The sequence below is a fragment of the Cupriavidus sp. 05L411 genome, from assembly GCF_056398045.1.
This window is the reverse complement of sequence record NZ_JBFTOQ010000005.1, coordinates 113,541-171,211: the sequence shown is the minus strand read 5'-3', so window position 1 is coordinate 171,211 and position 57,671 is coordinate 113,541. Positions and strand designations below refer to the sequence as shown.

Below are 57,671 nucleotides of genomic sequence, written 5' to 3'. Positions count from 1 at the left end.
GGACTGATCCGTATACAAGCATGTCGCACCTGGGCTTCCGGCTGGCGATGGATCAAGACGCCTGGCAGGCTAGGCAGCAACAGCAAAAGACCGTAGCCGCCGCGTCCGGCGGTGGCTGAAAGAGAAAGGAGCGAGAAGATGGAGAATACTACTGCTATTGCCACGCTGGACCGAGCATGGCCGACATGGGCCCGGCGCAGGACCGGCGCACGCGCGGGAAACGCCCCGTGCCTTCGTGCGCTTCGTACCCTGGGCGCCTTGGTGCTCGCCGCGCCGCTCTCCCTGGTACAGGCCGCCACCGATACCCGCCCCAACGTTGTCCTTCTGATTGCGGATGACTTGGGCTGGGGGGATCTCAGCAGCTACGGTCATCCCGTATTTCGTACGCCAAACCTGGACCGTATGGCGGCGGAGGGCCAACGATGGACTAATTTCTATGTCAGCTCGCCGGTCTGCTCGCCCAGCCGGGGAGCCATGCTGACTGGGCGCGTCGAAACCCGCTCGGGCTTGTACGGGGCCATCAACAGTGTCCAGATCGACGGAGATCCCTTCGGCTTCCCCGATCGGGAAGTGAGCGTTGCCAGTCTGCTCCGTGACGCCGGCTATTCCACCGCCCTGTTCGGGAAATGGCATCTGGGCGATGCCCCGCGCGCATACCCTACGCGGCACGGCTTCGATACCTGGTGGGGGATGCCGATGTCGAATGATGCGTATTTCGTCGGCGCGCCCGGCAGTGTGAGCGTCAAGGAATTGCGCCAGCGCTATGCAAGAGGAGAGTCGCCCAAGGAATTGCTTGCGCTCTACTACCGGCAGTCCGTCGCAGCCTTCAAGAATCCGAAAAACGAATACTGGAATTCGCCCCTGATCTCGAGCGAGCGGGTTGTGGCCAATGGGACAATTGGCTATCGCGACAAGGTCATCGAACGGCCCGTTGATCAACCTCAGTACAACGGGCGGCTGACTGACCAGGTTGTCAACTTTATCAGCCAGAAGCACGACAAGCCGTTTCTGGCATGGGTCGGGTACGAGAAGCCCCACCTCCCGCATATGCCGGCCCCGGAGTTCGTTGGCAGCAGCAAAGGTGGCCCAGTGGGCGATGCCATAGCGGAACTCGATCACAGCGTGGGCCGGGTGTTGGAGGCCGTGCGGCGAAGTGGTAGCGCCAAGAACACCCTCGTCGTGTTCGTCAGCGACAACGGTCCCTGGATTCTGTATGAAGAACTCGTTGGCTCGGCTGGCATCCTGCGCGATGGCAAGGCGTCGACATATGAAGGGGGCTCACGCGTACCGGCGCTATTTTGGTGGCCCGGAACCATCCGGCCCGCGGTGGTGGATGGCATTGGCGCGACCTACGATTTCCTGCCGACCGTCGTTGCGCTGGCAAAGGCCAAGCTGCCCGACTCGGTCATCGACGGCGTCGACCTTGGAAAGACGCTGCGTGGCCAGGCGCCGAGTTCGCGCCAAGTACTCCCCTACTACTACAAAGGCAGATTGCAGGCATGGCGCGAAGGCGACTGGAAGATCAATCTCTACGACGTCAGCGGCCGCAACCCCCAGGTTGGGAAGCCAAGCAAGCTAGACAAGCCAACGCTTTACAACCTCGGCCAGGATCCTGGCGAAAAGTACGACAGAGCGGCGAGCGAGCCGGCGACTATGCAGCGCCTGCTGCGTAACGCCGAAGCGTTCGAGCAATCGTTCGCGCAAGCGGCTCCGGAGTTCGATCGCGTGACCATCGAGCGCGGCATCTCGAGACCTGGCGGGAAATGACACTACACACTACAGCAACGGCAATCGGGCCGACCCAGTGCCCTCGCTCTGAACTTGTGGAGACTTGTGGGCTGGCATGGCGCTTCAGTGCCGCCTACCCTCCCGAGAACAATGTCACATGCGATGTGGCGCGGCAGCCGGAGACGATGTTCGTGTCGAAAGGGGGCTGCGGATTCAACCGGTCAACGCTAACAGCCTTCCTGCACGAAGCAAACCATGTGGGCCAAATAGTTCATCGAATATCTCAGCGAACGCCATGCCGCTCTCCCATTCTCGCCGTTTTTTCCTGTCGCTTGCGCTCGTTTTCGCTTTGACCGTCACGTCCGGCTGTGGGACAGCCCCAGAAGGCGGACCGCTCGCACCGCCAAGCACGCTTTCGGGCGAATTAAGCTGTGTGGGGAGCGGGGCAGCACCTCCAACCGTGCCGGGCGCGATCAGCCGCGTTTACAAATCGGCGTCCGGTCGGGAGTTGCGCGCTCACGTGCTGGAGCCCGCCAGTCAATCCGCGAACCGGCCTGCCATTCTGTTCTTTTTCGGCGGAGGATGGCGGCGAGGGACGGTGACACAGTTCCTCGCCCAGGCGAAGGCGGCGGCGGAGCGTGGCTATGTCGCAGTGCTCGCTGACTACCGCGTAAGTTGCAGAGATAACACGACCGCAGTCGCCGCAGTCGAGGATGCGCGGGATGCCTATGCGTGGCTACGACGCGAGGCTGCCGGATTGGGCGTCGATCCCGGACAGATCGTGTTGGCGGGGGGCTCGGCCGGCGGGCAACTGGCCTTGGTCGCCTCGTTGTCCGCCGACTCCGCGGCGCGGCCGGTAGCACTGGTGCTCTATAACCCGGCGGTTGACTTAGTCCCGCTCGCATCATGGATCGGACTGCAGCGGGAAGAGGCGGCAGAGATTTCGCCCAGCGCAATGAACCTAGCCGCGTCACCGCCAATGCTGATACTACATGGTGATGCAGACCGAATCGTACCTATTGATACGGCTCGGGAATTTTGCAGCAAAGTTAGGGCCGCGGGCGGGAGCTGCGAGTTGCATGAATACGCCGGGCAGGGGCATGGTTTTTTCAACAGCCACGCCAAGGGCGCGCAGGGCCTCACACCCTATGACGACACGCTCGCCAGAACATTCGCTTTTCTCAATGCGCTCGGCCTGCAGCCGCCAATTTCGGTATCTGAACGGGTGGAATGAAGCAGAGGGTGGTGGATCGACACACATGTCCCACACCAGCAACTCCGAATCGGGGGCGTCATGAGGACTGGCGTGTGGCCAGGCATGTTGTACAAAGATCGGCGCGGCGCGTGCGACAACCCGGCGCGCGTGGCCAGCAAACGTCGCACGCTCACCTTAGGTGAAAGGAGAAGGACTGAAGGACTCGCGGCATAGGTGAAACCGTCGGTCCGGCCCCAATCCGATAGTGCGGAAAAGTGAGTAAGGAGATCGGCGCTCAGGACGGATCATCGAAAATGTCCACGACGATGAGCAGGCCTCGGGGTTCTGCCCGCCGAAGGACCGGTGAAGGGCGACAAGCGGCCATCCAGATTGCCGTTGGCGATCGTCCCCTCCATCGGCCAGTCCGGCCATCGAGAATCTGAAGCCCAATGTCTCATACTGGCCGAGGTTGTGTGAAAACGCCAGTACATCGCCTAGACTGAAGCAACTTGTCAGCGTGAGGCGGCCCATGAAGCGATTCATCGAAGGCGAAGACCGGCACCAGGTTACTCTGTTACCAGAGTGTCTTGATGACTATATCGGTGAAGACAATCCCGTGCGCGTTATCGATGCCTTTGTTGATGAGCTTGATCTGCATAGGCTTGGCTTTAAGGGCGCCGCTCCTGCGGCCACCGGTCGGCCGGCATATCACCCGTCGGTCTTGCTGAAGATTTATATCTATGGCTACCTCAACCGCATCCAGTCGAGCCGCCGCCTGGAGCGCGAGTCACAGCGCAACGTCGAATTGATGTGGCTGACCGGACGGCTTGCCCCGGATTCAAAACCATTGCGGACTTCCGTCATGACAACGGAGTGGGGATCCGCAACGTCTGCCGGCGCTTCATCGCACTGTGCCGGGACTTGAAACTGTTCTCACAGGCAGTCGCGGCCATCGATAGCAGCAAGTTCAAGGCAGTCAACAGTCGGGACCGCAACTTCACGCCAGGTAAGATCGACAAGCGCCAGCAGCAGATTGAGCAGAGCATCCAGCGCTATCTCGACGCACTGGAGACCGCCGACCGAACCCAGCCCGCTGAAATCGAGGCAAAGACAGTGAGGCTGCAGGAAAAGACCAAGAAGCTGCGTCAGCAAATGCGGGAGTTGGATCGCACGAGGGAGAAGTTGAAGAGCGAGCCCGATGAACAGCTATCACTCACGGATCCCGATGCGCGCTCAATGATTTCGCAAGCCAAAGGAACGGAAATTGTGGGGTACAACGTGCAGACAGCCGTTGATGCCAAGCACCACCTGATCGTCACGCACGAGGTCACAAACATAGGCAGCGACCGTGCACAACTGAGCAAGATGGCGAAGGCTGCGCGTGAAGCGATGGGCCGGACCAAATTGCAGGCCTTTGCCGATCGTGGGTACTTCAATGGACCGGAGATTAGCGCGTGCGAAGACGCCGGCGTCACGCCCTTCGTACCGAAGCCGATGACGTCGAGCGCCAAGGCCGATGGACGGTTTAGCAAGGCAGACTTCATCTACGTGGCGAAGGACGATCAATACCAATGCCCGGCGGGTGCGAGGGCGATCCATAGGTTCACGACATTCGAGCATAGCCTGAAGCTACATGTGTACTGGAGCAGCGCCTGTCCCAGGTGCCGAATGCGCGAGCAATGCACGATCTCGGACTACCGGCGCATTCGCCAATGGGAACATGAGGCGGTGCTGGAACGGATGCAGCAGCGGCTCGACCGCAGGCCCGATGCCATGACACTGCGAAGACGCACCATTGAGCACGTTTTTGGTACGCTTAAACCCTGGATGGGCTCGACGCACTTCCTCACGAAGACATTGGAGCATGTGAGCACTAAATGAGCCTGCACGTGCTCGCATACAATCTCAAGCGGGTAATTGGGGTGCTTGGGATCGCCAGAATGATGAAGGCGGTAAAGCTCGCGGGGGCGTAAGCCCTTTGTCGATCCTTCTAGGCTCGTGCGGCGGCTTCAAAGCCAATTTAAATTCCAATTAGTACCCAAACAGCTACTAGAAGGGGTCAATGGCGCAAGAGAAGGCCTGGGCTTACTCCGGCACGGAGCGTTTCTACACAGCCTTGGCCCGGGCTGGACAGCCGGCAAGACCAAGGCATTTGCGTCGGCCATTGGCTTGAAGCCGCTGACTACACTGGTCCGCAGCCCGCAGCGCAAACGGGATGGCCGAGAGCTTCGTGAAGACCAGGAAGCGCGACTACGTTGCCTTCATGCCCAACCCGGATACCGAGACGGCGGTTCGCAATCTGGCCATCGTCTTTGAGCATTACAGCGAGCAGCACCCCCATAGCGCCCTGAATTGCCGTTCCCCCGTGGGAGTTCAGGCGTGCGATGGCAGGCCTTATCAACCGGAGGGTGTAGTCGTGACCGGGGACACGGGGGGCAAAATCCACCGTTGCCTTCGGCGGTGTGTAGAGGACTTACACCCCCAAGTTGCCTGGCTACCACAGCCAAACCAGTTGCGCCTGCGCGCAACGCACCAGGCCTGGTGCACCAAAAAGAAGGCCGGTCCGCAGCACCGGCCTCTCGCCGAGAATGAAGCCTTACTGGGTCACCAACTCAAGCCCCGCTTGCGATTCGTCATCGCCTCGGGCGACCAGCACCTTTATCTTGTTCGGTACTGTTGCACCGATGCCGTCGACCGGGATTGTGGTGATCAGCCAGTCTGCGTTGTCGGCCAGCGTCAGCGCGCCCGAGTCAAAGATCACGGTCTTGGTGCCGGCCGTGGTGATGCGTAGGCGATAGGTGCCGCCAGCCACGTCGATCGAATCGCTGCCCGATGCAGGTACCGCCGACTTGTAAGCGACTGCAGCAAACGTAGGCGTTGCCGCTGCCAGGTCAGCCGCCGGGACGGTCAGGTAAATATCGACATTCTGTGCATTGAACGATGCGTTCAGGCTGCGAACGCGAGCCTTGTCGGAGAACAGGCCCTTCTCAAAGGGGTCGTCGATCTGCAGTACATCCGCTGCGGTAGCACCGGGCAGGGCCACCACTGTGTATTTGTGGCCGGTGTGCGTGTTCACCGTGGTCCGCCCGAGTTCAGTAGCCGTGTTCGCAACATTGAACGAGAACGTCTGGTTGCCCTCGTCCACGTTGAAGTACTTCGAAACAAACTTGTAGGGCTCGTTCAGCAGGTTGGTCTTGGTGCCGTTCTGCAGCACATCCACGTTAGGGCCACCGGTAATAGCATGGATCACGCGCACAGTTGGCTCACTGACGCCGATGCGGGCACCGATGCTATCATCCCCGCCGCCGCACGCCGAGAGGACTGCCGTTGCGGCCAGTGCTAGGCCAAGGATAAGACTGGTCTTGGATCGGAACATGTGTCACCTCTATTCGTTGGAGCTTGGGCGCGCTGCCGCGCACGGCGCGGCATGCTGCGGAGCCAGGGTGAAAATGTGGCGGCGCATGCTTGCAAGTGCTGTCATTGCGTATCGCCCTGAACCAACGATAGATAGTAACCACGGGCGCAAGCAGATGCCCGGCTCCGAATTCAATGTCGGACGATTCCGACAGAACTCATGAGTGAGAAGCTAGTGGGGAGCCTTCTGGCGCGCAGGTCCACGCGTCGCCCAGCGACTGTCAAGCAGAGGCAGTGCTGTACAAATGCATTTGCGTATCTACCCATGCTGTCCGCATACCAGAAGCTCCAGCTTCGCCCGCTGCGCGATCATCGATGGCAGCATCGACGGCACGTCTTGGGAGATGCGCTTTCCGACCGCGTCCAGCTTTCGAGGAACTCGAGAGCTGGCTGAATGGTCGGGAAATAGCCAGGGCGGGTAGGCGTAGCCGGTCATCAGGATGGTGCGCTGCTTGAGGCTGGCAACCGACGAGAAGAAGACCGTAATCTCGTCCTGGCTCCGGGTGACCGGCAGCCTCATCGGCTTCTTCGGGAGCGGGAAGTCCTCATCGCTCCAGTCGCGTTTGATCTGCCAGGAGGCGAAATGCGCATCGCCCCCGCTTTTCTTATACCTTCCGATTTACCATCGTATGTCGCTCTCCCACGCCTTCAATTCCTCTTCCGCGCGCTCCTTGGTATATCCGTAGCGCATCCTGGATGCGGCCGGCAAGCTGATCGCGCTTGCCCCGGATCTCGGTGAGGTCGTCGTCGGTGAGCTGGCCCCACTTTTCCTTGACCTTGCCTTTGGCCTGATCCCATTTTCCTTCGATCTGATCCCAATTCATGTCGACTCCTTGATTGTGTTTGCCGTCAGCCCACCTGGAGCGGGGCTGCTCACGTGTCGCAAAAGGGGTGACTTACTTGGCGTACTTGGCCTTGACGTTGGCCACGCGCTTGTCCTTGGCCACGCCATGGTCGGCATCGACCTTGACCTTGTCCGCCTTGGCGCGTGACTTGGCGGTGCCGTCGAGCGTGGCTTCGGCGTTGGCCTTGGCCACTTCCTCATCACGCTTGGCTTCCTTCACGCAGACGTCTTTCGCATTGCCCTTGAGGCTGTCGCACTGGGCGCGCGCAGCCTTATAGTTGGCGATGGCGGCTTTCACGGCAGAGTCGTAGTCCGCTTTGGATCCTGCCGGCGCGGCATGCGCCAGCGTGAAGGCGGCAGGGCCGGCAAACATCATCGAGCAGCAGTAAATGCCGCAACGGACGCATCGGCCGCGAAGTCTATGCACGGTCCCACGCGAAAAGGGTGTTGTTGCCAGGAAGTGGCAAGAAGCGTGCCGTAGCGTCAATTGCGCGTCAGGCGTGCAGCGGCGCGCGTGATGACCTGCCGCGTGCCAGCATAGCCGTCCCAGGCATCGTGTGACTCCAGTTCCTCGAGCCGCGGGCCGACATTGGCGACGGTCCACTGGGCGGCGCTGCGCAGCCCGTCCAGTTCATCCCATGCGATCGGGATCGACACGCCGAGGCCGGGGCGCGCACGCGCCGAGAACGCGGCTACCGTGGTGGCCGCGACGCCGTTGCGCAGGTAATCGATGAAAATCTTGCCAACGCGATTGCGCGCGCCGCTCTTTGCAACAAAGCGCTGTGGGATCGTTGCGACGATATGCAGCACCACCTTGTGCGAAAAATCCTTCGCTTCGTCCCAGCCGGCACGTGGCGTGACTGGCACGACCACATGCAGGCCCTTGCCGCCGCTGGTCTTCACAAAGCTGGCCAGACCCAGCTCGAGAAGCAGTGTCCTGACCAGCGCGGCCGCCTCGCGCATGTGCGGCCAGGGCACGCCTTCTCCGGGGTCGAGATCGAAGATGATGCGGTTCGGCTTATCGATGCTGCGCTTGTTCGCATTCCACGTGTGGAATTCCACGACATTGAGCTGCGCCGCCGCAATCAGCCCCGGTGCAGACACGATCTCCAGTAGCGCTGGATGCCCAGGCCACAAGCTTGTGTTCAGCATGTTGATTCCTTCGACATGCAGCGTGTCGCCGTGCCTCTGGAAGAACTGTTGCCCGTGTACGCCGGCCGGTGCGCGCACCATGGCGATTGGGCGTCCGCGCAGGTGCGGCAGCATCAGCGATGCGACGCGCTCGTAGTAGCGAACCAACTCGCCTTTGGTGATGCCGGTTGAGTCGTCGATCACGCGATCGGCGTGGCTGATCGCCACCTTGCCGGTCGCGGCGGCGAGCTTGCCCTTACCGCGCTTTACACCGGCAGGCTCCCTGGCCCGTTCGACCGCTATACCGCCCGCGGGCTTGTCGGTGCGCAGCCCGTGGAACACGGAATGCCGCACGCGCCCTTCGCGCGTCCAGGAGCCGAACGATACTTCGGCTACCAGTTTTGGTCGCACCCAATGTCCTTTCACCGACGCGGGCAGCGCATGGAACGGCGGCTCGTCCGTCCGTAGCCCATTCAGTTGCGTGTGCAGGTTGTCGAGCGTACGGGTGTCGAAGCCGGTGCCGACATTGCCCGCGTAGCGCAGCTGGCCGCTGGCATCGTGAACGCCAAGCAGCAACGCACCGATGCCCCGGCGGCTGCCCTTTGGGTCGGTAAAGCCGCCCACCACGAACTCTTGGCGCAGCGTGCATTTGAGCTTGATCCAGGTATTGGTGCGCACGCTGACATAGGGTGCGTCGGCACGTTTTCCGATCACGCCCTCTAGCTTCATGCGGCAGGCCGCATCCAGCACGTCGGCGGCGCTAGCTTCGAATTCCTCGCTGAAGCGCAGCTGTGGCGGCGTATTGCTTTCGAACAGACGGCGCAGCAGCGCGCGCCGCTCCGCCAGCGGAACCTTGCGCAGGTCATGGCCGGCGTAGAACGGGAGGTCGAACACGAAGAACTGGATGGTGTCGGCATGCGCTGTCTCAAAAGCGTTCTGCAACGCCTGGAAGTCCGTCTCGCCGTGTTGGCCCATCACCACGATTTCGCCATCCAGCCAGCCGTCCGGCAGCCCAAGCGAGCCGACTTCCTTCGCGATCGCCTTTAGCTTCGAGGTCCAGTCGTGGCCCTGCCTCGTGAAGAGCCGCACGTCGCGGCCGTCGATGCGTGCCAGCAGGCGGTAGCCGTCGACCTTGATCTCGTAGCGCCACGCCTCGCTGTCTGCTGGGAGGGTATCGACCAGCGTTGCGAGTTGCGGCGCCAGCGCGAGCGGCAGCGTTGCCTTTTTGGCGCCTCGCGGAAGCACAAGCGCGGCCGCGGATTTCTTGTGGCCACTGGCGGCCGTCTTGCCTGCGGCTTTCAATGTCTTGCGTGTGGTGCCGCGTGTCGTCCCGGCGAGCACGCTGTCTGGCAACGCGTCCACCACGTCAAACTTCGATGCCGGCTGCGCGTCTTCGTCGCGCTCCTTGATCAGCAGCCAGGCGTTCTGCTCCTTCTGCCGGCTGCCGTGCATGCGTACCAGAGCCCAGTGTCCGTGCAGCTTTTCTCCGCGCAGCTCGAACTTCAGCTTGCCGGTGCGGTAGGCGGCGTGCGGATCGGCTTCAGGCACCCACACGCCGCGGTCCCAGACGATGACCGTGCCGGCGCCATAGTGGCCCGGCGGAATGACGCCTTCGAAGTTGGCGTAGTCCAGCGGGTGGTCTTCCACATGGACGGCCATGCGTTTGTCAGCGGGGTCCAGGCTCGGACCCTTGGGTACGGCCCAGCTCTTGAGCACGCCGTCCAATTCGAGGCGAAAGTCATAGTGCAGCCGCCGCGCGGCGTGTTTCTGGATCACGAAGGAGAGGGCGTGTTCGCGCTTGTGCGTGCCGCTGGTGCTTTTTTTTGCGGCCGGTGTGCCGCTCGGCTCTGGGGTCGCACCGAAATCGCGCTTGCGCTGGTACTTGCCTAGCGTGCCAGCGGATCGGGTGCCTGTGGGCTTCTTAGCCGGCGGGCGTTTCCGGGCCGTGGCAGAGCGGCCGTTGTCCGGCCGACGGGTGGTCCTGGCCATGGCGGTGCTTGTCGATTGGACATGGATGGGATTCAGCTTATGCAGTACTTGCCGCGACGGAAATCGGCGCTCGTCCTACAGGCACGGTCATGCAGTTCGCATGTGGCTATTACCGGCCATTGTAAATCCTGGTGCTGCAGGGCTGCGCTGATGAGGCTCGGCAACGAGGCTTCGAACGGACCACTGCCACTGCAAAGCACCCATACCGCTTCGCAGCATGCGCTTGAGGTCTTCACAGATTTCCTGCGCCGGAGCAAAGGCGCCGGTATTTTTTTGATCGCCCTGGTCAAGCCGGCCGGGCCGCGCACGCCGGCGGTCACGCACGCCAAGTTCTTTGTTGATGTGGACCTGCGGCTTCCGCCGCCGGCGTACGATTCGGTACTTGCCACGCTGCGGAGTACTCGCGCCGCGACCTGTTCGTCGTGGTTGTCGGGGCGCAGCAAAGCCGCCACCCTGCGCTCCGGCGACGCATGCCTGAGCGCGGCCGGGATCCGCCTTTCGGATCAATGGCGACATGCTGCGCCTGGTCCCCCTGCTGCGCCATCTCCTCGTGCACTGCATCTGGCGTGCGCAGTCCGGCGGCTGGATTTGCTGATTTGCTGCCGGGCGCAGAGATGCTGCCACTTAGGTGTCTGGACTGCCGGCTGCGGTGGAATATCCGATCGTGACTAGCCAACGGGAACTCGCTGGCCGCCTGGTCGTCCCAATACGGGAAGATAAGCGTCGGATAAAGTGCCGTGCTGAGGTCAGGGTCGCTCGTTGCCTGAACGTTGACTTACCGCCGGATTTGCCAGTCGCGCAGTCGGGGACCCTCTCGTCGGAGCGCCACTAAATTTGCTCGGAACGGACGTCGACGTCATCTGGTTCGACAGTACGCGTGCCTGATGTGCTGATGAACATGCCCCATCGCCTGATGACGGCCAGCGCGGAATAAGCCAGGGCCGAACTCGACCTGAGCGAGCGGCGCCGAGCTTATTCCGCTGGCACGTCAGCCTGCTGGCCCAACTGCCGCAGCAGGGCACTCACATAAACTGCGGACGCGGCCGCATTTCGCCGCGTGCATAGCTTCAGTGGCCGTACCGCCCATTTCTCGCGCAGCGTCAACACCCGCACGCCGTCACAGTTGATCGACTGCAGCACCGAGCGTGGCACCATCCCGACCCCCGCGCCCGAGCGCACCATCGCCACCACCGCCGCGAACCCGGACACCTGGATGCGTACGTCCATGTGATGTCCCAGGGCTGCGGCCTTGCCCACCATGAAGGTATGAATGGCAGCCCCGCTCTGCAGGCTGACGAAGGGGCGGCTCAAGCAGTCCAGAAACGCTACCGATTGGCGCGCGGCCAGCAGGTCACCCTTGGGCACCACCATGACGACTTCATCCTGACGGTAGGGCAGGAACACAAGTTCCGGATGCTCGTCATCCCATGTGACCACGCCGACGTCGGCTCGCCCTTCGGCCACGGCGGCCACGATGTTGTGGCTGAGACGCTCGTCCAGGGAGATGCGTACTTCCGGGTAGTCGCGCAGGAACATCTGCAGATCCCCCGGCAAGAACGAAGCGATCGCACTGCTGTTAGCAAAGATCGTGACCTGCGCCCGGACACCTTCGGCATAGGGTGCCAGGTTGGCGTGCATCTGCTCCAGCTCGGCAAGGCAGCGGCGGCAGTGCTCCAGCATGACCTGGCCAGCGCGTGTCAGTGAAACGCCGCGTGCCTCCCGCACGAACAGCCGGGTGCCCAGCGCTTGCTCCAACTGCTTAATGCGCAGGCTGGCCGACGAGGGCGCCAGGAAGCATGTGGCGCCGCCTCGCGACACGTTGCCTGCGTCGGCCACTGCCACGAACAGTTTCAGGTCTATCAGGCTGTAGTGCATAAGGTTTTGTATTTTACAAAGACTGTTTTCCAAACATCTCGTTTGTTCTGCATTTCACCTAATGAAAGACTAAGCGCCTGCAATGCCTTGTGTCATCGATTTTGTGAAAAACGAACTGTTACTGGGAAAAACCCCTATGTGCTTGACTCTGGAAACCGACAATTTGACCGCGTTGACCCGCGGGATCGACGCCGCAATGGCATTGCCACCTGACCGTTTGCCCGGCGTGGTGCAACACGCCTTGCAGGCATCTTTCGCCGACGGTAACTGGCTAACGCCGGCACAGTGCCAGCCGGACCCGCAGCGCTATGCGCGCCACGTGCTGCAGGCCGACCCACAGGGACGCTATACGGTCATGGCGCTGGTGTGGCTGGCCGGGCAGTTCAGCCCGGTGCACGCGCACCACACCTGGTGTGCGCTAACGGTGGTTCAGGGAGAACTGCAAGAGCACTACTACACCTGCGACCGCCAGAGCCTGCGCGCCACGCCGCTTCACTGGCAGCCGCGCGCCGTGGGCGCGGGCAGCAGCGGGACGGACGGCCTGGACCAGGTCCATCGGCTGGGTAACGCGGGCGCTGGTGTGGCGATCTCCATCCACGTGTACGGCGTGGAGGCCGCGCGCGTAGCCACCGGCGTAAACCGAGTCCTCGCGCTGGCCCCCTGAATTCGCAGGATTGCGCAAACATCGAAGCGAGCAAACACATGCAGACCATGAATCATTGGCAGCGCATTGAAGCTGCCCTGCTGGGCGAAGCCACCGACCGCACTCCCGTCGCGTTGTGGCGCCATTTTCCGGAAGACGACCTGGACGTGGACAAACTTGTGCGGCACACACTGGAGTGGCAGCGGAAATGGGATTTTGACCTGGTCAAATTCATGCCACCGGGCACATACGGCGTCGAAGACTGGGGCGCTGTCACGGCATACCAGGGCAGTGCCAACGGCGCGCGCGCGGTGGTAGCGCCATCGGTGCGAACCACGGAGGACTGGCTTCGGATCCGGCCGCTGGATGTGAGACAGGGCTCCTATGGCCGCCAGAACGAGGCGCTACGCGCGGCGGCACGGTCCTTGCGCGGCGCGGTACCTATTCTGCAAACCGTGTTCAGCCCACTAACCACGGCGCGCAAGTTGAGTACGGACAAGCTATTTGCTGACCTGCGCTGCGAGCCGGATGCGCTCGAGGCGGCGCTGCGGGTAATCACGGACACCACGATCCAGTTCGCGTTGGACTCGCTGAAGGCCGGCGCGCACGGCGTGTTCTTCGCAACGCAACTGGCGTCGAGCCGCATGCTGACGACCCAGGAGTATGAGCGTTTCGGGCGACGCTACGATCTGGAGGTGCTCGCTGCGCTGCGTGGCCACGCACAACTCAACATGTTGCACGCGCACGGCGATGACATCATGTTCGATCTCCTTGCGACGTATCCAGTCGACATGTTCAATTGGCACGACCGCCTGACCCAGCCAGGGCTGGAGGCGGCGGCGGCGCGCTTCACGCGCCTGCTGGTGGGTGGGTTGAACGAGCACGACACCTTGCTTCATGGAAGCGAGCAGGATATTGCGGATGAGGTGCACAACGCCATGTCGCAGACGGACGGCCGCCGCCTGATGGTGGGCCCGGGCTGCGTGCTTCCCGTTGCGACGTCGGACACGGCGATACGCGCCGTGGTCCGGGCCGCGCGCGCACCGCAGGAGCAAGCCCTGTATGCTTGACGCCGCCGCGAGCCGGCACCAACCAAGAATAGGGCGGCGCCGAATTGCCGCTTACAAAGATCAAGGAGACAACATGCGTCACATCCTGGCCTGCCTGGCCGCTGCGGCGGCCCTGGTTCCATGCCTGCAGTCGTCCGCCGTGGCGGCGGACTGGCCCGACCCGTCCAAGCCCGTGCAGATCATCGTGCCCGCGCCGGGCGGTGGCGGAACGGCTGACACCCTGGCACGTGTGCTAGCCGAGCAATTGCACAAGCAACTCCATGCCACAGTCATCATCGAGAGCCGGGGCGGTGCCAATGGCAATATCGGGGTGGGGATGGCCGCCGCGGCCGTACCGGATGGGTACAAGTTCCTGTTTTCGTGGGCAGGCACACTGGCGGTAAATCCCAGCTTGTATGCCAAGTTGCCGTTCGATTCGCAAAAGAGCTTCACGCCGGTGGCGTTGGTGGCTGATGTGCCCAACATCCTGGTGATCAACAAGAGCCTGCCGGTCAAGAACCTGACCGAGTTCATTGCGTATGCCAAGGCCAACCCCGACAAGCTGAACTACGGCTCCACGGGTAATGGCAGCTCCATGCATGTGGCCGGCGAACTCTTTATGCGCGAGACCGGCACCCGCCTGATCCACGTGCCATATAGTTCCCCCGGCCAGGCCACCACGAACCTCCTCGCTGACGATATCCAGGCCATGTTCCAACTGGTGCCTGGCATCCTCGGGCAGGTCAAGAGCGGTAAGGTGCGCGCGCTTGCCGTCATGTCGAGCGAACGTTCGCTCGCCTTGCCTGACGTGCCGACCGCCGCCGAGCTGGGCCACTCCAATCTGATGTCCTCGACCTGGTTCGCGATGCTCGCGCCCCGCAACACGCCAGAACCCATCGTGATGCGCATGAATGCGGCACTGAACGAAGTGCTTCGCGACCCGGAGGTGATCCGCAAGTTCACTGAGATGGGGGCAACGCCGTTGGGTGGCACGCCGCAGCAACTGACAGCGCACTTAGCGGCTGAACTCGTGAAGTGGCGAGCGGTGGTGAGCCAGGCGAGTATCAAGATTCAGTAGGAGCGCGCTCAGGCATTAACCAGCATCCTGGGCCCTACCTTCTCGTACCGGGCTGGCTAACCTAAGCCAACAAACTCCCAAGGGCAGGGTGCACGGATCTCAAGGAGGCTGCGCACATGCGTTCTGGCGAGCAATGACGTCTAGGAAGATCTATCGATTGCCTGCTTCAGGGGAGGGAATAACAGTCTTTTTTAGTGAGCATATTGTAGTGGTCAAGTTTTTTCAGACAGGTGTTTAGATTGTCTGGTGCTTTAGCTTGTCCTCGTATTTCTGCGGCGGCTCATAACCCAGCGTCGAGTGCAATCGCACCGGGTTGTAGAAGCCAACGATGTACTGTGATGTCGCGCCGGGCCTCGGCCCGGTCGACGTAGCGCCTCTGCCATGCGCGCTCCATCTTCAATGCCGAGCGGCGGTAGCCTTTGCGCCCCTCATGCTTGACTAAGCACATAGCGCGCACCCCCCCCACTTAAGTGGGGAGTCGATAAACGTATTCGTCCTTGCCCCCGCTCCAATTTGGGATAACGTTGTAGAGACAGGTAAAAGAACGCTGCGCGAGTCCGCGCGCCCCGTTGGCGCCGGCCCGGCAGTAGCCGGCTGACACCATCGCCGCTTGATCGCTTAGGTCTGCAGTCCACAGGTCACGTTCCTGGGGGATATCGTGTGCGCAAGCTACTGACGCAATTGCTGCGTCCGATCGGACGCGTCAGTACGACCGCCATCACACTCGGCGCGCTGCTGCTCGGCCTGCTTAGCACGATCGTCGTGCATTCGCTCTACACAGAGCTGCTGGAGAGGGATGCGCGCCTGCGATTCAAGAGCGATACCGACGATATCGCCCAGCAGATCGATACGCGTATCCGGCTCTACACCGACGTCCTGGTAACCATGCAGGCGCTCTTCGGCGCTAGTGATGATGTTTCGCGCGAGGAATTCCGCGACTTCGTCAATGGCCTCAACCTGGAACAACGCTACCCCGGGTTCCAGACGCTGAACTACGCGCCCTATGTGCCGGCCTCCGAGCTGGCCAGCTTTGTCGCCAGCCAGCGCAAGGACCCAGTCCTGCGCGAGGCCGGAGTGGCGTTCTCCGTCCACCCTGCAGGGAAGCGGCCAGCCTATTTTGTGTTGACTTATGTCGAGCCGTTCCACAGCAACCTGCCGTCGATCGGCATCGACATGGGGGCTGAGCTGGGGCGCCTTGCCGCACTCGAAAGAGCCCGTGACAGCGGGCAGGCAGTGAGCAGCGGGCGCCTGATCTTCAGCGAAGCCAACGGTCCCCACGTCGGCATTGCCTTGCGCCTTCCGGTCTACAGAAAAGGCCAGCCGCTCGATTCAGTGGAGCAGCGCCGCCGTGCCTATATCGGCTCCGTTGGTGCTGGCATACGTATCAGCGGGCTGCTTGGGGAGATCGCCGGCAGCGAGCGCGTGTATGGGACTCGTTTCGAACTGTACGACGCCGGGAAGCTCGATGGCGAGCCGGTGCCGCCGTCCCCGGCGACTCTGCTGTACAACAGCGCTGGTGGCATGGCGGCCACCGCCCCCGCCAGTGCCAAGGCGGCTAGCGGGGCCAGCGCCGCACGGCTCGCCGGCAGCGACGAGCCCCGCGCGCGCCAGCGTGCAAGCATATCGGACGATCGTTCCTTCCAGCGCAAGGAGATGACACAGCCGTTTGGAGGGCGGCGCTGGCTCATTGTCTTCTCCGCCGACGCCCAGGCCATGGCGGGCCCGCAACGCTACCTGAAGCGTGTGGTGCTTGGGGCCGGGCTGATCATTACCGCGCTGCTGGCCGGGCTGGCCTACGCGCTATCCAGTTCCCGGTCACGCGCCCTGGCGGTGGCCGATGGCATGACGCACAGCCTGCGCGAGAGTCAAGAGGGGCTTGCCCAGGCGCAACGGATCGCGCACCTGGGGGATTGGCGTGTCGACCTTGAGCGTAATGCGGCCTATTTTTCCCGCGAGATGGCCCGGCTGCTGGGTGTGCGAGCGCTGGATCCCACCCCCGACACACTGTTAGGCGCAGCCGATCCCCGCTTTCGCGGCGTGTTGCGGCAGAGGATGCAAACCGCCTTGCGGGAGCGTGTCGCTTTCGAGCTCGAATGCCCCTACCGCTCGTCACGTGGACGCATGGGTTGGCTTCATCTTATCGGCCATGCGCATGGGCCACCGGGCACCGCCGTCCTGCGCGGTACCGCGCAGGACATCACCCAGCGAAAGCTCATCGAGCAGGCTCGCGCACAGGAGCATCTGGTTGCCTTGCATCTCGCCACCGTATCTAGCGAAGCCGAAGTCCTGGAAAAAATCGTCCGTACCTTGGTCGCAGGAATGGAATGGGAGGCGGGTGCATTCTGGCCTTCGGATGCAGGACGTGGCTTGGCGCTTGCGCCGGTTTGCCGGGCCAGAGAGCAAGAACTGGAACCTTGGCTGGCACGGCGGCCGGCCGACCTGCAGGCAGATCAGGCAGATCAGGAAGACATACTGACGGAACCGCATTGGTATGCGGGCCGCGGTGCCATCGCGCGTTTGCCTCAGCATCGCTGGCTGGCCGACGGGGGCGTGCGCACTGTATTTACTTTCCCGCTGCGCAAGGGCACGAGCACGCTTGGACTGGTGGAGATGTATTCGCGCACCAAGCGTCCACGCGATCCACATGCGCTTGCCATGGCTAGCGCGATAGCAAGTCACACTGGCCACTTCCTGCTGCGTCGCCAGGCCGAGGAGACCCTGCGCTTTTTTGCCAATCACGATGCGCTCACTGGTCTGCCCAACAGGTTGATGTTCAATAATCATCTCGAGAGCAGCCTCGCTCGTTCCCGCTCCCGTCGACACCGTCTGGATATCCTCTTCGTCGATCTGGACCAGTTCAAGAGGGTCAACGACACAATGGGCCACAACGCGGGCGACGTCTTGTTACGCGCCGTGGCAGATCGCTTTAGCGCCACGCTTGGCGAAGCCAACCTGATTGCCCGGCTCGGCGGCGACGAGTTTGTCGTACTGGTCGAGCCGATCGACGATTTTTCCCTTCTGCACCGCATCATCAAGCGTATCCAGGCCGCGCTCGCATCCGGCTTTGTCATCAATGGCAAGGAGTTGCAGGTGACGGCAAGCATCGGTGTCAGCTCCTTTCCCGAAGATGGCAATGACGCGCAGACGCTGCTAAAGCATGCTGATCTCGCCATGTATGCCGCCAAGCAACTCGGCAAGAACGGCTTCCAATACTATGTGCGCGAGATGAGCGTGACCCTGCAGAATCGCATCGACATGGAATCGCATCTGCGCAGCGCACTCGAACACAACGAGTTCGTGCTGCACTACCAGCCACGCATCTCGCTGGACACCAATGCCTGTACCGGCGTCGAAGCCCTGATCCGATGGCACCACCCGAAGCTCGGCATGGTGATGCCCGCGGACTTCATTCCGGTTGCAGAGGAATGCGGGGCCATCGTGCAGATTGGCGCGTGGGTACTGCGTGAGGCCTGTCGCCAGAATGCGCAGTGGCTTGCCGACGGCAATGCCCCGATACGCGTCTCCGTCAACCTTTCCGCAAGACAATTTGCCGACAAGGACCTGAGGCAGGTCGTGCTCGATGCCCTGAAGCAAGCCGGCTTGCCAGGGTATCTGCTTGAGCTTGAACTGACCGAAAGCATGGTCATGCGCGATGCCGAGCAAGCGGCCCGCTGGCTGTCGCGGCTGAAGCGAACCGGGGTACGGCTGGCCATTGACGATTTCGGCACCGGCTATTCCTCGCTCGCCTACCTGAGCCGTTTCCCGATTGACACCGTGAAGATCGACCGCTCATTCATACGCTATCTGCCCGATAGCAGGAGCGATGCGCAAATCACGAGCGCAATTATCGGGCTAGGACATCAGATGGCGCTGGAGGTCGTGGCCGAAGGCGTCGAGAACGAGGCTCAGCTGGACTTTCTTCGCCGCGAGGGCTGTGACGAGGTCCAGGGCTACTACTTTAGCCGCCCTATGCCGGCCGAGGACATCACCGCGTTCCTCGCCGGCCATACCGTGCACGGTCTGCTGCCTGAACAGAGACCGCAGCCGATGCGCGCCTGATTCTGAATCCGGCGCGCGCCCCAGCGTCAACAATAGGAGGGAATACATCATGACAGTGCAGAAACGATCGATTGAACGGTCATGGCAAGCCATCGATGCGCTCGATTTCTCGAAGATCAAAGCCAAGCTTCTACATGGCAAGTCCGCCGATTGGAGTCCCGAAAGCCTGATCGATGCCGAGGCCGGTTACCGCAGGTTTCTGAAGCTCGCGGCAAAGTACCCCGACGCACCAGTCGTGCCCAGCGAACAGGTAGACGCGTTCTGGCACGCCCATATCGTCGATACCAGGCGCTATGCGAGCGACTGTGTGCATATTTTTGGCCATGTCCTGCATCATGACCCCTACGTCGGTATCGATGGCCCACAGGATGAAGCCCGCCTGCGCGCGCTGGCCGAGGCAAGCGCCCGGCTTAGCGCGCGCGAGTTTGGGGTGACACCGGCGACGGCGGCCTACTGCGCGGTCACGAGCGAGGGGAAACCCGCGCTGGGCACCGCGCCGGCGGACGCCAAGGCGGCATACTGCGCAATCACCAATGGGACGCAAGCGGCGTACTGCGCGATCACCTCCGGAGTCGCTTCGTCCTGCGGTCGGGACGCGCCTACCCCTGCTGGGCTGCCGCGTCACTGATGCGTTGCGAAGCGCCGTGCCAACTGGCCGTAGGCGCATTCACGGCACCCCGACCACGTCCGGGAGGGGTGCCATTCTGTGGGAGACGATGCGATGATGGATTCATTGCTTTTTAGCAAGCCGTTCACCTTCCTGGCCTGCCCGCCGATTGCAGAGCTCAAAGAAGCCATCGATGCGCTTAACACGTTGCCGGGACATTCGCGCTGGCTCAAGGAGGAAGACGGCATCCGCCGCGAGCATGTTCCAGCCTTTGTCGAGCAGAGCCGCCAGGCCCTGGAGGCGCTTGTTCCGGGCCGGTCCTTCATGGTCGACAGTCTCGCCGACCGGATTCGGCACACACCACGGGTGCTACAGGAGTTGCGCGAGTATGGTCCGGAGGTGGCAGCTGCCGCTCACTCCTACTTCTACTGGCGCTACTCAGCCGACGTGCTCGGACGGGCGCAGGGCATTCCGCGCAGTGCGCTGGAGCGTCAATTTGGCAGGGTGGCGGCACGCGATGGCTCTCACAAGATCATATGGGGCTGTCCGTGCTGCGATCATCCAGCGCGATACCAGGTCGATGGGCTACTTGCCAATCAGCGCCCGGCGCGCCAGGGCGGCTTTGCGCTTGAGTGCGATCACTGCGGGCATCAGGAGCGGGTGTATGCCGGATTTCTGCATTACGGGCGTCTCCAGTGCCAATGCGCTGCGTGCAAGAGCTATGTTGGCGTTCTCGCCTATGACATGGCCAGGGCTGCGCGAAAACTTGCTGAAAACCTCGAGAAATACGCCTGGAGCCAAGCTGCCGAGACCATTGCCGAGATCGAGGAGTACAAGGACGAGTTCCTGCAAATGCTCCAGCGCCGGGCTAGCCCATCACGCAATGCCGCTTCCTTCGCACTCGAAGTTGCGTCCGGCAGGCACCAATCGATGCCAGCGATTCTAGCGAGCCTGGACCCTGGCCTGAAAGGTTGCATCGAGAAGAATCCCAGGGCTTGGGCGTTGCTGTGCGAACTGCTGCGCGAAGGCGTGGTTGACAACGAATACCTCATCTACGAGGAAGCTGACCGCGAGCGCGTGGCGCTGCAGCTGTCACTGCTAGATGAGCCTTCCTCCCAAACGGAAGGCTTGCCACAGAAGAATCTCGAAACTCTGCTGCAAGGCTACCAGCCTGCGTCTCGCGAATCCTTTGTCGCGTGGCTAAAGGCAAGCATGCAACTAAAGATATTCACCGGCAAGTTCTGTACCGCGGTGGAGGTTACCTGGAAACCCAACGCGCAGCGGTGCGAGATCGTCGCTGGCAGCCAGGTCGAACATGCCCGGCCGCTCGCGCACGATGCGGCGGCAGGATCAGCTACGTCGTTCGTGCCGCCTCTAAAACACCTGCCTCACACTGACGCTGAAATTGAGGCGGTGACGCTACTGAGATCGCTGGGGTACATTGTTGTGGATCCGGTCGTCATTGAAGCGCACGGTTACTCAAAACTGGAAGAAAACACGCCACTCGACAAGTAGCCCTGTGTTGCACGCATCGGTGATCGATCCACCTCCTGACTGGTCACATTGCGCGGCGGATACTTGCCTACCGGCACAGGTCCGCGGCCGAGGGCGGCGTCGCCCGGTTCAAGTCAAAATCGCTCTCCCGCAAGCCCGCCGGCGTAAGCGAGACCCAGTGCAGTATGGACGGCGAACGCACCAGCCCAAGGCTGCCTGCATAAGTCCATGGAATCGGCGATGGCTGGCTACCGCGCAACTCAATCGTGTCGGCGGACAACTTCAGGTGCAGCAGGCGGCCATCCGCTGCAGGCGCGTACGCCATGTCGCCGACCACGGTGATGCCGGCCTCGCGCACGCTTGCCGGCATGCAGGCAAGCGAGGCACTCACCCTGCCGGCCTTATCCAGCAGATGCGCGAAGCCCTTGCCCAAGTCGTTGGTGCCGACCAGCAGGAAGCTGTCCAGGGCCGGGACATAGGCCACGCTGTAGGTGTAGTACTTCAGGCGGCTATTCAGTGCTTGCATGCCAATCAGCGCGCCGTCGACGGGCCGATAGACGGCCGTCTTCAGCCTGGCGTGCGTCTCGCCGGGTACGAACTCCTGCCAGGCAAGCAAGGCCGTCTCCTTCGAGCCTGCAATCAATGGCCACCACTCGCGCTTGTTCGGCGCCACCTCGTTGCTTTGCAACAGCCGGCCGTTACCGTCATAGGTTTTGAGGTAGACGCCGTTTCCTGTGCCCAGGTTGTCCACGCCGCCACCATCGATCCAGTCGTCTGAGTAAAACACCACGAAATTGTCCCCTACCGCTGTCACGTGGCCAGAGTGTCCGCCAGACCAGACGTCGGTCGATTTCGCCTCTTGCGATTGAAGGTCTGTGCCGTACACACGAAAGCGCTGGCTGACGCCGTTGGTGGTATTCGAGCCATCCTCAAAAGTCAGCATGATGCGGCCCGCGGCGTTCTGCGCTACGGATACCGGCTCCTGCGCTTCCTTCTCGGCGACCAGTAGCCGGGGCTTGCCAAGACTGGCCTGGGCCGGGTTCCATTCGGCGACGTAGATGTCGTGCGTCCAGTTGCGATTGCGATCCGGGCCACGCGGCGGCAGGCCGGAGCTGCTGAAGAAGACGTAGGTGGTCTGCCCAGGCCCGGTGGCTGCGCCAATGCCATGCATAAAGGCGCGCTGATCGATCGCCGGGCGGACCTTGGCGGGCGGCCGGGTATCAACGCGGCTATGGTTACGGGCTTCGTTACGCGCACCCGACGGCGAGCACAGCAGCGCACCGGCAAGCACTAGAGAAGCGCCACACATCATGATGAGCGGACGCATGGCTACTCCACATTTCCTCGTGACAATGGACAATGCCAAAACCATTCAATGAGGACCTCGCGCGACAGCGGGCGGCACCGCCGGCTGCCGCGCGAGGCCAAACCGCGGAGCTGCTCAGGCCAGTTCTTGCTGTAGTGGTGCAACGTGCGAGATCAGGCCGTCTTCGTCGTGAAAAGCCACCAGGCGACGACCCGTGCCCACCGAGAGCACCACATCCTTGGCCAGGTCGAGCGTCGAGATCGGCGCCACCCGGGCGGGCTGTTTCAGGTTGGACACGCTTGTCCCGAAGCGGCGCGCCAACGCCCACACCGTGAGCGCCAAGCCTATCCCGAGAATGATCAACGCATCGGGGATGACCTCCCTAAGCGAGAACTCGGTGCTTCCCGCGGAAGCCACGCACCAGTAGATGTAGAACGCCGCAGCTACCCAGATGCAGGCCACCAGCAGCGGCCGCGCCAGCCGATACCAGAGATATCGTCGGACTGCCTTACCCCGTGCTAGATGCTGCAGATACTGCTGCAATGTCGTGCTGGACGCGTCAATGATGGGTTCTTTCATGTCTCACTCCTCCTCAAGAATGCTCTTCAAGCTGCCCGACAACTGAAGATGCGGGCGCAGGTGACCTTGGCGGCGTGGACGCGGGGGCGTCCTCGCGGATGCCGCGGTCGGGGCTGACCCACCTTGCCCGGGTGCGGCGCTGGTGCAACAGCACGCTGGGCAGGGCGATCACCGATGCGACCATGCTGATGGTCCAGAACGCGATCGGGTACCAGATCGTGTCCAGGAAGTAGCGCAGCAGCTTGGTGTCGTAGCAGCGATCGATGACGCAGCCGACCAGGATCTGCACGCAGCAGGTCAGAAAGAGAAAGACGCCTGCCCCGCGCGGCATGCCGGCGAAGCGCCAGGCTTCGGGCAGATCGAACAGCGCGGTCGCGGCCGTCATCACCAGGGTGAACAGCATGCAATAGGCCCAGATCACGCTGACCGTGTACTCGAGGAAGATCGGCCACATCATCGGCTTGTTCTTGGTGACGATGGGCGCCGCATACTTCTGCAGCACCTGGATGCCGCCCCGCGCCCAGCGCAGGCGTTGCCTGAACAGGCCCTTGAACGTCTCCGGCATCAGGATCCAGCTGAGCGCGTGTGGCTCGAAATGCAGCCGCCAGCCATTGACCTGCAGCTTCCAGCTGATATCGATGTCTTCGGTCAGCATGTCGGGGCTCCAGTAGCCCACGCCGCGCAGCGCGCTCTTGCGGAACATGCAGATCACGCCAGACACGGTCAGCAGGCGGCCATACAGTTCCTGGGTCCGTTTGATCAGGCCCACGATCGATGAGAACTCGCCGACCTGCATGCGTCCCAACAGCGAGGTCCGGGTGCGGATGCGCGGATTGCCGGTGACCGCACCAACCCCCGCATCCCGCAGGAAGTGACGCAGCATCCAGCCGATCACCTCCCGGTCGAGCAGCGAGTCGCCGTCGATGCACAGCAGGTACTCGGCATCGGTCAGCATCGCCGCAGTGGTCAGGCCAATGGCCTTGCCCTCGTTACTGTTCTGGTGGATCACAAGCAATTGCGGATACTGATCGATCAGCGCATTCAGGATATCGCCGGTGGCGTCGCTGCTGCCGTCATTGACGGCGATGATGTTGTAGTTCGGATAGCGCAACTCCGCCAGGTTCGCGATGACCTCGCGCACATTGGCTTCCTCGTTGAAGCAAGGCACGATCACCGAGACCTTCGGGCAATCGAGCAACACGTCCGCCCGCGTTTTCCGGCGCTCTTTTCTCTCGATCAGGAAGTAGTGAAGCAGGCCACCGGTCATCCATAAGTAGGACATGAACAGTGGGTAGTAGAAGACAAAATTCGAAAGCAGGCTTGCCGTATTCTTCATAATCTTCCCCTACCTTGTTTCTATCGGCTCTTGGTCTTGATCTGGCTCTTGATCTGGCTCTTGGTCTAAACCTTCATGCCATTGCGCGGTCGCACCAGGTTCTGCATGGACATGACATCCCGCAGCACAGCCAGGTCTGGCTGGTTCACCATGAACTGGTCGGGGCAGTAGCCGAGGTGCTTCACGCCAGCCATGCGCAGGCGCTGCATCTGATCACGTAGCGCCGTGCTGGCGACCGGCGCCTGGGTCCGGCCGTCGAGTGTCTGCAACGCGAAGATGGTTTTTGGCAGCGCGCCGGGATGCGACGCTACGGCGCGGACCAGGCCCTCCAGCCAGGGCGTCGAAGGCGGGCCACCTCCGGCATCCGCGTAGGCCATCAGGTTGACGAAGTCGTATTGCGCGGCGAATGCGTCGATGTCCTGGGCCAGGCGCATGCTCGCGTCGGGACGCAGCACCRCATTGGCAGGCAGGCTGCGCACGGTCAGCACATTGCCGCCGCCCTGATAGTCCTTGACCAGGTCGCCCAGTTGCCGCGTAAAGTCGATCAGGTACCGGAGCTTGGCGTCCGACCAGCGTTGCAGCAGATCGGGGTTGGCGCGGATCGCAGCCAGTTCGCGCGGCAACCCCCAGTCCGCGTAGGCGGTAAGCGCCGCGTCGCTCGCGTCTTCGACATCGCTCAGGCTCGCGTCATCGCCAAACACGACGCCGTTAAGACTGGTGTATCTGCCCAGGTCGTAGTAGATGTCGCGGATCACGCTGCGGGCGAGCGGGTCGAAGGGGCTGAGCCGTTGCCGCTGGCGCGGGTCGAGGGGCGTGGCCGGCGCAGCCGGCATCACCGCTACCAGCCGGGACGAAGCCGGATGCCCAGCGGGCAGCTTGTAGGCAAGCACCGGCAATGCCGCGTAGACCTGTACGCCAGCTCGGGTGATCAACTGCCAGGCCGCGCGCGAGAACAGGTCGCCGCGCACCGGCATGTGGCGGTTGGGAAAGTAGAGCGCCTGGGCGGTGCCGCTGCCGTCGGGATCGTGAAACGCCTGCAGGTAGACCGATTTGGGCTCAAGATCCTTGATCCGATCTATCAGCCGCGACAGCCTGGCCTCCTGGCGATCGGGGTTCGGATCGTACACGTCGTCGAGAGAGACGTTGACAACCCGTTCGACCGACTGGTTGTCGCCGCGATAGGCCGACTGCTGGCGGAACTGGCCCATCATGACACCGGCATCCCAGTCGTAGGAAACCAGCAGGCGCCTGATCTTGGTCAACGGCACCTCGGGCGTATTGGGCCCGTCGTCGAGGGTGAAGTGGACATTCATGCCCAGTTTGTGCGAAGCACCGATCAGCGCTGCGTTGTACATGCCGTAGGGCCAGACCATCGAGCGCACCCGAGCCCCGGTTTTCGCCTGGATCATGTCTGAGCACGTCTTCAGGTCGCCACCGACCCGGCTTTCGTATTCCTGGTCAGTTTCGTAGCGTTTCAGGTCGGCATGGTAGAGGTGCGCGCTGGCCGCCGGTAGTTCGTTGCCTTGCGGATTGGCCACTGCACCGTGGTGCATGTCGTGCGTGTGCGAGGCGATCTCCACCAGGCCTGACTCAGCCATCTCGCGCAGGTTGTCCCAGCTCATGAAATAGCCTGGCGCCATCACCGACTTATGGCTGATGCGCACCGGCTCGTCCTGGGGCGTGCCGGTCCAGCGCGACACCACCGCGACCAGGCCTGGGTAGTTGTACTGTTGCAAGAGCGGAAAGGCCTTGGTGTACTGGCTCTTGTAGGCATCGTCGAAGGTCAGCAGCACAGCGCGCGGCGGCAGGCGGGGGCCGCCGTTGCGCGAGGCAATGATCTGGTCGACGCTGACAGGGTGGAAGTCGTTGCCCTTGAGCCAGGCGAAGATATTGTTGAGCGTGGCGGTGCTGATCGCACAGGTATCTGCCACCGTTCCCACATCCGCACGCAGGTCGTCTCGGATGTCGTGAAACGCGAGTACGCGAAAGGTCAGCCCGTCGTCGCGATCCTGCGGCGGCAGCAAGGACAGCGCATAGCCAGCGTGGACGCTATTGGTCACCGACAGCGCGCCGGCGAGCCCGATGAATGTTCGGCGATTGAGCTTTTGCATGATGACCTATAGAGGGACGTTGAGGTTGAGGTAGATCAGCTTGGTTGTCTCCCGATTGGCGTCGAAGCGCCTGCTACCGATGCCGATGCCGTAGGTGAGAGAAGCCTTGCGGCCCAGTTGCCAGAACTGTTCGAGGCGCGCTTCCCACAGCATGCTGTCGCCGAAGCCGTCCTGTCGGTAGCCACCTGCGGTGACATACACGCGCTGGCTGAAGGACTTCTCGGCATAGCGCCACGGCGTCCATTGGTACATGGTGCGCAGTTGCGCGGTGTAGTCGCGGCGCGGATTGAAGTAGGCTGTGCTGTCCAGCGTATTGCTGGTGGTGCCCACATCGAGCCAGATTGCCACCTGGTGGCGCGGCTGGTTCAGCAGCCGCTGGTAGGCGGTGCCCTGCCACATCTGGTGAAAGTTGGTGTCGCTGTAGCGCGAGGCGCCATACATCACGTTGAAGTAGCGCGCATCGTCCTGCGAGTAGCGCGCCGATGCCGTGGCAGTGCGGCCTGTCACGCCTGCCTGGTAGGCTTTCAACGGCAACGCGTTGTCGTCGGAGTCGACGCCCGCGCCGAAGCGCCAGGAATCATTGGGCTGGAAGGCGACCGTGCCGGTGCCGCCGGTCTTGCCCTGGCCGCCGGTGGACTGATGCAGCTCGGCGGCGGCTTCCCAGCCGTCGCGCCGGAAGTCGCCTCCGAGGCCGTTGCGTATGCGGCTGACGCTCTGGCCATCGCCGGTGTCGCCACGCGCGGTGTATTGGTGCGCGAAGACACGCCAGTAGTCGGCCATCGGCGACGAGTAGAGACGGGTGTCAACACCCCAGGCATGGTCGGCCAGCACTGCGTTGCCGCGCTCGCCAATGGCGTCGATGATCAGTTGCGGGCGCTCGTAGACGCGGTACTCGCGCTGGAAGTTCTTGACGCTGTTGTTGTCGGGGAAATTGCCGTCGAAGGCCGCGGCGACCGCCTTCGCCTGATCGTACTGATGGAGTTGGAGGGCGGTCTTGCCGAGCCCCACCAGGCTTTCGATGTCGCCGGGGTGGTCGGCCTGCGCCTGCCGGTAGATGCTTTGCGAGGCGTACGGGCGTTCCAGCACCAGCGAGCCGTCCGCGCGGGCGGTCAGCAGGGAGGGATCGAAGGGGGCGTCCTTGCGCAAGGCATCCAGTGCCTGGACGCCCTCATTGACGTGATTGGTATAGAGGAGGTATTGCGCCTGCAGCTTCTTGACGCGGCCGTACTCGGGATTGGTCTTGTCCAAGTCTTCGGACAGCTCGGTTTGCGCCGGTGTGTTGCGAGCCATCATCGAGACCAGTTCGCGTGCCGCCTCGTAGTGTCCCTGGTCCAGGTAGGCAAAGAATAGGCTCTCCTGCACGCTAGGACGCGATAGCGCATAGGGCTCGGTGGTCTCCTTGATCGGCTCGATGACTGCCTGCAAGGCCAGTTCGTAGGCGTGCGAGGCAAGGTCGGGCTTGTCGAGATAGGCGTAGGCATCGCCCGCGGCGGCATAAGCCGAGCCCGGTAGCGGCTCGTTGGCCAGCGAAAGCTGCTCGTATAGCGCGGTGGCTTCCTTCATGCGTCCGCGCACGGACAACGCCGTGAGGCGATCCGCCTGGACCGCGCCCCGCACCCCGTTGTATTCGTCGTCGGCGGGAATCCTGCCTTGCAGTGCCTCGGCAGCCGCAAGCGCGCTGTCGGCGGGAACCAGGCGATCCTGGTCATTGGAAGCGCTGGCTTGCTGCCGTGCCCACCGGATCTGCTGGGCAACGACAAGATGCTCCAGCAGCAGCAGATCCCGGCGCGCGAAGACATCCGGGCGTGCGGTGGCCTGTTCCAGCGCCAGTTTTGGAGAGCCTGCTTCGGCCAGGGCGAAAATGCGCTCCCTGAGCCTGTCGTGCTCGCCCGCCGATGTGGGTTGCTCCAACCTGGCCGGCGGCTGCACGCGCGGTGTTGCCGGCTTTGCGGTTTCTGCCGCGCAATGCTCGCGAGCGAACAGCGCTAACAGCACGGCTGTGGTCTTGAGCGTGGTCCGCAATCGCCTGCGGCACTGCTGGGATGCGTTCACGTTTTGTTCCCCCGGAATGCACTGCTGCAATCAAAACGTCTCCCTTGGCGCGCGGCATATCCTTGCCGGCGCCAATGCGTGTAACCGGAGAGACGGACATCACACGGCCAACCCGATGGCCTCGTTGCAATGCAACGCGCCAATCCGGTCCACCGAGGCATGACCTTGCTGAATCCGACCAGAAATCAAAGCGACCCCGGATCTTCTCCGGTTGCGCCCTGCTATTCCCATCCAATGCCTGTCGCGCCCGGCAGCGATCTGTGCTGCGGCGAGGCGGCCTATTCCACTGTCTTCTCGTTCTGCTTTCGTCTGCCGCAAAAACGGCTGCTCTCTGCCAACCACATCTCCAGGCTTGCTCTTTGCGCCTGCCCTGATGCCTTTCTTAGTGCTTGTGCGCCATTATTTGGTGATCGGGTGCTATTGCGACAGTCGCCAAAAGCACTAGAGCGACCAGCTGAACGATGGAGGCGGCCTAAACCGGGAGACCAGCCCCGCTGTTACGAGGATGAAACGAAAGCGAGCGCAAGAATGCGCCGCGAAGGAAAACGCGCCGTCCAGCAAGCGGGCACTGCCACGAGTGCATGCCTGAGGTCGGGTGTCGGATGGGGAGACCTACGCGGAGGCACAGCGCGTCGAACTGAACGTTCAAGCGAGTCTGCGCCGGATCGGGCCGCCCTCGCGGGTTACCTCACTGGGTCTGGCCCGGGTGCGGTACGCGAGGAGGGCGTAATGTGCGCCACGCCGCAAATCGGTGGGACTTCTGGCGGATAGCTGCGTATGCCGCTTGTGTTTAGTCTTGTCGCACCATTCCAGAGGGGGAACGCCATGTCAATCTCACATACTGCCCGCCCTGCGGCTGTTGCGCGCTTTGTTCTCACCGTCACGTCGGCGGCGCTCGCGTTTGGCACGCAAGCCCAATCGTTGCCCGAGACATCGCCTCCGCGTGCGCAGGCCGCCACCTCGTTGCTGGAGGCCGCGACTAAGCCGGCCGAGTTGTCCGAGCCGGCACCGGCACAGGCGGAGGCGCCGACCCAGCAAGCGCAAGCCGTGCCTACACCGCCCGAGTTAGCAACCCCGGCGGCGGCGATGCCACAAGCCGCAGACCCGCGGGCCTCAATGACACAGGCGCAGGCGGAAAATCCGGAACCGCTGCCTGTCATCGTGCAACCCGAGGCCGCGGCCTCGCTGACACAGCCGGCAGTCATGCGCCAGCAGGCCTCGGGGCCGCGGTTGATGACGCCGCGGACTGTTGGCAATGTCACCTACATCTGCGGCGGCACGGGCGTCGAGGAGCAGGACCAGCTGACCAGTCTCGAACAGCAATACAACCTCGGCGTCATCTTCACGAAGGGGCCACAAGGCGACTTGCTGGCGGGGGTCGATGTCCAGCTGCGGCGCCATGGCAAGGTGCTGGCCGCGTTTCAGGCCACCGGTCCGCGCTGCCTGTTCAAGGTGYCGCCCGCCGACTATCGGGTGGAGGCCACCTACAAGCAACGAACGCAATACGTGATTTTCGAAACAGGATCCCTGGGGACAGGCCTGCGCTGGTAGCAATGACCTGCGCAGGCCCCCCTGGCAATGAAGCGGCCCCCTGATTAACCCCCTACTCAGTCGAAGGAGCAGGCCGAGACCCGCTGTGCCGCTTCGCTATGCTTCCACCGGTGTCACTGCAGATGCTGGCCCCCATTGATTGCAATGTTTGCGCCGGTCAGGAAAGCCGCTTCACGCGAACATAGGTAGACAATCAAGGCCGCCACTTCCTCCGGCTCACCCAGCCGGCCAACCGGGATTTGCGGGATGATCCTGGTGTCCAGGATCTCCTGCGGCACTGCTGTCACCATCTTGGTCGCAATGAACCCAGGAGACACGGTGTTGACCGTCACGCCGCTCCTGGCCACCTCGAGCGCCAACGACTTCGTGAAGCCATGCATGCCTGCCTTGGCCGCGGCGTAATTGGTTTGGCCAAAGCCGCCTTTCGAGCCGATGATGGACGACACATTCACGATCCGCCCCCAGCCGCGCTTGACCATTTCGTCGCACACCGGCTTGGTCATATTGAACACCGAATCGAGATTTGTCCGCATGACCGAGTCCCAGTCAGCTTTTTCCATCTTCCTGAAGCTCATGTCCCGCGTGATTCCGGCGTTGTTGATCAGAATGTCGACAGGACCAACCTCCGCCCGAATCCTCGCCACACCCAGCTGGCATGAATCATAGTCGGCCACGTCGACCGGGAAGGCATGGAATCGGTGTCCGCTTTCCCGCATCCGCGACAGCCAGCTGGCAACACCCGTGTTCCCCGGGGAGTGGGTCACAACCACCTCGCAATCTGCTTCCAGCAGCCTGGTGCTGATGGCTTCGCCCAGTCCCCCCATACCCCCCGTTACCAAGGCTATCCTCGTCGTCATGATTCGAATCCTCCATACACTGCGTTGAAGGCCAGGTCGGTGACACGGCCGTAGGAGCAGGCGGCCATCGCGCGGCTTACTGCCGGACGGCTCGGGCAGCCGGTTGCTTCACAGACCTGGAGGCCGCTTCGGCAGCCGTATTGAAACTGCTTTGCGCAACGTGCGCCGCCTGCTTTGCCGTCGACTGCATGGTCTCGTATAGCGTGTGGGTTGCATCGATTGCCGCCTGCCAGGCGGTGACAGCCGCGCTGGAACCCGCCGGCGCGGTGCTCACCGCACCGTCAAGGAGACGCTGCACCCCGCGCTTGTTTGCCTCGTAGTGCGCTTCCGCTGCCTTGTCGAATTCGACCCGCGTCGCGGAGGCAATTTCAAAAAATTGCAGGCGATACGAGAGTGCTTTCTCCGTCGCTTGCTTGAACAACTCGATCTGCAATGCGAAGAAGTCCTGGGGGTCCTTGACCGACAGGGCTTTGCGCGCGCCTTCACGAGTATCGGATAGCGCGGCTTTCGTCGTCTCGATCTGCAATGCGAGCAGCTTCTCAAAACCTTCGACAGCTTTGGCCGTCAGACCTGCCGTGGCGTCAATCATCGCCTTCTGCGCAGCCAGGACTTGCTCGGGGGACAGCTGATTCATCTTGCAGCTCCTTGGTGTGACCCACGCCCCGTGCCATCCCATGACAGCACGTTCGCGGCGGAGTCGCGTGAATCGAGCGGCGGCGTAACCGCGGCGGAGGTTCCGGTGCGCAAGAGCCGAGTGCGTGCCAGGCTCCTGCAGGTATTTCGGACGGGCGCGCCGCGCCGTTATCTATCGTGAGGCAGGACGTGCCAGATCCACGCTGCGGGGGACACGCCTGAAGGCACTGTGCAAGGCGTAGCCCCGGATTGTTAGCGGAGGTCGGCGAAAGGCCGGCCCAGGCCGGTCGAGGTCGAGCGCTATTGGTTTAAGCTCCAGAAGCGCCTTCTGAGTTCGCACCCAAAATAACCTCTATTGGATTGAAACATGGATCATATACTTTAGATCAAATTCGTATGCTATGAGATTTAATATTTTAAATTCAGAGTTAATTAATCTTCACATAAAGAGTATTTATATAATTTACCCCCCAGAAAGAGGGGATTGAGATCGCAAGGCTCGTTGTAACCCGGAGTGTTCGTTGCCAGAACAGCGGGCCTTCTTGCTGCACCACAGGAGGTGTTGCGGTATTGCCCTGGCCAACGGCGTAGGACTGGCGTCCATGGCGCGCTTCGCCTTCCAGCGGGCATGGCATGGCTTGCCTGAGATCGGCGAAGACGGTGGCGCCGCGCGATGTCAGGACGTCGGCCGCCGCAGACGCCCCGATTCCGATGAAGCCGATGCCCAGCTTCTCGGCCACTTCGAGATCCCAGCGGCCATCGCCAACCGAGACGATGCGCTTCGGCTTGGCGATGTCATAGTAGCGGCGAGCCTGGTGAATGGCTGACGCCACGAGATCCGTTCGTGACGGGTACTCCGATGCCGTGAGCAGCATGGGTTCCTGATAGGTAATGCCGACTGCCTCGAGCTTGCGCCGGCTGACGCTTCTTATCCCTCCCGTTGCGAACACGATTCCCCAGCGCGCCTGTCGCGCTGCCAGCACAAAGCCGCAGGCACCGGGTATCTCACGGAGTCCGTGTTTGGCAAGTGCCTTCGCGAAGTGTCGATCAGGGGCGCGCCCCTCCCCGAGCTGGGCTGGTTAGCTGGCTATCAGGATGTCTTCATAGAAGGCGCCGAATGACTTGGTGGGATGGGCGATCTGGATCTCCAGAATCCACAGTCCAGTCCCGGGGCACCGTTCATAGTCTCCCAGGTCCCCCGCCCGATAGATCGCATGAGGGAAATCGGATACGCGGTGCCCCTTGATTTCGAGGTTGAGCTTCCAGCCCGCGGCCTCGGCCCTCTGCGCTGCATATTGGTATAGCGCCGGTCCGCCAAGACCCTCTTCACGCCAGCGCGCGCTGACTTCCTGCCAGAGGGCGCGCGCGGCCTCGGCGCAGGCATGCATCTCCGGGTCCTCCCCCACGACGAAGGTATCACCCGCATCGCCTTCATGATCGTTCCAGACAATGCCGAGGTCTATGAAGAAGATGTCATGCTCACCGAGAACATGATCCGGATCGATGCGCTCCTTGAACGTTTTCAGGGTGTTCCGGCCAAAGCGCACGATGATCTGATGCCAGATGCGCTGCATGCCCAACTCTTCGAGCGTGATGCGCGCAAAATCGCAGGCCTGTTTTTCGGTCATGCCTGGACGAATGCCCGCGGCAATGCGCTGGACCCCTTCGAAGGTCTTGTCCCGCGCGTATTGCATGGCGGGCAGTGAGAATTTGGTCCCTACGGCTTCCCGATCAAGCCTTGATGTGCTTTCCATGAAAAATCCAGATGTCGTCATGAGTCCGCCGAGTTGGGGCCGGATGTTGCCGCTGGCAACCTATCGTGTCCCGGCTCCCGCTTGACTTTCGAAATATATCATTGAATATAACGAATGTGCATTACGACACCCTTTCCAATTTCCTTGGGGCAGCATCTCCCGGTTGGGCACGCAATACTCGGACCTGGTTCGATCCGAGCGTTGGCGCGCTCGATCGCGCACTGCTTCGCCCACCTAGACCCGCTTAACCACCTGCAGGTGGGGCGGATGCGACGTTATCGGAACAGTGTGGGTGGCGATCCCGCGAACGAGCGTGCGCATCTTATGCGCCGCTGCCGGACTCGATGCGCTCACCGCGCAACCGCAAGATCATGCGGGCCACGCGAAAAGTCGCACACAAGCCGGCTGACCTCGGCAATGACATCCAGCGCCGCACTGAAGGCATCGTCCCGGTACACGGCGGAGTAAACCAGCGGCGGCGGCATGGGGTCGCTCTTTACCACGCGCAAGAGCCCTTGATCGATATCCGTGGCGAAGTAGTCCAGGGCAAGCTGGCTGATGCCGAGTCCTTCGATGGTCAGTGCTCTCAATACGGTCAGGTTGTTGGTGGCAAATACCTTCTTGAACCTGAATCCATGCTCCCGGCGCCAGGCGCCGTAGAAGGTGTTTTTCGCGGACCCGATGGATTGCTCCAGCACGGGATACTGGGCAAATTCTTCGGGGCGCAGCGGCCTGTCGGGTAACGCGAGGGTGGGGCTTGCCATCCACAGGTCTTCCACGCGGCCGACCTCCACCGTTTTGTAGGCTTCGCCCCAGAACGTGCCCGGCAGGATCGCCAGGTCGATCTTGTTTGCCTCCAGGCCTTCGAACAGGTTCATGCCCGCATCGACCACCGGTTCCAGTTGAAGCTCTGGATGCCGGTTCTTGAGTTCCTTGAGCAGCTTGGTCAGCCAGGTCAGTGCGATGAGCTCGGTGACGCCGATCCGGTAGGTGCCGGTGAGGTTGTCGACCTGCCCGACCTCGGCATCGATCCGCTCGCGCAGCCGCATGGCTTCTTCGGCGAGGGTCAGGAGCCGGCTGCCGGCATGGGTGGGCACGAGACCCTTTGGCGTGCGGTGGACGAGTTGCACGCCCAGGACTGCCTCCAGTTCGCCGACACGCTTGGACATTGCCGATTGCGTTGCGTGGAGCTTGGTGGCCGCCGAGCTGAAGGATGCATGCGTCACACAGAAGTAGAAGGCTTCGAGTTGCTTGAACGTGACAGACATAGACATTTGATTTCCGATTCTGTGCGGCGACATATTCTCGCACCAACAATGCCATCATCACGAAAAAATGGAATACCGGCGCAATCCGATTTCTCGTTTTGCCGGGCCGGCGCGGGGGCGGATACTTTCTCCCAAGATCCCTTCCATGGCCACGCCTCATGCTTTCGCTCACCGACCGACTCAACCGAATCAAGCCCTCTCCCAGTTCCATGGCGGGGCAACGCGTGCGGGAGCTCCGCGCCGCGGGGCGCGATGTGATCGGCCTCACCGCCGGGRAGCCGGACTTCGAGACGCCGGCCCACATCCGGGAAGCCGCCTGGAGCGCGATGCAGGCCGGCAAGACGCGCTACACCGATGTGGGGGGCACGGCCGAGCTGTGCCACGCCGCCGCGCAAAAATTCAAGCGGGAGAACGGTCTCGACTATGCGGCCAGCGAGATCATCGTCAGCACCGGCGCCAAGCAGGTCATCTTCAATGCCCTCATGTGCACGGTGCAACAGGGCGACGAGGTCATCGTGCCCGCGCCATACTGGGTGTCGTACCCGGATATCACGCTGTTTGCCGGTGGCGTGCCGGTGTTCGTGGCGTGCCAGGCGGAGAACGGGTTCAAGCTCACCCCCGAGGATCTTGAGCGGGCCATCTCCGCGCGGACCCGCTGGCTGATCCTCAATTCGCCGAACAACCCCAGCGGCGCCGCCTATACCCGCGCGGAGCTGGTTGCCATTGCCGAGGTACTGGAGCGTCATCCGCACGTCTGGGTGATGACGGATGACATCTATGAGCACCTCACCTACGACGGCGCCGCCTTTGTCACGATTGCGCAAGCCGCTCCGTCACTGAAGGCGCGCACGCTGACCATCAACGGCGTCTCGAAGGCCTACGCGATGACGGGCTGGCGCATCGGCTACGCCGGCGCGCCGGCGCCGCTCATCAAGGCGATGGTGAAGCTGCAATCGCAGAGCACCTCCGGGGCCAATTCGGTGGCGCAGGCCGCGGCGATCGCGGCGCTGGATGGCCCGCAGGATTTCATCGCGGCCAACAAGGCGGTGTTCCAGGCGCGCCGGGACAGGGTGGTTGCCGCGCTCGGGCAGGTCGACGGCATTCACTGCCAGGCGCCAGCGGGCGCATTTTATGTCTTTGCGTCGTGTGAAGCGCTGATCGGCGCGCGCACACCGCACGGCTCGGTGATCCGGTCCAGCGACGACTGGGTCAACTGGTTGCTGGACTCGCAGGATCTCGCGGTACTGCAGGGTTCCGCCTACGGCGTCGATACGCACTTCCGGCTTTCGTTCGCCGCCAGCATGGCGCAGCTGGACGAGGGCTGCCGCCGGATCGAAGCCGCGGCCGCCGCATTGATTCGCTAGGCATCGCACGACCTTCCTTGACTCCATCCACCAGGGCGCACCATGAACTTTCTGCTGAAGTGTCTTCGCCTCGTCGCGGCGGGCTTGCCGCTGCTTGCCACGGCTGCCCATGGCGAGCCCGCGTATCCCTCGAGGCCGATCCGCATCCTTGTGGGCTTTTCTCCTGGTGGCTCGAACGATATCGTCGCCCGTCTGCTGGCGCCCAAGCTGTCCGAGGCCCTGGGCCAGCAGGTGCTCATCGACAACCGCCCCGGCGCCGGCGGCAACATCGCTGCCGACACCATGCTGAAAGCGCCCGCCGATGGCCACACCCTGATGATCTGCACCACGGGGATGCTGTCCATCCAGCCGTCCTTGCAGAAGGTCAGCTACGATCCGCAGACCGACATCATCCCGGTGTCCCTGATCGCCAACACGCCGTATATCGCGCTGGTCAACGCGGCGCTGCCCATCCACAACGTCAGGGAACTGATTGCGTATGCCAAGGCCAATCCAGGCAAGCTGAACTTCGCTTCGTCCGGCAATGGCACGGCGGGCCACCTCGCGGGTGAAATGCTCAAGCTGCGCGCCGGCATCAACATTGTCCATGTGCCTTACAAGGGCACGGGCCAGGCCATGACGGACCTGCTTGGCGGCCAGGTCTCCCTGATCTTCGACCAGCCCATCAGCTCACTGCCTTACGCGAAATCCGGAAAGCTGCGCGTGCTTGGCGTGGCGTCGCTGCAGCGCCTGCAGTCGCTGCCCGACGTGCCGACATTCGCGGAGTCGGGCGTGCCGGGTTTTGACCCCGTGGCGTGGACCGGGCTTTGCGCGGCCAAGGGCACGCCGGCCAACGTGGTGGCGCGCTTGCAGCACGACGTGGCGCAGGTGCTGCGCCAGCCGGAGATTGCGCAGCGCCTGAGTCAGGACGGCATGGAGGTGGTTGGCAGCACGTCGGATAAATTCCGCGAGTTCCTGGCCACCGACAAGCGCAAATGGGTCAGCGTGATCAAGGAAGCCAACGTCACGCTGAATTAAAGGGACATGACATGGACATCGACATGGATATCGACATCGAGAGCAATCTGCCGGATATGGTCCGGGATTTCGAGCGTGTTCGCCCGGACCTGATCGAGCAGGCGTCTCAGTTCGCCGCTTCGATCTTCGCGGATGTGGCGGGGCGCCGGGGCGGCATGCACGGGCGCATCGCACCGCTCGATCGCGCGAGCCGCTTCTGCGGGACCGCGCTCACGGTCGAAGTCCGTCCGGGGGACAACCTGATGATTCACGCCGCCATGGCGCTCGCAAAGCCAGGCGATGTGATTGTGGTGGACGGCAAGGGCGACCAGTCTTGCGCGCTGATGGGCGCCATCATGACGAACCAGTGCAAGGCGCTTGGCGTGGCAGCGGTGGTCCTGGACGCGGCATCGCGCGACGCCGATGAGATTCGCGAGCTGGGCTTTCCGATGTACTCCGTGGGCACGAATCCCAATGGTCCCACCAAGCTTGTGCCCGGCCGCGTCAACCATCCGATTCAATGCGGCGGCGTCACGGTCAGGGCCGGTGATCTTGTCATCGGCGACGCCGATGGCGTGGTGGTGGTCGAGCGCGAAAAGGTGGCCGAGCTGATCGGGCGGGCGGCCGGGAAGGTGGCGGCGGAGCGAAAGCGGATCGACGGCATCCGGTCCGGCCAGGCGTTGCGCCCGGCGTGGCTCGACGCTTCCTTGCAGGCGGCAGGCGTGCTCAAGGCGGGCGAGACGCTCTGAGCGTAGCTGGTGCTCAGGGCCTGTCTCAGGCCCTGGCCCTTCCGATATAAATAAAAGTAACAAGAATTGTTATCAATATCTTTCTTGTCTGATTGACGTACCCCACCTTGTCCCCACGCCATCAGCGATCTTTCTAGTGGACGAAATAACTTCTGTACGTCATATTTCCCCTTAATACTTCCTTAAGTATTTACGCTATACCGTACAACTTTAGTCAAAACCTTAATTTGAGGACTGGCCGAAATGACGTTGGGTGGGCTCGCTGGTCCGGCAGTGGCATGGCTTGCGGCAGGATATGCGGTGATGGCGGCGTGGCTCAGCCGGCGCTCCTCGCCCGGCCCGGCGCCCGCCTGCGTAGCCCCGGATAGCACGAGCGTTCACCCGGTGAGCGTGCTCAAGCCACTCTGTGGCGCCGAGCCCCGGCTCTACGAAAACCTGGCCACTTTGTGCCGACAACAGCACCCCGCCTACCAGATCGTGTTTGGCGTACGCGCTGCCGACGATCCCGCCATTGGCGTCGTGGAGCGCTTGCGCGCCGACTTCCCCGCCTGCGAGATCGACCTGGTCATCGATCCCCGGGTGCATGGCAGCAATCTCAAGGCGAGCAACCTGATCAACCTCTGCGCCCGCGCGCGCCACGCATGGCTGGTGGTCGCCGATAGCGACATTGCCGTGGCGCCGGATTATCTGGCACGCGTTACCGCCCCCCTGGCCGATGCCCCGGTCGGTGTAGTGACCTGCCTGTATCGCGGCCATCCGGTCGGCGGCTTCTGGTCGCGCCTGGGGGCGGGATTTATCGACCACTGGTTCGCGCCTTCGGTGCGGATCGCCCACGCGGGCGGCTCCCGCAGTTTTTCCTTTGGCGCCACCATTGCCCTGCGGCGTGACGCGCTGGCCGCAATTGACGGGTTCGAAGCGCTCTCCAACCGTCTTGCCGACGATTTCTGGCTGGGCGAGCTGGTTCGGCGCCAGGGGCTGGAGACGGTGCTGTCGGATGAGATGGTCACCACCGATGTGACGGAATCCAGTCTTGGTGATCTCTGGGCGCATGAATTGCGGTGGATGCGCACCATCCGCTCGCTCAATCCGGCTGGCTTCGCCTTCACCTTCATCACGTTCACCTGGCCGATGCTGGCGCTGGCCGCCTGGCTTTCGCCACAGCCGCTGGTGCTGGCCGCGGTGGTGTTGGGCGGCCTGGCACGCAGTTTCCTGGCTGGCGGCCCCGGCGCCGCGCTGATGGCGCCACTGCGTGATATCTTGCTGCTCGTGGAGTGGGCGGTTGCCCTGGCCGGATCGCAGGTACGTTGGCGCGATCGGATATTGCCGGTGCGAGACCCTCCCACAGCCGAGGCGCCGCTGCAGCCGCGCGCGCCGGCGGCGCGTGCGGGCATGGAACCTTACCAGGGGGCTGGCGTAACGCTTCGCCCCCTTCCCTTGATGACGGAGGGGACGGACAATGGCGTGCCGGAACGCCAGTCGTCCCTTTCGACAAACGGCTTGAATCCCCCGAGGCTGCTATGAAAACCCTCTTCCTCCAGGTGCCTTCCTTCGATGGCTTTGACGGCGGCGCCGGCTCGCGCTATCAGGCCAAGCGCGAGATCAAATCGTTCTGGTACCCGACATGGCTGGCGCAGCCCGCCGCGCTGGTGCCGGATAGCCGCGTGCTCGACGCGCCCGCCGACGGCCTGGGTGTGCAGGAAACGCTGGATATCGCCGCCGGCTATGAACTGGTCATCATCCACACCAGCACGCCGTCCTTTCCCACTGATGCCAAGTTCGCGGAAGAACTCAAGGCACGCCACCCAGGGGTGATGATCGGCATGGTAGGCGCCAAGCCCGCCGTCGACCCCGGCGGCACGCTCGGCGCCAGCCCCGCCATCGATTTCGTGTGCCGCGAGGAATTCGACTACACCTGCCAGGAGGTGGCCGCCGGCAAGCCACTCAAGGACGTGCTTGGCCTGAGCTATAAGCTGCCCGATGGCTCGCAGGAGCATAACGGCCCGCGCCCGATGATCGAGAACATGGATGAGCTGCCCTTCGTGGCACCCATCTACCAGCGCGACCTGAAGATCGACAACTACTTCATCGGCTACCTGAAGCACCCCTACGTCTCGATCTATACCGGGCGCGGCTGCCGCTCCAAGTGCACCTTCTGCCTGTGGCCGCAGACCGTGGGCGGGCACCGCTATCGCACGCGCTCCCCGGAGAACGTGATCGCCGAGGTCAAATGGATCAAGGAGAACATGCCCGAGGTCAAGGAGATCATGTTCGACGACGACACCTTCACGGATTTCAAGCCGCGCGTGGAGGAGATCGCGCGCGGGCTGGGCAAGCTGGGCGTGACGTGGTCCTGCAATGCCAAGGCCAACGTGCCCTACAGCACGCTCAAGATCATGAAGGAAAACGGCCTGCGCCTGCTGCTGGTGGGCTACGAGTCCGGCGACGACCAGATCCTGCTCAATATCAAGAAGGGCCTGCGCACCGATATCGCGCGCCGCTTCACCGAGGACTGCCGCAAGCTCGGCATCATCATCCACGGCACCTTCATCCTCGGCCTGCCCGGCGAGACGCGCGAGACGATCGAGAAGACCATCGCCTACGCCAAGGACATCAACCCGCACACGATCCAGGTCTCGCTGGCAGCGCCCTATCCTGGAACCACGCTATACCGGCAGGCGGTGGAAAACGGCTGGCTGGAAGACAACAAGGTCATCAACCTGGTCAACGACAAGGGCGTGCAGCTGGCCGCGATCAGCTATCCGCACCTGAGCAAGGAAGAGATCTACCACGGCGTGGAAACGTTCTATAAGCGCTTCTACTTCCGCCCGAGCAAGATCTGGGAGATCGTGCGCGAGATGCTGGGCAGCTGGGAAATGATGAAGCGCCGCCTGCGCGAAGGGGTGGAGTTCTTCCGCTTCCTGCGCTCGCACGAGGCCTGACCCTGGCTAGCGATCCTGTGGTGTCTGATCCTGCGCGGCGTGCCCTGATCATCACCGCCGACGATTTCGGCCTGCACGGCGGTGTCAACGAAGCGGTGGAGCTGGCGCACCGCGATGGCGTGCTGAACGCCGCCAGCCTGATGGTGGGCGCGAGTGCGGCCGCCGATGCGGTGGCGCGCGCCAGGCGCCTGCCGCGCTTGCGCGTGGGCCTGCATGTGGTGCTGGCCGACGGCCCTGCCGTGCTGGCCCCGGCCGCCATTCCGGCGCTGGTGGATGCGCATGGCCGCTTCGGCTCGGCCATGGCGCGCGACGGCTTCCGCTTTTTCTTCCTGCCGCATGTGCGGCGCCAGCTGGCCGCGGAGATCCGCGCCCAGTTCGAGGCGTTCGCCGCCACCGGGCTGACGCTGGACCACGTGAACACCCACAAGCATTTCCACTTGCATCCCACCGTGCTGTCCCTGATCTTGCAGATCGGCCGCGAGTTCGGCCTGCACGCCATGCGCCTGCCCAGCGAGCCTGCGGCGCCGCTGCTGCTGCGGCCCTGGCTGGCTTTGTTGCGCAGGCGGCTGGACCTGGCCGGCATTGCCCACAACGACTACGTGCTTGGCATTGCCAATAGCGGCCGCATGGACGAAGCCGCCTTGCTGGCCGCGCTGGTGGAGCTGCCGGCGGGCGTGGGCGAGATCTACCTGCATCCCGGCGTGGTCTCCGGCGCCGAGGTCGCGCCCAGCATGCGTGGCTATCGCCATGCCGACGAGCTGGCCGCGCTGCTGTCGCCCCGCGTGCGCGAGGCGCTGGAGCGCGCCGGTGTGCGTCGCGGCGGCTTTACCGACATCTTTGGCGCGCCCGGTGCCCTGGCCCCCGCATGAAGCGCCTGATCTACCTGACCGGGCTTTTGGGCATGCTGGCCCTGACGGCACTGGTGCTGCACGAAGGCGCGTCCGACATTGGCCGCATCGTCGGCCAGGCTGGCTGGCCGCTGCTGCTGCTGGTTCCTTTCCACGCCCTGCCGCTGCTGCTGGACGCGCAAGGCTGGCGGGTGTTGCTGACGTCAGCCGATCCGGATGAGTCCGCCGGCCTCGCCTTCCTGTGGTGGGTGGCCACCGTGCGCGAGGCGGTCAACCGGCTGTTGCCTACCGTGGGTGTGGGTGGCGAGCTGGTCGGCATCCGGCTGACCCGCCTGCGCATCGCGGATACCACGGCAGTGACCGCCAGCATCGTGGTGGAAGTCATGGTGACGCTGTTCGCGCAGTACCTGTTCTCCGCGCTCGGTGTGGTGCTGCTGCTGTTGGCGCTCGGTGGCGGCGATGGTCATGCCTGGGTGATCCTGGCTGGCTTGCTGCTGTCCTTGCCGGTGCCAGTGTTGTTTGCGCTCTCGCTGCGCCATAGCGCGCTGTTCGAGCGGCTGGAGGGCGCCGCGCGGCGCTTGTTCGGCGCGGACCACCGGGTGGTCGCGCTGATCGACGGCGCCCGGCTCGACGCGCAGATCCGTGCGCTGAATGCGCGCCGCGGCGAGTTGCTGGCCGCGCTGTGCTGGCAGTTCGCCGGCCTGGCCTTGGGCGCGGCGGAGATCTGGTTCGCGCTGTGGCTGCTGGGCCATCCCGTCCCGCTCTGGCAGGCGCTGGCGATCGAGTCGCTGACGCAGGCCGTGCGCCATGTGGCCTTCTTCGTGCCGGCCGGCCTTGGCGTGCAGGAGGCGGTGATGATGCTGCTGGGCCACCTGCTTGGCGTCGACCCGCAGGTGGCCTTGTCGCTGGCACTGGTCAAGCGCGCGCGCGAGGTGCTCTTCGGCATCCCGGCGCTGCTGTCGTGGCAGTGGGTGGAGCTGCGGCGCTACATGGCCCCCAAGGCCGGGCCGGCCAAGGGGGCGCATCGGCACGCAGCGCCGGAACTGCCTACTTCAGGTCGCTGAACTTCTTGCCCTGCGCAACCAGGTCCTCGAGCAGCTTGGCCGGCTTGAAGTCCGCGCCGAGCGTCGCCTCGAAGTGCTTCATGGCTGCAAGTACCTTGTCCAGCCCGATCGTGTCCGCATAGCACATCGGGCCGCCCCGGTACACCGGCCAGCCGTAGCCGTTGACCCACACTACATCGATGTCGGAGGCGCGGATGGCCTTGCCTTCCTCCAGGATCTTCGCGCCTTCGTTGATCATCGGGTAGATGCAGCGCTCCAGGATCTCCTGCTCGGAGACCCCGCGGCTGGTCTTGCCCTGCCTGGCGGCAAAGTCGCGGATGATCCCCTCGACCACGGGCGAGGGGATGGCATTGCGCTTCTCGTCGTAGTCGTAGTAGCCCGCGCCGGTCTTCTGGCCGCGGCGGTCCATCTCGCACAGAATCTCGCGCAGCGTGGAGCTGCTGGATTTCTCGCGGATCCAGCCCAGGTCCAGGCCGGCCAGGTCGCTCATGGCGAATGGCCCCATCGGGAAGCCGAAGTTGTACAGCACGCGGTCGATGTCCCACGGCAGCGCGCCTTCGAGCACGAGCTTCTGCGCTTCGCGCTGGCGCTGGGCCAGCATGYGGTTGCCGACAAAGCCCGGGCACACGCCCACCAGTGCGGCAATCTTGCCAATCTTGCGGGCCAGCTCCATCGATGTGCGGATGACGGGTTTGGAGGTCTTGTCGCCGCGTACCACTTCCAGCAGCTTCATGACGTTGGCCGGCGAGAAGAAGTGCAGGCCGATCACGGATTCCGGGCGCGACGTGGCGCGGGCGATCTCGTTGACGTCGAGCGCGGAGGTGTTGGTGGCCAGGATGGCACCGGGCTTCACGATCTTGTCGAGCTTGCCGAAGATGTTCTTCTTCACGTCCATGTTTTCATAGACGGCTTCGATGACCAGGTCGGCATCGGCCAGCTGGCCGAGTTCCAGCGTCGGGGTCAGCAGCGCCATGCGCTTGTCGACATCGGCGGCGGTGATGCGGCCCTTTTTTGCGGTGTTGTCGTAGTTGGCGCGGATGGTGCGCACGCCGCGGTCCAGCGCTTCTTGCGCGGTTTCCACGATCACGACGGGAATGCCGGCGTTGAGCATGTTCATGGCGATGCCGCCGCCCATGGTGCCCGCGCCGATGATGCCGACCTTCTTCACGTCGATGACCGGCGTATCGGCTGGCACGTCGGGCAGGTTCCAGACCTGGCGCGAGGCGAAGAAGTAGTAGCGCTGCGCGGCGGATTGCGTGCCGTTCATCAGCTCCAGGAAGAGCTTGCGCTCCACCTTCATGCCTTCGTCGAAGGGCAGGTTGACCGCGGCCTCGATGCAGCGGATGTTGTACTCGGGCGCGTCGAAGCCACGGAACTTGCGGGCATTGGCGCGGCGGAAGTCGGCGAACAGCTCCGGCTTGCCGCGCGCGGCTTCCACTTTCTCGTTGAGGTCGCGCACCTTGCGCAGCGGGCGCTGCTCGGCGTTGACCTGCCTGGCGAAGGCAATGGCGCCGGCGCGCAGCGCGGCGTCTTCGGTCACCAGGTCGAACAGGCCCATCTCCGCGGCGGCGGCCGCGCCGATGTGGGCGCCCGAGGTCACCATGTCGAGCGCCTTGGCGGGGCCGACGATGCGGGGCAGGCGTTGCGTGCCGCCAGCGCCGGGCAGCAGGCCGAGGTTGACTTCCGGCAGGCCGCATTTGGCGGACCTGGCTGCCACGCGATAGTGGCAGACCAGCGCGACTTCCAGCCCACCGCCCAGCGCGGTGCCGTGGATGGCGGCGACCACGGGCTTGGGCGAGCCTTCGATTGCGGCTTGCACGTCGGCCAGCGACGGGCCAACCGGCGGCTTGCCGAATTCGGTGATGTCGGCGCCGGCGATAAAGGTCTTGCCCGCGCAGGTCAGGACGATGCCCTTGACGTTGCTGTCGGCGATGGCGCGCTCGACGCCATCGAGGATGCCGGCGCGGACTGYGGCGGACAGTGCGTTTACCGGCGGCGAGTTGAGCGTCAGGATGGCGATATCGCCTTCCACGGCGAGATCGGCGACTGCGTTGATAGCGGTCATGGGTGTGGACTCCAGTGCGTGGGTGTGTCGGTGTGTCGGTTCAGGCGGCTTGATGCGAGGGCTGGCGCCCGGCTCAGAAAATCTCGAACAGCCCGGCCGCCCCCATGCCGCCGCCGATGCACATCGTCACCACGCCGAACCTGGCGCCACGGCGCTTGCCTTCCAGCAGCAGGTGGCCGCTCATGCGCGCGCCGGACATGCCGTACGGATGGCCAATGGAGATCGCTCCACCGGAGACGTTCAGGCGCTCGTTCGGAATGCCGAGCGTATCGCGGATATGCAGGACCTGGCTGGCGAACGCCTCGTTCAGTTCCCAGATGCCGATGTCGCGCATCGACAAGCCATGCTGCTTGAGCAGCTTGGGAATGGCGAACACCGGGCCAATGCCCATCTCGTCCGGATCGCAGCCGGCAACGGCCATGCCGCGGTACGCGCCCAGCGGCTGCAGGCCGCGGCGTTCGGCTTCCTTGGCTTCCATCAACACCATGGCGGAGGCGCCATCGGACAGTTGCGAGGCATTGCCGGCGGTGATGAAGCTGCCCTCGGCCACGCGTTGCCCGTTCTTGAAGACCGGTTTGAGGGCCTGCAGGTCGGCCAGCGTGGTGCTGGGGCGGTTGCCCTCATCCTTGTCCAGCGTGACCTGCTTCTCGCTCACGGCGCCGCTGGCCTTGTCGGTGACCAGCATGGTGGTGGTGATTGGCACGATTTCCGCGTCGAAGCGGCCGGCTTGCTGCGCGGCGGCCGTGCGCTGCTGCGATTGCAGCGAGTACGCGTCCTGGGCTTCGCGGCTCACGCCATAGCGCTGCGCCACGATCTCGGCGGTCTCCAGCATCGTCATGTAGATCTGCGGCAGCGTGCGCACCAGCTGCGGATCCTGCGCGCGGTAGCGGTTGATCTTGTCGTTCTGGACCAGCGAGATCGACTCCAGCCCGCCGCCCACGGCAACCTGCATGCCGTCGACGATGATCTGCTTGGCGGCCGYGGCGATCGCCATCAGGCCGGAGGCGCACTGGCGGTCCATCGACATGCCCGACACCGTGACGGGCAGCCCGGCGCGCAGCAGCGCCTGGCGCGCGACGTTGCCACCCGTGGAGCCTTGCTGCACCGCGCAGCCCAGGATCACGTCTGCGATCTCCGCCGGGTCGATGCCGGCACGCTGCACGGCGTGCGAGATGGCGTGGGCGCCGAGTTCCTGCGCCTGCGTGTTGTTGAAGGCGCCGCGATGGGCCTTGCCGATCGGCGTACGTGCGGTGGATACGATAACTGCTTCACGCATGGGAAGTCTCCTGCAGTGTTTTGAGTGAATGCCTAACCGTGGCGGTGCGAAACGTCCTTGGCGATGGCCAGGAATGTCTCCAGGTCATCGCGGATCTGCTTTTTGTTGTACTTGCCTACGCTGGTCTTGGGGATGTCCCGCGTGATGGCGACGAGCTTGGGCAGCATCCACCTGGTGATCTTGCCGGTCTCGACGCCGTGCACCTTCAGGAAATCGATGACGCTGTCCTCGCTGGCCTCAAAGCCGTTGCGCACGCTGACCAGCGCCAAGGGCTTCTCGCCCCATACCGGATCGGGCACGCCGACCACTGTCGCCTCGTGCACGAAATCGGCCATCGCGATCAGGTTCTCCAGCAGTACCGTGGGCACCATTTCCGCGCCGCTGCGGATCACGTCCTTCATGCGGTCGGCGATGGTGATATAGCCCTCGGCATCCACCTTGGCGATGTCGCCGGTGTGCAGCCAGCCGTCTTGCCACAACTCCGCGCTTTTCTCGGGGTTGCGGTAGTACTGACCGGTTGCCCAGGGCGCGCGCACCACGATCTCGCCGACCGTGTGGTCGTCCTGAGGCACCGGCTTGCCTTTGTCGTCGATGACCTCCACCTCCACGCCAAGAATCGGCAGGCCGGATTTGACCAGCACCGCATCGGTCTCGTCCCGCTCCAGGTGGACCATGGTCTTCTTGATGAACGAGCCAACGATGGTGGGCGCGGTCTCGGTCATGCCGTAGCCCGAACTCATGCGGAAGGTGGGGATCAGGGCTTCCAGCTTGCGCTTGAGCCCGAGCGGCAGCGCGCCGCCGCCCACGCTGACGCGCACCAGGCTGCTGAGGTCGTACTTCTTCAGGTCCGGGTATTCGAGCAGCATGGCCGCGATGGTCGCCACGATGCCCACCGACGTCACCTTCTCGCGCTCCACCAGCTCGCAGAAGCCCTGTACGGTAAAGGTCCCGTGCAGCACGATCTTCTGCGCGCTATAGACCGCGACGAAAGGCTGCCCCCAGCCGTGGATGTGGAACATCGGCGTATTCAGCAGCGGCACCGCGCCTTCGCCCAGCCGCGTGCCCAGGCCATCGGCGATATCGTGGTCCGGCGTGTTGCCGATGGCGAGCTGTGCCATCATGTGGATCGTCAGCAGGTAGAGCTGGCGATGCGTGAAGGTGGCGCCCTTCGGCTGGCCCGTGGTGCCGGTGGTGTAGCACAACGTGGCGTTCACGTCCTCGTGCAGGGCGGGCCACTCGATGGTCTCGGCCTGGCGGGCGATCAGCGTTTCGTACTCGATGATGTTGGGGATGCGGGTCTGCGGCAGCCCCGGCTTGTCCGACATATAGACCACCAGCTCGACCACATCCTTGATCTGGTCGTAGATGCCCTCCAGCAAGGGCATCAGGGTGTCGTCGACAAACAGGATCTTGTCCTGCGCGTGCCGGATGGTGTAGACGATGTGCTGCGGGGACAGGCGGACATTGATCGGGTGCAACGTGGCGCCAATGCCTGTCACGCCGTAGTACAGCTCCAGGTGGCGGTGGGTGTTGAGCGCCATCGTGGCGATGCGCTCGCCAGGTTCGCCAGGCATGCCGGCTTGCACCTTGAGCTCGCCGCGCAGGCCGTTGGCCAGCTGGGCCACGCGCCGGTACCACTGCATCCAGGTAAAGCGGAAATACTCGCCGGTGGCGTGGTTGCGGTAGACGACGCCGATCTCGTTGGGATACATCCGCACTGGGCGCTTCATGATCGTGGTGAGCACAAGCGGGTAGTGCGTGCTGAATTCCGGATAGGTCCTGAATGTCATCCTGTCTCCTGTTGATCCCTGATCCTGTTGATCCCGATGATCCCGATGTTGGCGCTACGCGTTGCCCTCGCGCTGCGGCCGCGGGCGGCGGCGCGGCTCCTCCACCCGCAGGGCGAGCACAAAGGCGATGCTCATGACCACCATGGCCGCGACGAACACCAGCGAGAAGCGCACCCCCTGCGCCAGCATGCCGCCGAGGATCGGCCCGCACGCCATCATCGTGTAGGTCGCAGTGTCGGACACCGCCAGCAGCATCGGGCGATCGCGCCGGTTGCCGAACTCCAGCGCAAAGTTGTCCGCGGACAGGAAGTAGCCGCCAAAGCTGGCGCCCAGCCCGCAGAACACCAGCAGGAACGCGCCCAGGCCATCGCAAAGCAGCAGCGCGGCGGTGGACAGCACCCACAGCCCGATGCTGCACAGGAACACCAGCCGATAGCCGTGGCGGTCGGCCAGGCGGCCCCAGATCAGGTTGCTGGTGGTCTGCGCCAGCAGGTAGGCAATGCTCAGGTAGCCCAGCGTGGCACCCGAGAGCGGCAGATGGCTACCGACATAGATGGCATAGAACGGCACGGCCATCATGCTGAACGCCACCAGCGCGCGGGCCACGAAGAAGCGCACGTAGTGCTTGTCCGCGCGCAGCAGCGCCGGCACTTCGCGCAGGCGCTGGCGAAAGCCCGATTGCACGCGTACATCGTGCAGCACCGGCTCGCGCATGCGGGTCAGCGCGGAGATGCCCAGGCTGGTAAGGACGAAGGCGGCGAGGAAGGTGGTGGCGTAGCCATTGCCGAACACATTGCCGCCAACCAGGAAACGGCCGCCCAGATAGGCCACCGCCGCCGCGATCAGCCCGCCGAGGAAATTGCGGAACGCGCTCAACGCACCCCGCCGCTCCAGCGGAATGATCTTGGACGTGAGGTAGTTGAAGGTGACGTTCTGCACGCCGTTGAACAGGCCGAACAGCAGCAGGAACCCGGCGGCGGCGGCCAGCGCGCCGTCGCCCGAGAGCAGGAAGGCGGACAAGCCCAGGCCGAGGATCTGCAGGCGCACCAGCCAGCCCACCAGGTAGATCAGCGGCATCACGCGCTGGCGATGCTCGATCTGCGTGGCGCCCCAGATGGAGGACATCGCCATGCCGGCGTACTGCGCGCCAAGCACGCACCCCACCACCAGCTTGGAGCCGGACAGCAGGTAGATATAGGCCGGCACGAAGGTGGGGGCGGTCACCAGCCGGAAGCCGGTCATGCCCAGCATGCCGTGGACCAGGTAGGCGCGCGCGTTGCGTGGCAGGTGCTGCTGTACGTGGGCGCGGAAGCTGTCCTCGGCCAGTGCGTGCGCATCGCCATGTCCGGCATTCGTGCCACGGGCGGCTTGCGTGGCGAGTTCCGCTTTCATGCCTGAGCGTCTCCACGCATCGCCGCTTGCGCCGCGTAATGTTGCAGCGCCTGGTCCAGCTCGGCCTTCTCCAGCGAGAGCAGCTCTGTCACCGCTTTCAGCCAGTCCGGGCGCTCGCGCGTGCACACGGAGATCGGCTGCGGCGTGTCGGCGTGCTGCGCGGCCAGCATCGCGTAGTTGGCCGCGTAGCTCGGCGGGCGCACGTCAGTTGCCAGGTCGGCGATGGCGTACGGGTCGGGCGGGCCGGTGCGCGTGGTATCCACCACCGGAATATACGGATTGCGTGCGGCGGTGCCGCCACCGGCCAGGCCGGGGCCGTCGCGCAGGATGGCGCCGCGCACCTGCTCCGGGCGCGCGCCGGCCAGCAGCAAGGCGATATAGCCGCCCAGCCCGCGCCCCGCCACGGTTGACGGGCCCAGGTGCGCCAGTGCGATATCCGCGTCCGCCATCAGGAACTCGCAGCTGTAGCCACCGCCGCGCGGAATGTCCGAGAGCCCGTGCCCGGTGAAATCCAGCGCGTGCACCGTGCCGGGCCAGCCGGCGTACTCCGCCGGCAATGTGTCCGGCGATCGCTCGCCCAGCCCGTGCAGCAACAGCAGCGCGGGCCCGCTGCCGGTCTTGAGCGGATGCAGGGCAAGGCGCAGGCGATTGTGGCGCAGGTAGAGGGTCATGAACGGAGGAAGGGCAGGATGCGTTCCGCGGTCTCTCGCGGTCGCTCGATATGGATGAAGTGCCCGGTGTCGGCCATCACCTGTACCTGGGTCGAGGGCGGGAAGTACGGTGCCAGGTCGGCCGCGGTGGCATCCCAGCCCATCGGCTCGCGCTCCGTGCCGAAGATGGCCAGCATGGGAATGGGAAAGCCCGGCAGGCGGTCGGTCATCCAGCGCGCGCGCATGGGGCCAAAGCCGGAGGAGCCGATCACCGGGTCGAGCTTCCAGCGCCAGCCGTGCGCATCCTGCCGCGCGCCGAGCGCGGCCAGGTAGCACAGCCACGCATGGGCCAGCCGCGGGTTCATGCGGGCGCGCCGCCGGGCGAGTTCCTCAAGGGTGCCGGGCTTGCGTGCGAGGCCCGGGCTTTGCCGGCGCGTATCGAGCCAGTGCGTGATGATGGGCGCGGTCATCGATTTCTTGTCGCGCACGGCGCTGTCCGCGTGCGGATTGCGAAAGGGCAGGCCATCGATGGCGACAAAGCGGGTGAACCGGTGCGGCAGCGCCTGGATCGCATGCACCAGCAGCGAGCCGCCCTTGCTATGGCCGATTGCGATCAGCGGCTCGCGCGTGACCGAGTCGGCCACCGCCAGCAGGTCCCGCTCGTCCGCGACCCAGCTGTACAGGTCGGCATGCTCGGAGTCGCCGTGGCCACGCTGGTCGTAAGACACCACGCGGTAGCCGGCATCGGCCAGCAGCGGCGCGAAGACATCGAAGGTCCGCGCGAAATCCATGGCGCCATGCACCAGCAGGACCGGCGTGGCGTCGATCGCGCCCCACTCATGGACGGCGATGCGGATGCCGTCGGCGCTGACGGTGCGCGAGCGGTCCGGCGCCCGGGCTCCCGGAAAGGCAGGGATGGCACAGCGCGGCGCGCTGCTGGCTTTGGCCTCCACATTGTCTCCTGGTTGCGCCCCACGGGCGCCGACCGGCTTGGTGTGCTTGCCGGTTTAGTGGTTACGGTATGTTCCCGGGAATGCTATCACATTGGTGGAAAATGCATGATTGTCCGTAATGATGGGATGTTTGGTCATGCCATGGTTCCATTTTAGGAAACGGAGTATTGACGTTGCGGGGTCGGGCTTATATAACGAATCCAAACCAAAAAAAGACAAGCCATAAAAACAGGAGACAAGCGTGGATGACCTGGAAACCTTCCGGCAGGAGGTGCGTGCCTGGCTGGAGGCGCAATGCCCGCCCGAAATGCGGCAGCCCGTGCGCAACGAAGACGACATCTGCTGGGGCGGGCGCAAGTTCCGCTTCCAGTCCGAGGCGCAGCGCCTCTGGCTCGCGCGCATGGGGGGGAAGGGCTGGACGGTGCCGGAGTGGCCGCGCGAGTATGGCGGCGGCGGCCTCTCCCGCGAGCAGGCCAAGGTGCTGCGCCAGGAAATGCAAGCGCTTGGCTGCCGCGTGCCGTTGCAAAGCTTCGGCATCTGGATGCTTGGCCCGGCCTTGCTCCGGTTTGGCTCGGAGGCGCAGAAGCGCGAGCATCTGCCCAGGATCGCCCGCGGCGAGATCCGCTGGTGCCAGGGATATTCGGAGCCCAATGCCGGGTCGGACCTGGCCTCGCTGCAAACGCGCGCGGACGAGCGCGACGATCACTTTGTCGTCAACGGCCAGAAGGTGTGGACCTCGTACGCCGACAAGGCGGACTGGATCTTCTGCCTGGTGCGTACCGACTTTTCGGCACAGAAGCRCACCGGCATCAGCTTCTTGCTGTTCGACATGGAAACGCCGGGCGTGACGGCGCGGCCCATCGTGCTGATTTCCGGCAAGTCGCCGTTCTGCGAGACCTTCTTTGACGATGTAGTGGTGCCGCGCGCCAACCTGGTGGGCGAGCAAAACGGCGGCTGGGCCATCGCCAAGTACCTGCTGACCCATGAGCGCGAGATGATCAGCGGCATCGGCGGCCGCGGCCAGCGCCCGCCGATGGGCAAGCTGGCGCGCGACACGCTCGGCCAGAACGAGCGCGGTGAAGTCGACGCGCCCATGCTGCGCGCGCAGATCGCCACCTTCGAGATCGATGAAGCGGCATTCGCCCTGGCGGGGGAGCGCGCGCTGGACCTGGCCCGGCAGGGCGAGGGCATCGCCGCGTTCTCGTCGGTGCTCAAGTACTACGGGTCGGAGCTGAACAAGCGGCGCTATGAGCTGCTGATGTCCATTGGGGGCAGCGAGGCCCTGGAGTGGGAGAGCGAGCGCAGCAACGACGGTGCCACCGCGCGCGGCTGGCTGCGCAGCAAGGCCAACTCGATCGAGGGCGGCACGAGCGAAGTGCAGCTCAATATTGTTGCCAAGCGCCTGCTCGGCCTGCCCGGCGTCTGACCGCCCCAACTCCACGCTTGAATGCTCAGGGACCGACTATGGCAATCGTATTGAATCAGACCCAGGAGATGCTGCGGGACAGCGCCCTGGCATTCCTGCGCGAAAGCGCACCCATCCCGATGCTGCGCAAGCTGCGCGACACGCGGGACGACACGGGCTTCTCGCCCGCCCTCTGGCGGGAGTTTGCCGAACTGGGCTTTGCCGGCGTGCTGATCCCCGAGCAGTATGGTGGCAGCGAGCTCGGCGTGGTGGAGGCGGGCGTCCTGATGGAGGCGCTTGGCCGCACGCTGGCCCCCACGCCGTTTTTCTCCACCGCCTTGCTGGGCGCTTCGTTGATTTCCCGCGGCGGCAGCGCAGCGCAGAAGGCGCATTTCCTGCCCGCCATGGCGGCTGGCAAGCACCTGACCGCGCTGGCGATCGACGAGGGCGCGGCGCACCGCCCGGAGCGCCAGGCGCTCGCCGCCGTGCGGCAGGACGGCGGGTTCGTGCTCAATGGCGCCAAGGTCTTCGTCATCGACGGACATATCGCCGATACGCTGATCGTGGTGGGCCGCACCAGCGGCAACACCAGCGACCGTGACGGCGTCACGCTCTTCCTGGTGCCGCGCGGCGCCGATGGCATTACCGTGGAGCGCACCGTGATGGCGGATGCCCGCAATGCCGCGCGCGTGCAGTTCCGGGATGTGCGCGTGCCGGCGGACGCGGTGCTGGGCGAGGCCGGTAGCGGCGCGGCCATGCTTGAGCACGCGCTCGATATCGCCCGCGTGGCGCTGGCGTCCGAGCTGGTCGGTATTGCCGACGAAGCCTTCGCGCGCACGCTGCAATACCTGAAAGAGCGCAAGCAGTTCGGCAAGATCATCGGCGAGTTCCAGGCCCTGCAGCATCGCGCTGCCCATCTGTTCAGCGAGATCGAGATCACGCGCGCGGCGGTGCTGCGCAGCCAGCAACTGCTAGACGACGGCCCGGCACAGCCAATCGCGCTGGTCTCCGTGGCCAAAGCCCGCGCCGGGTCCACGGCGATGCTCGCGGTGCAGGAGGCCGTGCAGATGCACGGCGGCATTGGCATGACCGACGAGTTCGAAATCGGCTTCTACATGAAGCGCGCCTGCGCCGCGCAGATCCTGCTCGGCGACACCAACTTCCACGCCCAGCGCTGGGCGACCTTGCGCGGCTACTGAGCGCCGCAACGCACCATCTTCAACCGTGTTTGCAGGCCGTCCACGCGCAGGCGTGGCGCCTGCGCTCGCCCTCGCGTTTCCCGGCGCGCGTTTGCGCCGCACAAGCGGCCCGCCACGGCGGCGCCGACCTAGGTAAATCCACTAGACATTCAAGGGTCACTTCGGTTGTCATGAATTAGAACTCTGGGTATGCTGAATGGGCTATCTGCACAAACAGCAGCTCGGTGGAAGACTCCCAGGGATACATTCCTTGATCGCATCAGATATCGCTTTATTTACGTGTTAAGCGATGATTGTCTGGTGTGTTTGGCGACCACGCGAAGCACCGAACAGGAGACGGCATGCTCGGGGCGGCATTCTTTATCGTATCCACGGTATCCTTTTTAAGGGCATACGGCATGGCCCGGACTGGCGTCACGGAAGCGGGCGCGCCATGAGTGCCTACATCCTGCGCCGCCTGCTGGCGCTGCTGCCCACGCTGCTGTTCGCCAGCCTGATCGTCTTTGTGATCGTGCGCATGGTGCCGGGCGATGTGGTCGACCTGATGCTGAGCCAGAACGACATCAGCGCCGACACCAAGAGCCGCGAGGACCTGATCCGCGCGCTGGGCCTGGACCAGCCGATGTGGTTCCAGTACGTCCACTGGATCGGCAACATCGTGTTGCACGGGGATCTCGGCCAGTCGCTGTGGCAGGGTGAGCCGGTGCTGAAGATGGTGCTGGCGCGCATGCCCGCCACCTTCTCGCTGGGCGCGCTTGCCTTGTTCGTGGCGCTGTCGGTTGCGCTGCCCGTGGGCGTGCTCTCGGCGATTCGGCAAGACACCGCGGCCGACTACGTGGCGCGTTCGTTTTCCATCCTGATGCTGGCGGTGCCCAGCTTCTGGATGGGCACGATGGTCATGGTGTTTCCTTCGGTGTGGTGGGGCTGGTCGCCCGAGGTGCGCTACGTTCCCTTCCTGGAGGACCCGCTCCAGCACATCAGCAACATGCTGGTGCCCGCCATCATCCTTGGCATGGCACTGTCGGCCATCACCATGCGCATGACGCGCACCATGATGCTGGAGGTGCTGCGCCAGGACTACATCCGCACGGCCTGGGCCAAGGGCTTGAACGAGCGCCTGGTGATCCTGCGCCATGCGCTGCGCAACGCGCTGATCCCGGTGGTGACGCTGATCGGCCTGCAAGCGCCGCTGCTGATCGGCGGGGCCGTGGTGATCGAGCAGATCTTCGCGCTGCCGGGCATGGGGCTGCTCCTGCTGGACGCCGTGAACCAGCGGGACTATCCCGTGATCACCGGCGTGTTCCTGGTGGTCGGGGTGGCTGTCATGCTCATCAACCTGCTCGTGGACCTGAGCTACGGGCTGTTCGACCCGAAAGTGAGGCATCGCTGATGGCACGTCCAATCGCAAACGCCCCGGCGCTCAAGACGGCGCAGGCCGTTCCTGCCGTGCCCCCCACGTCTGGCCCGGGCCGGCTCGGGTCAGCCTTCGCACTCGCGGGCCGCCTGTTCCGCGAGAAGCCGCTGGGCGCCGCCGGCGCGGTGATTTGCATGATCTTCCTGTTCTGCGGCGTCTTTGCCGACTGGCTGGCGCCGTATGGCGTCAACGAGATCAGCATGATGAAGCGGCTGCAGCCGCCGTCGTGGGCGCACCCCTTCGGCACCGACAACCTCGGGCGCGACATGCTCTCGCGCTGCCTGTACGGCGCGCAGCTTTCGGTCATCATCGGGCTGTCGGCCGCCACGCTGGCTACCGCCATCTCGGTGCTGATCGGCATCCTGACCGGCTACCTGGGCGGCAAGTTCGACCTGATCGTGCAGCGCATGGTGGATGCGTGGATGAGCTTTCCCGACCTGGTGATCCTGATCGTGGTGGTGTCCGTGCTTGGCCCGGGCAGCTGGCAGATCATCGGCACGCTGGGCCTGCTGCTGGGCGTGGGCGGCTCGCGCATCATCCGCAGCGCGGTGGTCTCGGTGCGCGAGAACATGTATGTGCATGCCGCGCAGTCCATGGGTGCTTCCACCGGCCGCATTCTCTGGCGCCATATCCTGCCCAATGTGCTGCCGCCCATCATCGTGCTGTTCACCACGCGCGTGGGCACCGCGATCCTGGCCGAATCCGGCCTGTCCTTCCTCGGGCTGGGCGTGCCGCCGCCCGCGCCGACCTGGGGCGGCATGCTCTCGGGCAACGGCCGCACCTTCATGTTCCAGGGGCCCTGGCTGGCCTTGGCCCCCGGCATCTGCCTCACCGTTGTCGTCTATGCCATCAACGTCTACGGCGACGCACTACGTGACCTGCTCGACCCGCGCATGCGCGGGTCGCGATAACCAACAACGGAGGATGACGATGGAGGGACGCGGCTTGAACCGGACAATATCTTCAGTGGTGGCGGGCGTGGTGCTGGCGCTTGCCACCGGCGCGGCCTGCGCGCAGGCCGAGGCGCCGAAGTACGGCGGCAATCTCGAGATCGGCTCCATGTATCCCACCATCTCCGCCCTGTCGTGGGACCTGGCCGACTGGAACTGGAAGCAGAACTACGACACCGGCCAGGTCTACGAACAGCTCTTTGTCGCCGACCTTTCCAAGGCCCGGCGCAATGGCGGCAAGTATCCGTTCCAGGCCGATGCGTGGCTGCCGGAGGATGCAATTCGCGGCGAGCTGGCCGAGAGCTGGAAGTGGGTCGACCCGCTGACGCTCGAAGTCAAGCTGCGCAAGGGCGTGAAGTTCCCCGCCAAGGCGGGCGTGATGGAAGAGCGCGAACTGGTGGCCGACGACGTGGTCTTCAGCTACAACCGCCAGAACACCAGCGCCAAGAAGATCCCCACGTATTACGACCACCTCAACAAGGTGGAGGCAACGGACAAGTACACCGTGGTCTTCCGCTTCAAGGAGTTCAACGCCGAATGGGATTACCGCTTCGGCTGGGGCTACTACTCAGGCATAATGCCCAAGGAAGTGGCGGCGGCCGGGGCCGGCAACTGGAAGAATGTGAACGGCAGCGGGCCGTTCCTGCTGAGCAACTTCGTCCAGGGCACAGCCAGCACTTACACGAAGAACGAGCAATACTGGGATAGCGACAAGATCGCCGGCAAGGACTACAAGCTGCCCTTCGTCGACAAGGTCGTGCTGCGCACGGTCAAGGACGAGTCCACCCGCAACACCATGCTGCGCACTGGCAAGCTGGATGTGCTCGAGTCTGTCCGCTGGACCGCGGTCGATGAGCTCAAGAAGAATGCGCCGGCGCTCAAGTGGTCGCGCTGGCTGTCGACCAACGGCCAGTACGTGGCGCTGCGCGTCGATACCAAGCCGTTCAACGACCTGCGCGTGCGGCGCGCGCTGAACATGGCGGTCAACAAGCAGGAGATCGTCAAGCAGTTCTATGGCGGCAATGCCGAACTGTTCGCCTACCCGCAGCATCCGGATTACACCGGCTACTTCGAGCCGCTGAGCGCCATGCCGGACTCGGTGAAGGAGTTGTTCTCCTACAACCCGGACAAGGCGCGCAAGCTGCTGGCCGAGGCGGGCTACGCGAAGGGCTTCACCTTCAAGGTGCAGGTATGCGCCTGCCAGCCGGAGCACCTGGAGCTGCTGCCGCTGATCGGCGCCTACCTGGAGCAGGTTGGCGTGCGCATCGAGATCCAGCCGATGGAGTACGGCGCGTTCCTGTCGGCCATGACCACCAAGACCAATGCGCCCGGTTACCTGATGAGCAACGGCCATACCAACCCGACCACCACGATCCGCAAGAGCTTCGTGAAGGGCCAGGTCTGGAACGCCGCGCAGTGGGGCGACGCCAAGTACGAGCAGCGCGTGAACGAAGCCTTCCAGATGCGTGACCTCGGCCGCCGGCAAGAGGCCTTGCGCTCGCTGACGCGCGATGTGCTTGCCGATGCGCCGTATATCTGGTTGCCGACCCCTTACGTGTACACCGCATGGTGGCCTTGGGTGAAGAACTACAACGCCGAGCTGCGCGCGGGCGCGGTCCGTCCCGGCCCGATCTACGCGCGGATGTGGGTCGACCAGGACATGAAGAAGAAGATGGGGTTCTGATTTCCTTGCTCCCACCTTGCTCCAACTTTGCTCCATGCTTGTCCACACCTGTCCCACGCCCGTCCCTTTCAAGGAGGCCCGCATGACGCAGCCCATCCTGCAGGTGAACCAGCTGACCACGCGCTTTCGCACCGACCGGGGCGTGGTCACGGCGGTGGACCAGGTCTCGTTCGATGTCGCCCCCGGCGAGACGCTGGCCATCGTCGGCGAGTCCGGCTCGGGGAAAAGCGTCACCGCGCTATCCATCCTGGGCTTGATTCCCAGCCCGGCGGGCCGCATCGAATCGGGCGAGATCCTTTTTGACGGGCAGGACCTGCTCAAGCTCAGCCCGGCAAAAATGCGTGCGATCCGCGGCAACCGGATCGCGATGATCTTCCAGG

At 63.8% G+C, this 57,671-nt stretch carries 44 protein-coding genes and 3 pseudogenes (2 of these 47 cut by a window edge); 25 read left to right on the top strand and 22 right to left on the bottom strand.

What is annotated here, in order from left to right; all coding sequences use genetic code 11:
* The 5 genes and pseudogenes from AC1DQR_RS07725 to AC1DQR_RS07705 form a co-directional block, all read left to right on the top strand.
* On the top strand, positions 1-119 hold the 3' portion of the coding sequence (locus tag AC1DQR_RS07725) for a formylglycine-generating enzyme family protein (RefSeq protein WP_477132835.1). The gene continues 1,099 nt to the left of window position 1, outside the view; only the last 119 of its 1,218 coding nucleotides appear in the window; the start codon falls outside the window, past its left edge; its stop codon occupies positions 117-119.
* A 19-nt stretch (positions 120-138) separates the two neighbouring features.
* Positions 139-1,767: a sulfatase-like hydrolase/transferase gene (locus AC1DQR_RS07720; RefSeq protein WP_477132834.1), complete on the top strand. Its 1,629-nt coding sequence runs from the start codon at positions 139-141 to the stop codon at positions 1,765-1,767.
* A 76-nt stretch (positions 1,768-1,843) separates the two neighbouring features.
* Positions 1,844-2,962, top strand: a complete 1,119-nt coding sequence (locus AC1DQR_RS07715) for an alpha/beta hydrolase (protein WP_477132833.1) — start codon at positions 1,844-1,846, stop codon at positions 2,960-2,962.
* A 490-nt stretch (positions 2,963-3,452) separates the two neighbouring features.
* Positions 3,453-4,896: pseudogene (locus AC1DQR_RS07710) on the top strand (IS1182 family transposase).
* 145 nt (positions 4,897-5,041) lie between these two features.
* Positions 5,042-5,288: pseudogene (locus AC1DQR_RS07705) on the top strand (integrase core domain-containing protein); the annotation flags it as partial.
* Positions 5,289-5,519: 231 nt separating this feature from the next.
* Here AC1DQR_RS07705 and AC1DQR_RS07700 read toward each other — a convergent pair.
* The 6 genes and pseudogenes from AC1DQR_RS07700 to AC1DQR_RS07675 all read right to left on the bottom strand — a co-directional run bounded on the left by AC1DQR_RS07700 (position 5,520) and on the right by AC1DQR_RS07675 (position 12,176).
* A complete protein-coding gene (locus AC1DQR_RS07700; protein ID WP_416051557.1) occupies positions 5,520-6,299 on the bottom strand; it encodes a DUF4397 domain-containing protein in 780 nt (259 codons plus the stop codon).
* A 297-nt stretch (positions 6,300-6,596) separates the two neighbouring features.
* Positions 6,597-6,857: a hypothetical protein gene (locus tag AC1DQR_RS07695; protein WP_416051558.1), complete on the bottom strand. Its 261-nt coding sequence runs from the start codon at positions 6,855-6,857 to the stop codon at positions 6,597-6,599.
* Between the two features lie 99 nt (positions 6,858-6,956).
* Positions 6,957-7,161: pseudogene (locus AC1DQR_RS07690) on the bottom strand (CsbD family protein).
* Positions 7,162-7,233: 72 nt separating this feature from the next.
* The gene (locus AC1DQR_RS07685; RefSeq protein ID WP_477132832.1) at positions 7,234-7,557 is read right to left on the bottom strand and encodes a hypothetical protein; all 324 of its coding nucleotides are present in this window, start codon (positions 7,555-7,557) and stop codon (positions 7,234-7,236) included.
* Positions 7,558-7,664: 107 nt separating this feature from the next.
* Positions 7,665-10,301 carry a DNA ligase D gene (gene ligD / locus AC1DQR_RS07680; RefSeq protein WP_477132831.1) on the bottom strand — a complete coding sequence of 879 codons (2,637 nt, stop codon included), beginning with the start codon at positions 10,299-10,301 and terminating at the stop codon, positions 7,665-7,667.
* 972 nt (positions 10,302-11,273) lie between these two features.
* The gene (locus AC1DQR_RS07675; protein ID WP_477132830.1) at positions 11,274-12,176 is read right to left on the bottom strand and encodes a LysR family transcriptional regulator; all 903 of its coding nucleotides are present in this window, start codon (positions 12,174-12,176) and stop codon (positions 11,274-11,276) included.
* 163 nt (positions 12,177-12,339) lie between these two features.
* On the opposite strand from AC1DQR_RS07675, the gene AC1DQR_RS07670 reads away from it, so the two are divergent.
* The 6 genes from AC1DQR_RS07670 to AC1DQR_RS07645 all read left to right on the top strand — a co-directional run bounded on the left by AC1DQR_RS07670 (position 12,340) and on the right by AC1DQR_RS07645 (position 21,127).
* Entirely contained in the window at positions 12,340-12,840 is a 501-nt protein-coding gene (locus tag AC1DQR_RS07670; protein WP_416051562.1) for a cysteine dioxygenase family protein, read from the top strand.
* Positions 12,841-12,878: 38 nt separating this feature from the next.
* Positions 12,879-13,889 (top strand): uroporphyrinogen decarboxylase family protein, encoded by a 1,011-nt coding sequence (locus AC1DQR_RS07665; protein ID WP_416051563.1) that lies wholly within the window; start codon positions 12,879-12,881, stop codon positions 13,887-13,889.
* Between the two features lie 73 nt (positions 13,890-13,962).
* Positions 13,963-14,946, top strand: coding sequence for a Bug family tripartite tricarboxylate transporter substrate binding protein (locus AC1DQR_RS07660; protein WP_416051564.1), 984 nt, complete (start codon positions 13,963-13,965; stop codon positions 14,944-14,946).
* A 660-nt stretch (positions 14,947-15,606) separates the two neighbouring features.
* Complete coding sequence (locus AC1DQR_RS07655) at positions 15,607-19,005, top strand: bifunctional diguanylate cyclase/phosphodiesterase (protein WP_477132829.1); 3,399 nt, start codon at positions 15,607-15,609, stop codon at positions 19,003-19,005.
* A 49-nt stretch (positions 19,006-19,054) separates the two neighbouring features.
* The gene (locus AC1DQR_RS07650; RefSeq protein WP_416051566.1) at positions 19,055-19,633 is read left to right on the top strand and encodes a glycine-rich domain-containing protein; all 579 of its coding nucleotides are present in this window, start codon (positions 19,055-19,057) and stop codon (positions 19,631-19,633) included.
* 93 nt (positions 19,634-19,726) lie between these two features.
* Positions 19,727-21,127, top strand: coding sequence for a hypothetical protein (locus AC1DQR_RS07645; protein WP_416051567.1), 1,401 nt, complete (start codon positions 19,727-19,729; stop codon positions 21,125-21,127).
* A 67-nt stretch (positions 21,128-21,194) separates the two neighbouring features.
* Here AC1DQR_RS07645 and AC1DQR_RS07640 read toward each other — a convergent pair whose 3' ends face one another.
* The 5 genes from AC1DQR_RS07640 to pgaA all read right to left on the bottom strand — a co-directional run bounded on the left by AC1DQR_RS07640 (position 21,195) and on the right by pgaA (position 28,490).
* Positions 21,195-22,433 (bottom strand): hypothetical protein, encoded by a 1,239-nt coding sequence (locus AC1DQR_RS07640; protein ID WP_416051568.1) that lies wholly within the window; start codon positions 22,431-22,433, stop codon positions 21,195-21,197.
* 114 nt (positions 22,434-22,547) lie between these two features.
* Positions 22,548-22,991, bottom strand: a complete 444-nt coding sequence (locus AC1DQR_RS07635) for a hypothetical protein (RefSeq protein ID WP_416051569.1) — start codon at positions 22,989-22,991, stop codon at positions 22,548-22,550.
* Between the two features lie 13 nt (positions 22,992-23,004).
* Positions 23,005-24,327 (bottom strand): poly-beta-1,6-N-acetyl-D-glucosamine synthase, encoded by a 1,323-nt coding sequence (gene pgaC / locus AC1DQR_RS07630; protein ID WP_416051570.1) that lies wholly within the window; start codon positions 24,325-24,327, stop codon positions 23,005-23,007.
* Between the two features lie 65 nt (positions 24,328-24,392).
* Complete coding sequence (pgaB, locus tag AC1DQR_RS07625; protein WP_477132828.1) at positions 24,393-26,438, bottom strand: poly-beta-1,6-N-acetyl-D-glucosamine N-deacetylase PgaB; 2,046 nt, start codon at positions 26,436-26,438, stop codon at positions 24,393-24,395.
* Positions 26,439-26,444: 6 nt separating this feature from the next.
* On the bottom strand, positions 26,445-28,490 hold the full coding sequence (gene pgaA / locus AC1DQR_RS07620; protein WP_477132827.1) for a poly-beta-1,6 N-acetyl-D-glucosamine export porin PgaA: 2,046 nt from the start codon (positions 28,488-28,490) through the stop codon (positions 26,445-26,447).
* Between the two features lie 1,116 nt (positions 28,491-29,606).
* On the opposite strand from pgaA, the gene AC1DQR_RS07615 reads away from it, so the two are divergent.
* Positions 29,607-30,041: a hypothetical protein gene (locus AC1DQR_RS07615; protein WP_477132826.1), complete on the top strand. Its 435-nt coding sequence runs from the start codon at positions 29,607-29,609 to the stop codon at positions 30,039-30,041.
* 113 nt (positions 30,042-30,154) lie between these two features.
* Here AC1DQR_RS07615 and phbB read toward each other — a convergent pair whose 3' ends face one another.
* From phbB to AC1DQR_RS07590, 5 genes are all read right to left on the bottom strand, one after another.
* Complete coding sequence (gene phbB / locus AC1DQR_RS07610) at positions 30,155-30,898, bottom strand: acetoacetyl-CoA reductase (protein WP_416051574.1); 744 nt, start codon at positions 30,896-30,898, stop codon at positions 30,155-30,157.
* A gap of 76 nt (positions 30,899-30,974) precedes the next feature.
* Positions 30,975-31,532, bottom strand: coding sequence for a TIGR01841 family phasin (gene phaP, locus AC1DQR_RS07605; RefSeq protein ID WP_416051575.1), 558 nt, complete (start codon positions 31,530-31,532; stop codon positions 30,975-30,977).
* A 427-nt stretch (positions 31,533-31,959) separates the two neighbouring features.
* Positions 31,960-32,406 (bottom strand): HAD family hydrolase, encoded by a 447-nt coding sequence (locus tag AC1DQR_RS07600; RefSeq protein WP_416051576.1) that lies wholly within the window; start codon positions 32,404-32,406, stop codon positions 31,960-31,962.
* Positions 32,407-32,610: 204 nt separating this feature from the next.
* Positions 32,611-33,285, bottom strand: a complete 675-nt coding sequence (locus tag AC1DQR_RS07595) for a M24 family metallopeptidase (protein ID WP_416051577.1) — start codon at positions 33,283-33,285, stop codon at positions 32,611-32,613.
* Between the two features lie 350 nt (positions 33,286-33,635).
* Positions 33,636-34,559 carry a LysR family transcriptional regulator gene (locus AC1DQR_RS07590; RefSeq protein ID WP_416051578.1) on the bottom strand — a complete coding sequence of 308 codons (924 nt, stop codon included), beginning with the start codon at positions 34,557-34,559 and terminating at the stop codon, positions 33,636-33,638.
* A gap of 152 nt (positions 34,560-34,711) precedes the next feature.
* On the opposite strand from AC1DQR_RS07590, the gene AC1DQR_RS07585 reads away from it, so the two are divergent.
* From AC1DQR_RS07585 to AC1DQR_RS07555, 7 genes are all read left to right on the top strand, one after another.
* A complete protein-coding gene (locus AC1DQR_RS07585; protein WP_477132825.1) occupies positions 34,712-35,917 on the top strand; it encodes a pyridoxal phosphate-dependent aminotransferase in 1,206 nt (401 codons plus the stop codon).
* A 42-nt stretch (positions 35,918-35,959) separates the two neighbouring features.
* A complete protein-coding gene (locus AC1DQR_RS07580; protein WP_477132824.1) occupies positions 35,960-36,934 on the top strand; it encodes a Bug family tripartite tricarboxylate transporter substrate binding protein in 975 nt (324 codons plus the stop codon).
* A gap of 11 nt (positions 36,935-36,945) precedes the next feature.
* A complete protein-coding gene (locus tag AC1DQR_RS07575; protein ID WP_477132823.1) occupies positions 36,946-37,662 on the top strand; it encodes an RraA family protein in 717 nt (238 codons plus the stop codon).
* 243 nt (positions 37,663-37,905) lie between these two features.
* On the top strand, positions 37,906-39,183 hold the full coding sequence (gene hpnI / locus AC1DQR_RS07570) for a bacteriohopanetetrol glucosamine biosynthesis glycosyltransferase HpnI (RefSeq protein ID WP_477132822.1): 1,278 nt from the start codon (positions 37,906-37,908) through the stop codon (positions 39,181-39,183).
* Complete coding sequence (gene hpnJ, locus AC1DQR_RS07565; protein WP_150987283.1) at positions 39,180-40,601, top strand: hopanoid biosynthesis associated radical SAM protein HpnJ; 1,422 nt, start codon at positions 39,180-39,182, stop codon at positions 40,599-40,601. Before hpnI ends, hpnJ begins: the two co-directional genes overlap by 4 nt.
* Positions 40,602-40,621: 20 nt before the next feature.
* Positions 40,622-41,470 carry a hopanoid biosynthesis-associated protein HpnK gene (hpnK, locus tag AC1DQR_RS07560; protein ID WP_477132821.1) on the top strand — a complete coding sequence of 283 codons (849 nt, stop codon included), beginning with the start codon at positions 40,622-40,624 and terminating at the stop codon, positions 41,468-41,470.
* Positions 41,467-42,513: a lysylphosphatidylglycerol synthase domain-containing protein gene (locus AC1DQR_RS07555; RefSeq protein ID WP_416051584.1), complete on the top strand. Its 1,047-nt coding sequence runs from the start codon at positions 41,467-41,469 to the stop codon at positions 42,511-42,513. The genes hpnK and AC1DQR_RS07555 overlap by 4 nt, the downstream gene beginning before the upstream one ends.
* Here the strand turns inward: AC1DQR_RS07555 and AC1DQR_RS07550 are convergent.
* The 6 genes from AC1DQR_RS07550 to AC1DQR_RS07525 all read right to left on the bottom strand — a co-directional run bounded on the left by AC1DQR_RS07550 (position 42,497) and on the right by AC1DQR_RS07525 (position 50,639).
* Positions 42,497-44,578: a 3-hydroxyacyl-CoA dehydrogenase NAD-binding domain-containing protein gene (locus tag AC1DQR_RS07550; RefSeq protein ID WP_477132820.1), complete on the bottom strand. Its 2,082-nt coding sequence runs from the start codon at positions 44,576-44,578 to the stop codon at positions 42,497-42,499. The two genes, AC1DQR_RS07555 and AC1DQR_RS07550, sit on opposite strands and share 17 nt — an antisense overlap.
* A 73-nt stretch (positions 44,579-44,651) precedes the next feature.
* The gene (locus AC1DQR_RS07545; RefSeq protein WP_477132819.1) at positions 44,652-45,854 is read right to left on the bottom strand and encodes an acetyl-CoA C-acyltransferase; all 1,203 of its coding nucleotides are present in this window, start codon (positions 45,852-45,854) and stop codon (positions 44,652-44,654) included.
* A gap of 32 nt (positions 45,855-45,886) precedes the next feature.
* Complete coding sequence (locus AC1DQR_RS07540; RefSeq protein WP_416051587.1) at positions 45,887-47,644, bottom strand: long-chain-fatty-acid--CoA ligase; 1,758 nt, start codon at positions 47,642-47,644, stop codon at positions 45,887-45,889.
* A gap of 54 nt (positions 47,645-47,698) precedes the next feature.
* Complete coding sequence (locus AC1DQR_RS07535; protein WP_416051588.1) at positions 47,699-49,036, bottom strand: MFS transporter; 1,338 nt, start codon at positions 49,034-49,036, stop codon at positions 47,699-47,701.
* Positions 49,033-49,707, bottom strand: a complete 675-nt coding sequence (locus AC1DQR_RS07530; RefSeq protein ID WP_416051589.1) for an alpha/beta fold hydrolase — start codon at positions 49,705-49,707, stop codon at positions 49,033-49,035. Before AC1DQR_RS07530 ends, AC1DQR_RS07535 begins: the two co-directional genes overlap by 4 nt.
* On the bottom strand, positions 49,704-50,639 hold the full coding sequence (locus tag AC1DQR_RS07525) for an alpha/beta fold hydrolase (protein ID WP_416051590.1): 936 nt from the start codon (positions 50,637-50,639) through the stop codon (positions 49,704-49,706). Before AC1DQR_RS07525 ends, AC1DQR_RS07530 begins: the two co-directional genes overlap by 4 nt.
* Before the next feature lie 241 nt (positions 50,640-50,880).
* On the opposite strand from AC1DQR_RS07525, the gene AC1DQR_RS07520 reads away from it, so the two are divergent.
* The 6 genes from AC1DQR_RS07520 to AC1DQR_RS07495 form a co-directional block, all read left to right on the top strand.
* Entirely contained in the window at positions 50,881-52,065 is a 1,185-nt protein-coding gene (locus AC1DQR_RS07520) for an acyl-CoA dehydrogenase family protein (RefSeq protein ID WP_477132818.1), read from the top strand.
* Between the two features lie 50 nt (positions 52,066-52,115).
* Entirely contained in the window at positions 52,116-53,243 is a 1,128-nt protein-coding gene (locus AC1DQR_RS07515) for an acyl-CoA dehydrogenase family protein (protein ID WP_416051592.1), read from the top strand.
* A gap of 433 nt (positions 53,244-53,676) precedes the next feature.
* Positions 53,677-54,633, top strand: coding sequence for an ABC transporter permease (locus AC1DQR_RS07510; protein ID WP_416051593.1), 957 nt, complete (start codon positions 53,677-53,679; stop codon positions 54,631-54,633).
* Entirely contained in the window at positions 54,633-55,568 is a 936-nt protein-coding gene (locus tag AC1DQR_RS07505; RefSeq protein WP_416051594.1) for an ABC transporter permease, read from the top strand. The genes AC1DQR_RS07510 and AC1DQR_RS07505 overlap by 1 nt, the downstream gene beginning before the upstream one ends.
* Before the next feature lie 13 nt (positions 55,569-55,581).
* Positions 55,582-57,291 carry an ABC transporter substrate-binding protein gene (locus tag AC1DQR_RS07500; RefSeq protein ID WP_416051595.1) on the top strand — a complete coding sequence of 570 codons (1,710 nt, stop codon included), beginning with the start codon at positions 55,582-55,584 and terminating at the stop codon, positions 57,289-57,291.
* An 82-nt stretch (positions 57,292-57,373) separates the two neighbouring features.
* A protein-coding gene (locus AC1DQR_RS07495) for an ABC transporter ATP-binding protein (RefSeq protein ID WP_309405275.1) crosses the window boundary here: on the top strand, positions 57,374-57,671 show its 5' end (the start). The gene runs 686 nt beyond the window's last position; 298 of the gene's 984 nt are visible here — the first part of the coding sequence; its start codon is at positions 57,374-57,376; its stop codon lies off the right edge, out of view.

Excerpts from the sequence above, each read along its gene's own strand:
- AC1DQR_RS07720 (WP_477132834.1), top strand. The coding sequence starts at position 139 with ATGGAGAATACTACTGCTATTGCCACGCTGGACCGAGCATGGCCGACA.
- AC1DQR_RS07715 (WP_477132833.1), top strand. The coding sequence starts at position 1,844 with ATGGCGCTTCAGTGCCGCCTACCCTCCCGAGAACAATGTCACATGCGA.
- AC1DQR_RS07700 (WP_416051557.1), bottom strand. The coding sequence starts at position 6,299 with ATGTTCCGATCCAAGACCAGTCTTATCCTTGGCCTAGCACTGGCCGCA.
- AC1DQR_RS07695 (WP_416051558.1), bottom strand. The coding sequence starts at position 6,857 with ATGAGGCTGCCGGTCACCCGGAGCCAGGACGAGATTACGGTCTTCTTC.
- AC1DQR_RS07685 (WP_477132832.1), bottom strand. The coding sequence starts at position 7,557 with ATGATGTTTGCCGGCCCTGCCGCCTTCACGCTGGCGCATGCCGCGCCG.
- ligD (WP_477132831.1), bottom strand. The coding sequence starts at position 10,301 with ATGGCCAGGACCACCCGTCGGCCGGACAACGGCCGCTCTGCCACGGCC.
- AC1DQR_RS07675 (WP_477132830.1), bottom strand. The coding sequence starts at position 12,176 with ATGCACTACAGCCTGATAGACCTGAAACTGTTCGTGGCAGTGGCCGAC.
- AC1DQR_RS07665 (WP_416051563.1), top strand. The coding sequence starts at position 12,879 with ATGCAGACCATGAATCATTGGCAGCGCATTGAAGCTGCCCTGCTGGGC.
- AC1DQR_RS07660 (WP_416051564.1), top strand. The coding sequence starts at position 13,963 with ATGCGTCACATCCTGGCCTGCCTGGCCGCTGCGGCGGCCCTGGTTCCA.
- AC1DQR_RS07650 (WP_416051566.1), top strand. The coding sequence starts at position 19,055 with ATGACAGTGCAGAAACGATCGATTGAACGGTCATGGCAAGCCATCGAT.
- AC1DQR_RS07645 (WP_416051567.1), top strand. The coding sequence starts at position 19,727 with ATGATGGATTCATTGCTTTTTAGCAAGCCGTTCACCTTCCTGGCCTGC.
- AC1DQR_RS07640 (WP_416051568.1), bottom strand. The coding sequence starts at position 22,433 with ATGCGTCCGCTCATCATGATGTGTGGCGCTTCTCTAGTGCTTGCCGGT.
- AC1DQR_RS07635 (WP_416051569.1), bottom strand. The coding sequence starts at position 22,991 with ATGAAAGAACCCATCATTGACGCGTCCAGCACGACATTGCAGCAGTAT.
- pgaC (WP_416051570.1), bottom strand. The coding sequence starts at position 24,327 with ATGAAGAATACGGCAAGCCTGCTTTCGAATTTTGTCTTCTACTACCCA.
- phbB (WP_416051574.1), bottom strand. The coding sequence starts at position 30,898 with ATGACGACGAGGATAGCCTTGGTAACGGGGGGTATGGGGGGACTGGGC.
- phaP (WP_416051575.1), bottom strand. The coding sequence starts at position 31,532 with ATGAATCAGCTGTCCCCCGAGCAAGTCCTGGCTGCGCAGAAGGCGATG.
- AC1DQR_RS07600 (WP_416051576.1), bottom strand. The coding sequence starts at position 32,406 with ATGCTGCTCACGGCATCGGAGTACCCGTCACGAACGGATCTCGTGGCG.
- AC1DQR_RS07595 (WP_416051577.1), bottom strand. The coding sequence starts at position 33,285 with ATGGAAAGCACATCAAGGCTTGATCGGGAAGCCGTAGGGACCAAATTC.
- AC1DQR_RS07590 (WP_416051578.1), bottom strand. The coding sequence starts at position 34,559 with ATGTCTATGTCTGTCACGTTCAAGCAACTCGAAGCCTTCTACTTCTGT.
- AC1DQR_RS07580 (WP_477132824.1), top strand. The coding sequence starts at position 35,960 with ATGAACTTTCTGCTGAAGTGTCTTCGCCTCGTCGCGGCGGGCTTGCCG.
- AC1DQR_RS07575 (WP_477132823.1), top strand. The coding sequence starts at position 36,946 with ATGGACATCGACATGGATATCGACATCGAGAGCAATCTGCCGGATATG.
- hpnI (WP_477132822.1), top strand. The coding sequence starts at position 37,906 with ATGACGTTGGGTGGGCTCGCTGGTCCGGCAGTGGCATGGCTTGCGGCA.
- hpnJ (WP_150987283.1), top strand. The coding sequence starts at position 39,180 with ATGAAAACCCTCTTCCTCCAGGTGCCTTCCTTCGATGGCTTTGACGGC.
- AC1DQR_RS07555 (WP_416051584.1), top strand. The coding sequence starts at position 41,467 with ATGAAGCGCCTGATCTACCTGACCGGGCTTTTGGGCATGCTGGCCCTG.
- AC1DQR_RS07540 (WP_416051587.1), bottom strand. The coding sequence starts at position 47,644 with ATGACATTCAGGACCTATCCGGAATTCAGCACGCACTACCCGCTTGTG.
- AC1DQR_RS07535 (WP_416051588.1), bottom strand. The coding sequence starts at position 49,036 with ATGAAAGCGGAACTCGCCACGCAAGCCGCCCGTGGCACGAATGCCGGA.
- AC1DQR_RS07530 (WP_416051589.1), bottom strand. The coding sequence starts at position 49,707 with ATGACCCTCTACCTGCGCCACAATCGCCTGCGCCTTGCCCTGCATCCG.
- AC1DQR_RS07510 (WP_416051593.1), top strand. The coding sequence starts at position 53,677 with ATGAGTGCCTACATCCTGCGCCGCCTGCTGGCGCTGCTGCCCACGCTG.
- AC1DQR_RS07505 (WP_416051594.1), top strand. The coding sequence starts at position 54,633 with ATGGCACGTCCAATCGCAAACGCCCCGGCGCTCAAGACGGCGCAGGCC.
- AC1DQR_RS07500 (WP_416051595.1), top strand. The coding sequence starts at position 55,582 with ATGACGATGGAGGGACGCGGCTTGAACCGGACAATATCTTCAGTGGTG.